Here is a 56,251-nt window from a genome sequence, read left to right on the forward strand (position 1 = left end):
TCGACCACACACCGCCTGCGGCGGCCGACCCCCGATCAGCCGGGTGTCACCAACCTCATGACCGAGTACATCTAGGTAGGGCGATGGGTCAGTCGAACAGGGGCCGCTGCACGTGGAACGTGAACGCCTCGCCGACGACCTCGGGCGACACCTCCGCGATGGACGCCGGGTTCCACTTCGGCGAGCGGTCCTTGTCGACCAGCTGCGCCCGGATGCCCTCGGGCATGTCCGGCTGCGTCGCCATGAACCACGAGACGAGCGCGAACTCCTGCTCGAGCGCCGGGCGCAGCCCGCGGAGCGCGCGGGCGGAGCGCACCGCGCCCAGCGTCACGACGAGCGCGACGGGCGACCGCTCCGCGAGGGCCTCCAGTGCGAGCGCGGGGCTGACGGGCTCACCCTCTCCGACGCCCCGGTCGCGCAGCGACTGCAGGCGCTCGACGATCTCGGGGAGGGTGTCGGCCGCGAATGCCTCGTCGATCCACTCCCGCGCCCGCTCGATCGGCCCGGCCTCGAGGGTCTCGTCGAACAGCAGCACCAGCTCGGTCGGCGTCGAGGGATCGGCGCGGGTCGTCAGCGCCTCATGCAGCGACGGCAGGTTCTCGGCGGGCACGAAGTGGTCCGCGAGACCCGCGTGGATCGCGTCCGCGGGCCCCATGACGGTGCTGGTCAGGGCTAGGAACTCGCCGAGGCGACCCGGCGCGCGGCCCAGCAGCCAGGATCCGCCGACGTCGGGCGTGAATCCGATCCGGGTCTCGGGCATCGCGAGCTTGGAGGTCTCGGTCACGATCCGGATGTCCGCGTGCCCGGCGATCCCGATCCCGCCGCCCATCGTGACGCCGTCCGCGAAGGCCACGACCGGCTTCGGGTACTCGTCGATCGCCGCGTTCATGGCGTACTCGTCGCGGAAGAAGCGCTCGGCCTCCGCCAGATCCCCCTGCACGATCGCCGAGTGCAGGCGCCGCACGTCTCCGCCCGCGCAGAAGCCCCGGTCCCCCGCCGCGTCGAACAGCACGACCTGCACGTCGGAGTCGTCCCGCCACGCGTCGAGGACGCCGTGGATGGCATGGATCATGCCGAGGTCGAGGGCGTTGATGGCCTCCGGGCGGTTGAGCGTGATGGTGCCGAGCCCGCCCTCGCGGTGGGCGAGGACACGGGGGTCGGAGGTCTCGAAGCTCACGCGCCCCACGTTACCCCCGGCCCGTCGGCGCGCCCGGGACCGGTGCGCCCACGAGGCCCGGGGGACCGGGTCACGACCCCCAGGATGGCGGGGATTCCGCGGCGGATCGGCGCATCCTCCTCTCCCGAATGCGGGGGATCGGCCCGATCTCCGTCAAGATAGGGGGAACCTGTTCACGCACAAGGGGGAGCGGATGACCGAAGGCAAGGTCCTGGAGTTCCGCGGGGTCACCAAGCTCTTCGGAGACATCACCGCCGTATCGGACTTCACCGCGCGCGTCGAGCCGGGAGCCGTGACCGGCTTCGTCGGCCCGAACGGCGCCGGCAAGTCGACGACGCTGCGCATCCTGCTGGGCGAGATCCGCCCGACGCAGGGCGCGGCCCTGATCGGCGGCGTGCCGTACGCGCGCCTGTCGCAGCCCCGCCGCGAGGTCGGCGCGGTGCTCGAGAACGTCCAGTACCGGCCGCGCCGCACCGCGACGCGGCACCTCCACGCCGCGGCCCGCCAGGTGGGCATCCCCGCGACCCGTGTCGCCGAGGTCCTCGACATCGTCGGCCTCACCGGTGCCGCGGACATGCGCATCGGCGGGTTCTCGTTCGGCATGCGTCAGCGACTGGGCGTCGCCGAGGCGCTGCTGGGCGACCCCGGCGTGCTGATCTTCGACGAGCCCGCCAACGGACTCGACCCCGAGGGCATCCGCTGGATCCGCCTGCTGATGCGCCGCCTGGCCGACGAGGGCCGCACGGTGCTGATGTCGTCGCACGTCCTCAGCGAGGTCGAGCAGGTCGCCGACGACATCCTGATCATCTCCCAGGGCCGCCTGCTGTTCAGCGGCGGCATCGAGAAGCTGGCCGACATCGACGCCGCCGTGACGGTGGACTCGCCCGACCGGGCCAGCCTGAGCGAGGCGCTGCGCTCGCGCGGCATCGACTTCGAGCTGAAGCGCGCCGGCTTCACCGTGCCGGCCGCGACCACGGCGCAGATCGGCGGGATCGCGGCCGAGGCGGGCATCCCGCTCTCGACGCTGCAGCTGAAGCAGCACACCCTCGAGGACGTGTACATCCGGATCATCGACGGCACCTGGACCGCGCCCGCCGAGACCACGACTCCTGCGGCAAGCGAGCCGACGGACGTCGCGGAGGCTCCGGTCGCCCCGGCGCCCGCGGCCGAGCCGCCCGCCGTCGACGAGGCGGGCGCACAGGTCGAGCCCGTGGACGAGCTGTTCGCCCCCGCCACGGCCGACTCGGAGGTCGCGGTCGACGAGCAGCCGCTCACGGACGAGGACAACGAAGCCGAGGGCGCGCCCGCCGACGCCGCTCCCGCCGCATCTGCCCTGCATGGCGACCCGCTGGCGTTCCTGCGCCTGCCGCTCCCCGAGGTCGAGAAGGACGTCGTGGCCGGCGAGGCCGAGCTGATCGCCGCCTCCCTGCCCGGCGAGCAGCCGACGCCCGGCTGGCTCCCGACGCCGTCGGAGGACGAGATCCCGCACCCCGCCGCGGAGGACGCGGACGACCCGGACCCCATCGAGACCGCCGACACGGTCATCGACCTGCCGGACGACCAGGACTTCGACAGCCTGCTGGCGCCCGGCGACGAGGCGCAGACGGCCGAGGACGAACTCTACGGCACGGGCGCCCCCGCCGAGCGCGAGGACGTGCCCGGCGACGTGTTCGACTCCTTCCTCGCGGCCTTCCGCCGCGAGGGCGACGCGGACGACCAGGACGACGCGTCGGCCGGCGCCGAGACGCAGGACGTGCTCGAGTCGATCGCCGCGACCGAGTCGGACTCCCCCGCGCCCTATGACACGCCCACCCAGGCGTACGACGTCATCGCCGCGATCCGCGCCGAGGCGGCCGAGGCCGAGGCGGCCGCCTCGGAGGGCGGCGAGGACCAGGGCGAGAGCGAGCACCACGAGCATTCGCACGAGGACCACGAGCACCCGCACCACGAGCACCACGGCTGAGCCCCGGTCGGGGCGCGCCGGGGCTACGCCTCGGCGTCGTCGTCCAGCTGAAGGGCCTGCGCGAGCTTGAGACCGTGACGGGTCGAGAGGATCAGGCGCGAGAAGCGCTCGTCGCCCTCGAGGTCGATGACCACGCCTGGACGGCCGTGGCGCACCGCCACGAAGTCCCTGCCCTGCGCCGAGCGCCACGTGCCGATCGACAGCAGCCGCGGCAGGTGGGTGCCGGGGGCGCGCACGCCGCGGATCCACGTCGTCGGCTCGTCCGTGAGCTGCAGCTTCGCGATCGACGCGCGGTCGATCCGGATGTCTTCACGCTGGGCGGCGAGCACGCGCTCCGTGCGCGTGAGCACGATCTCCAGCTGCGCCTGGTCGAGCAGCAGGGTCACCATGGCTCCATCCTGCCAGGCGCGCCGCCCGCCTCCAGGCGCCGCGCCTCACAGGATGATGACGATCGGCATCCCAGCCCCGGCCCTCGCACGCGGTGCGAGACTGAAGCGGTGACGCTGCTCGATCCCCCACCCGTCGCCGGCTCGGACGCCTCCGCACTCGCGGCCGCGCTCGGTCGCGCCGAGCACAGCGCGCGGATCGACGCCGCCGACGCCGAGGCGCTGCTCGGGGCGACGGACGAGGCTCTGGACCGCCTGCTGGCCGCCGCGGCGCGCGTGCGCGACGCCGGCCTGGAGCGGATCGGGCGGCCGGGCGTCATGACGTACTCGCGCAAGGTCTTCATCCCGCTCACCACCCTGTGCCGCGACCGCTGCCACTACTGCGTGTTCGTCGACACCCCCGGTCAGCTGCTGCGGCAGCGCAAGCCCGAGTACATGTCGCGCGAGCAGGTGCTCGCCGTCGCCCGGCAGGGGCAGGCCCTCGGCTGCAAGGAGGCGCTGCTCACGCTCGGCGACCGCCCCGAGGAGCGCTGGCCCGAGGCGCGCGCGTGGCTGGACCGGCACGGCTACGGATCCACGCTCGAGTACGTCGCCGACATGGCGCGGGCCATCACCGCCGAGACCGGCCTGCTCCCCCACCTGAACCCCGGCATCATGACGCCGGGCGAGCTGGCGATGCTGCGTCCCGTCGCGCCGTCCATGGGCGTGATGCTCGAGACGACCTCCCGCCGGCTCTACGAGGAGCCCGGGCAGGTGCACTACGGGTCGCCGGACAAGGACCCGGACGTGCGGCTGCGGCTGCTGGACGACGCCGGAGCGGCGCGCATCCCGTTCACGAGCGGGATCCTGGTCGGCATCGGCGAGACCCTGCGCGACCGCGCGGAGTCCCTCGTGGCCCTGCGGGACGCGCACGCGCGCCACGGCCATCTGCAGGAGATCATCGTGCAGAACTTCCGCGCGAAGCCCCGCACGGCCATGCAGGGTGCGCCCGACGCCGACCTGCGCGAGTACGTGGCCGCCGTGGCGGTCGCCCGGCTGGTGATGGGGCCCGGCATGCGCATCCAGGTGCCGCCGAACCTCTCCGACCCGCAGGAGCTCGACCTCCTGGTGCGCGCGGGCGCCGACGACTGGGGCGGCGTCTCGCCGCTCACGGCCGACCACGTCAACCCGGAGCGCCCCTGGCCGCATCTCGACGACCTCGCGGCCGCCACGGCGGAGTCGGGCTTCACGCTGCGCGAGCGCCTCACGGCCCACCCGCCGTATGTCGCGGACGAGTGGCTAGACCCCGCCATCCGCCCCGCCACCTACGCGCTCGCGGGCCCGGACGGCCTCGCGCGCGTGGGCGCCGACGGCGGCGTGGTCCGTCCGGAGCCGCGGGCCATGGTCGACGCGTCGGCGCGAAGCGCCGCGCGCGCGTTCGAGACCCTGCTGAACCGCGCCGCCTCCGAGCCGTCCACGCTGGACGACGCGGAATGGGAGGCGCTGCTCCGAGCCGAGGGGGCCGACGCCGACGCCCTCGCCGCGACCGCCGATGACGTGCGGCGGTACACGGTCGGCGAGGCGCTGACCATCGTGGCGAACCGCAACGTCGCCTCCACGGGCTTCCGCCGGCGCCGGACCGGCGAGCCCGACACGTACGACCTGGACGCCCTCGCCGAGATCGCGCGCGACGCCGCGGACCTGGGCCTGACCGAGATCTGCGTCCAGGGCCTCGTCGCCCCGAGCGAGGACGCCGAGTCGTATCTCGACATCGCCCGGACGATCAAGCATGCCGCTCCGGGCATGCACCTGCACGCGTACCGCCCGCAGGACGTCGCGGACCTCGCGGACCGCTCCGGACGGGGCCTCGCCGGCGCCCTCGCGGCGATGCGCGAGAGCGGCGTGGACACCGTTCCCGGAACGGGAGTCAAGGTGCTCAGCGAGCGGGTCCGCCGGCTGGTCGCGCCCGGGGACCTGGAGATCGACCGGTGGCGCGAGAACATCGTGGCGGCGCACGAGGCGGGCTTCCGCTCCACCTCGGTCCTGTTCTACGGGCACGTCGAGACCGCAGCCGAGCGCATCGCCCACCTGCGCGAGCTGGCGGACATCCAGTCGCGCACACGCGGCTTCACCGAGTTCGTGCCGATCCCGCTCCCCGAGCCCCTGGGCGGCGGCGTGCCGCTCGTACCGGGTCGGCGCCCGCTGGACGAGCACCGCGCGATGGCGGCCGTCTCGCGCCTGCTGCTGTCGGGCGCGATCCCGCACATCCAGATCCCGTGGACGCGTCACGGCGTCCCGACGTCGATCGAGCTGCTGCGCTCGGGCGGCGACGACCTCGGCGGCACGCTGCTCGACGGGCGCGTGCTGCCCGGGGCGGGCGTGGAGCGCGGTCTCGAGCTGCCGCTCGCCGAGGCGCGCCGCATCGCCGCCGGGCTGTTCCGGCCGTTCCGGCAGCGGTCCACGACCTACGGCGACGTGGGGGCGCGGCCGTGACGGAGCGCGTCGGGACCGTCATCGTCGGCGCCGGATTCGCCGGGATCGCCGCGGCGCTCGCGCTGCGCTCCGCCGGGGTCACCGACTTCGTCATCCTCGAGCGAGCGCATGCCGTCGGCGGCACATGGCGCGACAACACGTACCCGGGCGTCGCGTGCGACGTGCCCGCGCACCTGTACGGGCTGAGCAGCCACCCCTGGCCGCACTGGTCGCGCACCTTCGCACCGGGCGGCGAGATCCGCGCCTACCTCGAGCACGTGGTCCGCGCGGAGGGCCTCGACCGCCACCTCCGCCTGGGCGCAGAGCTCACGGCCGCCCACTGGGACGGCACGGGGTGGATGGTCTCGCTCACTCGTTCGTCGAGCGAGCGAAGCGAGTCGAAACGGAGCAACCTGCCTCAGGCGGTTTCCTCCGTTTCGACTCGGTCGCAAGCTCCCTCGCTCAACGAACAGCTCTCCTGCGAGCACCTGATCCTCGCGTGCGGGCGGCTCACCGAGCCCGCGCTGCCGGACGTGCCGGGGCTCGGGTCCTTCCCCGGGCCGGCGTTCCACTCGGCGCGTTGGGACGATGCCGCGCCCATCGAGGGCGCGCGCGTCGCCGTGGTGGGCACCGGCGCGAGCGCGATCCAGCTGGTTCCCCAGCTCGCGCGCCGCGGCGCGCGGGTGACGCTGTTCCAGCGCACCCCGGCCTGGATCGTGCCCCGCGGCGACCGCCCGTACGGGGAGGACGAGCGCGACCGCTGGGCCGGCGATCCGGCGGCGCTCGGCTCGCTGCGCGCACAGCTCCACGCCGAGGGCGAGGCGCGGTTCGCCTCCCGCTCCGGAGACGCGACCGCGGCGGCGGCCGCGCGTGAGCAGGCGCTCGCCCACCTCGCGGCGCAGGTGCCGGATCCCGCGCTGCGGGCCGCTCTCACCCCGGACTACGCGTTCGGCTGCAAGCGCGTGCTGCTGAGCGACGACTTCTACCCCGCGCTCGCCTCGGGGTCCGTGACGCTCGAGCCGTCGGCGCTGACCCGCGTCGACCGCGGCACGCTCGTCGCGGCGAGCGGCGCCCGGTACGAGGCCGACGTGCTCGTGCTCGCCACGGGCTTCGAGGCGGCGCGGCAGCCGTACGCCCATCGCGTCACCGGCGAGAGCGGCCTGACGCTCGACCAGCACTGGTCGGGCGGGATGACCGCGGTGGGCTCGACCCTGGTGACCGGCTTCCCGAACCTGTTCGTGCTCAACGGCCCCAACGCGTCGCTCGGCCACAACTCCGCCGTGCTGATCATGGAGGAGCAGGCGCGCTTCGCCGCGGAGCTCATCGCCGCGGGGCGCGAGGTGCGGGTCAGCGCCGAGGCGGAGGCCGCGCACACCGCCGAGATCGCCGCCCGCGCCGCCGGGACCCCGTGGCTCGACGGTGGATGCCGCAATTGGTATACGGACGCCCGCTCGGGCCGCCTGACCCTGCTGTGGCCCGGCACCGTCGCCGACTTCCGCGCCCGCCTCGACCGCGTGCGCGCGGCGCTGAACGATCCCGCCCTGATCCCCTGACGAAGGAGTCTCATGACCATCCCGATGCGCTTCGGCTACAAGGCCTCGTCCGAGCAGTTCGGTCCGCGCGAGCTCCTGGACTACGCGGTTCTCGCCGAGGAGATGGGCTTCGACTCGGTGTTCCTCTCCGACCACCTGCAGCCGTGGATGCACGACGGCGGACACGCGCCCGCGGCGCTGCCGTGGCTCGGCGCGGCGGGCGAGCGCACGAGCCGCGTGCTGCTCGGCACCTCGGTCCTGACCCCGACGTTCCGTTACCACCCGGGCGTCGTCGCGCAGGCGTTCGGCACGCTCGGCGCCATGCACCCGGGCCGCATGATCCTGGGCGTCGGCACGGGCGAGGCGCTCAACGAGGTCACGCTCGGCCTCGACTGGCCCGAGTCTCCCGAGCGCTTCCAGCGCATGAAGGAGGCGATCACGCTCATCCGCCGGCTGTGGACCGAGGAGCGCGTGACGTTCGAGGGAACGTACTACTCGACCAGCAACGCCACGATCTACGACCGTCCCGAGACGCAGGTGCCGATCTACATCGGGGCGTCCGGCCCGGCCGCGACCCGCCTGGCGGGCCGCATGGCCGACGGATGGATCACCACGAGCGGCAAGGACCCGGCGCTCTACACCGACACCCTGCTGCCCGCGTTCGAGGAGGGCATCCAGAAGGGCGGGCGCGAGGGCGCCGACGTCGACACGCTCATCGAGGTGAAGGTGTCGTTCCGGCCCGACCTCGAGAAGGCGAAGGAGAACACGCGCTTCTGGGCGCCGCTCGCCCTGAAGCCCGAGGAGAAGACCGGGATCCACGACCCGATCGAGATGCAGCGCCGCGCCGAGGAGCTCCCGATCGAACGCGCGGCCTCCCGCTTCATCGTGTCGGACGACGTCGAGCAGCACATCGAGGCGATCGCGACCTACGTCGACCTCGGCTTCCGCCACCTCGTCTTCCACGACCCGGGCCACGACCAGGAGGCGTTCCTGCGCCTCTACGGCGAGCAGGTGCTCCCCCGCCTGCGCGAGAGATTCCGTTGAGGGAATGGATCGTCGTCGTCCCCGTGAAGGGGGCGACCGGCAAGTCGCGCCTGGAGCATCCGGACCGCGCCGAGCTCGCGACCGCGATCGCGCTCGACACGATCGAGGCGGCGAGCCGCGCGGAGCGCGTCGCGGAGGTCGTGGTGGTGACCTCGGATGCCCACGTGGCGGCAGAGGTCGAGGGATGGCGCGATGACGTTTCGACGGGCTTCGCTCGCTCGACGACCACAGTTCCGGTGCGCGTGATCCCGGATCCCGGTGCGGGGCTGAACGCCGCCATCGCCGCCGGGATCGCGGCGGCCGACGCCACCCGTCCACGTGCGGTGCTGCTCGGCGACCTGCCGGCCCTCGATCCGCGGGATCTCGATGCGGCGCTCGACGCCGCCGCGTCGCGCCCCCTGTCGATGGTGCCCGACGTGGAGGGCAGGGGCACCACGCTCGTCACGGCCCGGCCGGGCGTGAAGCTCGAACCCGCGTTCGGCGACGGCTCCGCTGCGCGTCACCGGGTGGCCGGCTTCGCCGAGCTCCACGTGCCCGCGGCGTCGACGCTGCGTCGCGACGTCGACACCGCGGATCAGCTCCGCGCCGCCGCGGGCCTCGGCCTCGGCCCCCGCACCTCCGCCCTGCGCTGATCGCCCCGCGAGGGCTGCAGCGCGACGCGCAGCGTGCGCACCTCGAACGGCGTGAGCGTGACCGCCACCTCGCGCCCGTCGACCAGCTCCACCGGCGCGAGCGACGCGTCCGCGTCCTCGATGAGCGAGACCGTCGACACCGCCGACACCTCGCGCCCGAACCGGAGCGTCGCGTTCGCGCGCCGGCCGTACGGCTCGTACACGCGCACGATCAGATCGCCCGAGCGGTCGGCCGCCAGCTTGACGGCCGAGATCAGCACGCCCGCCGTCGCCGTCACGACCGGCTCGACCGCCCCGCCGCGCACCGCGCGCACCGGCAGGTTCAGCGCCAGCCCGGCCGCGGTCGCGTCCTCCACCCCGGCGCCGATCACGAACGCGTAGCGGTGCGTCTGCTCGCCCTGGTCCGTCTCGGGGTGGGGGAACCGCGGCGCGCGCAGCAGCGAGAGCCGCACGGTCGTGGTCACGCCCTGCTCGGGCGTCGAGTCGCGCGTCACGTCGTACCCGTAGGTCGAGTCGGTCGCGAGCGCGACGCCGAAGCCCGGCTCCTCCACGTGCACGAACCGGTGCATCGAGGTCTCGAACTTCGCGGCCTCCCAGCTCGTGTTCGTGTGCGTGACGCGCTTGGCGTAGCCGAACTGCGTCTCGGCGGCCGTGTGCTCCGCCTGGATCGCCAGGGGGAACGCCACCTTGAGGAACTTCTCCGTCTCGTGCCAGTCGGTCGTCTGCGCGATCTCGAGCGTGCGCGATCCGGGACGCAGCGTGAGCGTCTGGGTCAGCGCCGACTGCGAGAACCGGCGCGAGACCGTCACCGTGGCGGCGCCGTCCTGCTGCGAGAGCGAGATCGACTCCGCGTCGCGCAGGTCGTCCGCGCGGTTGCGGTAGTAGCGGTCGACGTCCCACGCGTCCCACATGTGGGGGAAGTCCTGGTGCAGCTGCAGCAGGTTCGCCTCCGCGCCGGCGGGGATGGCCTCCCGACCGGTCGCGAGGTCGACGACCGAGGCGATCAGCCCCTCGCCCGTGATCACGACGCGCACCAGGTCGTTCTCCAGCACCCAGCCGCCGTCCGCCTCGGTCACCGTGACCTCGGCGGACGTCACGGCCGCCGCCGGCGCCGCCCCCAGCGCGGGGACCCCCGCCTGCGGGATCGGGGCGGGGTTGAAGACGACGGTCCCCGCACTCTCGTCGGCATCGCCGTCCCCGGCGAGCGCGGCCTGCGCCCGCTCGATGATCTCCGTCGCGGCCGCGGCCACGCGCGCGTACTGCTCCACGGCCTCGCGATGCACCCACGCGATCGACGTGCCGGGCAGGATGTCGTGGAACTGCTGCAGCAGCACCTGCTGCCACAGCGCGTCGAGCTCGTCGTAGGGATAGTCGGCACCGGTCCAGAAGGCGGCCGACGCGGACCACAGCTCGGCCTCGATCAGCAGGTGCTCGGTCAGCCGGTTGCCCTGCTTGGTCTTGTGCTGGCTGGTGAGCGTGGCGCGGTGCAGCTCGAGGTAGAGCTCGCCGACCCACACGGGCGGCTGCGGCAGCTGCTCCTTGGCGCGCTCGAAGAACGCGTCCGGATGCTCCCACCGCACCTTCGCCGACCCCTCGAGATCCGCGAGCCGCCGCGCCTTGCCGGTCATCTCGCGGGTCGTGCCGCCGCCGCCGTCGCCCCAGCCGACGGGCGCGATCGAGCCGTTCGCCTTGCGCGCCTCGCGGAACTGCCGCGCCGCCCGGGCCACCTCGGATCCCGACAGCTGCGAGTTATAGGTGTCCATGGACGGGAAGTGGCTGAAGATGCGCGACCCGTCGATGCCCTCCCACGCGAACGTGTGATGCGGGAACCGGTTCACCTGGTTCCACGAGATCTTCTGCGTGAAGAACCACTCGAAGCCCGCGCGGCGGATCAGCTGCGGCAGGGCGGGCGAGTAGCCGAACGAGTCCGGCAGCCACACGCCCTTCGACCGAATGCCGAACTCCTGCTCGAAGAAGCGCTGGCCGTACAGGAACTGCCGCGCGATCGACTCGCCCGTCGGCATCACGGTGTCGGACTCGACCCACATGCCGCCGAGGGGCAGGAACCGCCCGTCCGCCACGGCCGCGCGCACCTTCTCGTAGACCTCGGGCCGGTGATCCTTGATCCACGCGTACTGCTGCGCGCTGGACATGCCGTACAGGAAGTCATCCGTCTCGCCGATGAGGTCGGTCATCGACGACGACGTGCGCGCGACCTTGCGGATCGTCTCGCGCACGGGCCACAGCCAGGCCGAGTCGATGTGCGCGTGGCCGATCGCCGAGATCTCGTGCGCGCTGGCCTCCGCGGGCGACTCGAGCGCGGGTGCGAGCGCCGCGCGGGAGGCCGCAGCCGTGCCCGGGATGTCCTGCAGGTCGAGCACGTCGAGCGCGTCGTCCAGCGCCTGGAGCACCCGCATCCGGCGCGGCGACGACTCGGGCAGCTCGGCCTGCAGCTCCAGCAGCACCTCGATGTCGAGCGACAGCTCGAACACCTCGGGCTCGAACACCGCGAGGTCGAAGTGCCGCGTCGTGTAGAGCCGGCGCGGCGACGACGTGCGGATGTCGCCCTCCTGCGTCGGCAGGAAGGGGTGGTAGTCGAGCAGCACCGGGTTCGACGCGGCCTCCACCAGGAACTCGACCTGCTCCCCGCCCGCGGCGGAGTCCGCGATCCGCACCCACTGGTTGCGGGGGTTGAGCGACTTCACGGGCGTGCCGTCGGGCAGGTACACCAGTCCCTCGCACTGGAACCCCGGCATGTTGATGTCGAAGCCCAGGTCCACGACCGCCTCCACGCGGCGTCCGGCCCACTCCGCCGGCACCTCGCCGCGCACGCGGAACCACGTCGTGCCCCATGCCGCGCCCCACACGGATCCCACCTCGAAAGGCTCGTAGGCGAGCGCGAGGCCGTCGGCGGGCGCGATCGGCTCGCCGGGCAGCTCGTGGAACGAGACCTCGAGCGGCACGCGGTGCGCGTGCACGGCCGGGCGGATCCGCTCGCTCAGCACGCGGGTCGCGCGGCCGACGGTCAGCGGGATGTCGTCATGCATGGAGGAGGAGCCTTCGATCGGAACGGGACGGGGACAGCAGGGAGGGACGGAGACGGACCAGGTGCCGGTGAGTCAGACGGCGGCGACCTCGACCACGTGCCGGATGCCCCGCGCGGCGAGCAGCGCGGCATCCTGGCTCGAGGATCGCAGGACGATCTGCGGACCGCGGCCGACGCGCTCGGCGTGGCGCATCCACGCCTCGAAGAACGCGCCGCCGGGGCCGCACGCCTCACGGTGCGGCACGGTACCCGTCGCGTCGACGTCGTCGAGCACGAGCGCCTCGGCGACCGGCTCGGGCGCCGGCGCGCCGCGCAGCTCGGCAGCGAGCTCGCCGAAGCGGCGGCCCGTGGGCTTGAGCTCGCGGTCCGACGTGAACAGGCCCAGGTCGTACTCGACCTCGGGGAAGTCCAGGAGCGAGCGCGACACGTCGTGCGAGCACCACCAGGTGATGCCCCACACGCCGGCGACCGACGCCGCGTGCCGCAGTCAATCCTGAGACACTGAACCGGTTTAGTCAACGACTGAACCGATTGAGTTATGCTCGCCCCACGCGGGACGATCGATTCGAAGCCCGCACGCGGACTCGTGAAGGAGCGGGATGCGCACACACGCCCGGCGGGCCACGCTCGCCGACATCGCACGGACGGCCGGGGTGTCCAAGTCCGCCGTGTCGTTCGCCCTCAACGGCCGGCCCGGCGTGAGCGAGGCGTTGCGCGAGCGCATCCTGGCCATCGCCGCCGAGCTCCAGTACCGGCCGCACTCCGCCGCGCTGGCACTGGGCCGCTCGCGCGTGGACGTCATCGGGCTGGCGCTGAACCGGCCCGCGCGGGCGCTCGGCACCGAGGCCTTCTTCGCCGACCTCATCTCGGGCATCCAGGCCGGCCTCTCCCCCACGCACACCGGACTGCAGTTGCAGATCGTGTCGTCGCTCGAGGAGGAGCTCGACGCGTATGCCGCGTGGCAGGGCGCGCATCGCGTCGACGGCGTGATCCTGATCGATCCGCGCGACGACGACCCGCGCATCCGCCTGCTGCTCGAGCTCGGGATGCGCGCGGTGCAGATCGGCAGCCACCCGTCCCCCGACGGCTCGATCCCCAGCGTCTGGATCGACGACGCGGAGGTGAGCCGGACGCTGTTCACGGCGCTGCACGAGCTGGGGCACCGGCGCATCGCGCACGTCGCGGGGCCCGAGGAGTTCGAGCACACCATGCTGCGCATCTCGGCGCTGCGGGAGTGCGCCGAGCGGCTTGGAGCGGAGCCCATCCGGTCCATCCCGACCGACTACTCCGCCGAGCGCGCGGAGGAGGCCACGCGCGAGCTGCTCGGATCCCCCCTCCCCCCGACCGCGATCGTCTACGACAACGACGTCATGGCGGTCGCGGGTCTCGGCGCCGCGCAGGAGCTCGGCGTGCGCGTGCCGAAGGACGTGTCCATCGCCAGCTTCGACGACTCGGTCATGGCCCGCCTGGTGCGGCCATCGATCACGGCGCTCACGCGCGACACCTTCGCGCTCGGGGAGCTGGCGGCGCGCACCCTCATGGCCCAGCTGGCCTCGGATGCCCCAGTCGCCTCGGTCGCCGCGGCCGCCCCGGTGCTGTCGCTGCGCTCGAGCACCAAGCCCCCGCACGCCTGAGCCGTCACGCGAAGGCCTCGAGCTGCGCGAGCTCGAGCGGGGCCACGGCCGTGAGCCGCACCGCGGCGAGCGCGGCCCGCGACGGCGCGACGCGGAACGGGCGCGTCTGGCACGCCGCGTCGCCGTTGTCCTCGTCGCCCGGGCGCCCCTGCCCGAGCTCAGAGCCCACGAACAGGCGGTCGCGCGCCTCGGTCACGATGCGGTGCGCGTCGTCGTGCCGGCCGGCGAAGCAGTACATCAGGGGGATGTGATGGGCGGGCTGGTTCGACAGGCCCAGCATGCCCATGCGCACGGCGCGGGCCTCGTCCATCTCGTGGATCACGAAGCCGTACGACCCGACGAGCGACGGATCCGCCGTCTCGGGCGTCGCGAAGAACGCGTCGAGCTTCGCCGCCAGCGCGGCCTCTCCGCCGTGCAGGGCCGCGAGCCCCGCCCCGTCGTGCGGCGCCGTGAACGCCGTGCCCCACGCGTTGGTCTCGGTGTAGTCGTGCCCCCACTCGGCCGGATCGAACTCCGCCGCGGGCACGCGCCACGCGCCGTCGGCACCGCGGCCGAGGAAGAACCCCAGTTCGGGATGGAAGACCGCGCGGTACCCGAGCCCGCGCCGGGCGAGGTACTCGGCCTCGGTCTCGAGGCGCTCGCGCACCGCCGGATCCGTCTCGCGCTGCGCCAGGATGCGCGCCATCCGGGCGGCCGACGCGTCGTTGATCGCGTTGTCGAGCGTCCAGGACATGCCCTCGTGCGTGGCCGTGTCGATCCAGCCGCGGAAGATGCCCGGACGCAGCCCCTTGCGGCCGACCCGCCCGTCCGCGGCGGACCGCCGCCGCGAGCATGTCGTCGACGGATCCGGCCCGCTCGAGGTTCGCGCCGGCCTGGGCGGCGTCGATCGTCGATATGCCGATGCGGGCATCCACGGTCGCGGCGTCGAACGCGACCCAGCCCGTGAGGCGCCCGCCCTCGAGGGACAGGTGCGGCTCGCCCGGCGGCGGCAGCAGCACGTGCACGTGGTGCTCGGGACGCTCCTCGTGGTCGAACAGCAGCGCGTCGATCCGCGAGGCTCCGGCGTCGAGCGTCACGGCGTACCGGTGCGGGCCGGCCTCCTCGCTCTCGCGGTCGAACGGAAGGGCGCGCGCCGCGCGGCCCGGATCCGGCTCGCGCAGGGGGCTTGGCATCAGCTGGAACACGCCGCGGTCGCCGATCCACGGGCTCGGGATGTGGCTGGTCGCGAACGCCTGCAGGGCCGGGCGCGCGTCGTCGCCGCGGTCGGCGTGGTACCGATACGGCCAGTTGCCGGCCGAGGCGTCCGTCATCGGGATGCCGAACACGCCGCCGTGCGGCACCGTCACGAGCGGCGCGTTGTTGCCGCGTGAGAACCGGTCGGACGCGTGCGTGCCGCGGCGCGTGTCGATCCAGCCCAGGAGCGTCGCGGGGCGCGGCCCCGCGGAGCGGACGGCGACCGAGTCCAGGAAGCCGCGGCCGCCGTGCAGCACGGCCGTCACGGTCTCGATCGTGCGTCCGGCGAACGGGCCGAGGTCGACGATCCGGCGGTTCCACTGATCCACCCAGTGGGTCTTGGCCGCCGCCTGCGCGCCCGCGTCCAGCGGGGTGCCGTGCTGGTCGACCGCTCCCCGGGCAGACGTCGATCCGTCGTCGAAGACGAGCTCGAGCGCGAACGCCGTCGCGGCGCAGCGGTCGTCGCCGTCCCCCGCGACGGGGAACCAGTCGTACACGAACTCGTCCCCCGGCCGCACGAGGCCCGTCGCGACGTCAGCGCAGGACGAGCGCGGCGGCGCCCGCGAGCGGGCCGCCGTCGCCGAGCGCGCTGCGCACGACCGCGGTCTCCTGCGCGTACGACAGCACGGCCGTGTCGCGCAGGGCCGCGGCGACCAGGTCCACGTAGTCGTCCGAGACCCGCGAGAACCCGCCGCTGATGGCGATGACGTCGAGGTCGAGCAGCGTCGCGGCGTTCGCGAGGCCCAGGCCGACGGTCTCGGCCGAGCGGACGATCGCGGCCCGGGCCGTGGCGTCGCCGGCGGCCGCGTCGCGCGCCAGGTCCTCCCCCGTCTCGCCGCTCCAGCCTCGCCGGCGCGCCCACGCGGCGCTGGCCGGCCCCGACGCGATCTCCTCGAGCGTCAGGTCGCCGATCACGGTCTGGCCCAGGTGGCCCGCGTTGCCGGACGCACCGCCGATCAGCCGCCCGTCGATCACGATCCCGCCGCCCACACCCGTGGACACCACGATCGAGAGAGACGCGCGCGATCCCGCCGCGGCGCCGATCCACGACTCCGCGAGCGCCAGGCATCCTCCGTCGTGCCCCCGGCGGGTCGGGAAGTCGTCGCGTCCGAGCACGGCGGACGCCTCGCGCGAGGCGACGGAGATCAGGTCGTAGCCGTGCAGGTTCGGCATGTTGACGGGCCGGATCCGGCCGGTCTCGCGGTCGATCGGGCCCGCGCTGCCGATGCCCACGCCGGCGAACTCCGCCTCCGCGGGCAGGTGCGCGAGCGCGTGCGCGGTCGTCTCCGCGATGGCCGCGTCCAGATCGGCGGGGGTCGCGGCGCGGCCCGTGGGGCGACGGCTGCGGCTCGCGGCGAGCACCGTTCCGGACGCGTCGACGAGGGCCGCCTCGAGCTTGGTGCCGCCCAGGTCGAGGGCGAGCGCGATCCGATCGGTCATCGCGCCGGTCCCGTCACTGGGGGTCGAGGCCGAGATCGGCCAGGCCGATGGCGGCGCGCCACTCGAGGCCCTCGGCCTCGATCGCCGCCTGCGCGCCGGTGGAGCGGTCGACGATCACGGCGACGGCGACGACCTCGGCGCCCGCCTTGCGCAGCGCCTCGACCGCCTTCAGCGCGGACTGGCCGGTCGTGGAGGTGTCCTCGACGACCACGACCCGCCTGCCCTCGACGTCGGCGCCCTCGATCTGGCGGCCGCGGCCGTGGTCCTTGGGCTCCTTGCGCACCACGAACGCGTCGAGCGGGCGGTCCGTGCGGGCCGACTCGTGCATGATCGCGTTCGCGATCGGGTCGGCGCCCAGCGTCAGGCCGCCGACCGCCACCACGTCGGGGATGTCCGAGATCAGGTCGAGCATGATGCGCCCGATCGCGGGGGCCGCGCGGTGGTCCAGCGTGAGCTTGCGCATGTCCACGTAGTACATGGCCTTCTTGCCGCTGGAGAGCGTGAAGTCGCCGTGGAACACCGCCTCGTCCTGGATGAGGCGGATGAGCGCCTGGCGGTCGTTCTCGAGCTCGGGCGTGGATGCGGCCATGACGGCAAGTCTAGGAGCGTCCGCGCCCCGTCCTAGGCTGGATCCCATGCGGCTCGCCACCTGGAACGTCAACTCGATCCGCGCCCGCGTGGGGCGCATCGTCGCCTTCGCCGAGCGCGAGCACATCGACGTGCTGGCGATGCAGGAGATCAAGTGCAAGCCCGAGCAGTTCCCGTACGCCGAGTTCGAGGCCGCCGGCTACCACGTGGAGGCCCACGGGCTGAACCAGTGGAACGGCGTGGCGATCGCCAGCCGCGAGCCCATCGAGGACGTGGAGTATTCCTTCCCGGGCATGCCAGGGTTCCTCAAGGACCACGACGGCCCGGATCTGCCGCTCGAGGCGCGCGCGATGGGCGCCACGGTGAGCGGCGTCCGCATCTGGAGCCTGTACGTGCCCAACGGCCGGTCGCTGCAGGACCCGCACTACCAGTACAAGCTCCACTGGCTGCGGGCGCTCGAGGAGCACACGCGTGCGACCCTTGCGGCCCATCCGGACCTGCCGCTCGCGCTCGTGGGGGACTTCAACATCGCGCCGACCGACGTGGACAACGGCGATCCCGCCGTGATCGAGGGCGTCACGACCCACGTCTCCCCCGCTGAGCGCGAGGCGTTCGCGGCGATCGAGGCGGCGGGCGTGACCGACGTGGTGCGCCCGCTCGTTCCCACCGGGTACACGTACTGGGACTACAAGCAGCTGCGCTTCCCGCGCAACCAGGGCCTCCGGATCGACTTCATCCTCGGTTCGCGCGCTCTCGCGGACGCCGTCACCGGCGCGGCCATCCATCGCGACGAGCGCAAGGGCGACGCGCCCAGCGACCACGTCCCGGTGGTCGTCGACCTCGACCTCGAGCCGGCCGACGAGGACGACGTGCCGATGATCTTCGGCTGACCGCGTCAGGCGACGCGGTCCATGCCCGAATCGATATGGAAGGTCAGGGCGAACCGCTCGAGCAGTGCGCCGTCCCCCTCGACCACGTGCACGACGCCGCCTGAAATCGCCTGATCAGATGTGATATCTCCGGCTATCAGCCGACGGATCCCCGGCCCCGCGGCGATGCGCAGGTCCGGTTCGAAAGCGGGGAGCGCGCCACCCACCGGCGGGGCCGGAGGGGCGATCTGCCACACCGCGAGCTCCCCGACGGCGACCCGCGCGCCGAGCACCACGATGGCGCGGGTCATCCGTCGCACGGTCGTCCGCCGGGTGCGCCGCACCCCGCTGTGGAGCGCCGGGCTCACCGAGGGTCCGCTGTCCACGGTCTTCACCGACCGCGACCACATCATCCGCTGGGCCTGGCGCACCCGCGATGCATACCGCGAGCTGCATGAACAGCTTCCGCAGCGCGCCCCGCACGCCCAAGCTCGTCCGGCTGCGCAGTCGGCGGGAGGCCGAGGCCTGGCTCCGAGGTCTCTGAGCGCCGGGCTCCGGCGCCGAGATCACCTCCCCCGCCGAGGTCACATCCGGTCCGCGACGTCACACGCGACGTCACATCCGGACGGGTGTGATCTCGCGGGAGGCGTGTGATGTCGGCGGCGCGGGGGAGAGGGCGGATCCGTCCGGCGGGGGATCCGCCGGGCGGCGCGCGTCCGTAATGTGTGATCCACCGAGAGAGGGGATCGCGATGCTCAGGCTGCGAGGGATCGTCAAGACCTACGGCGACAGGCGCGCGCTCGACGACGTGTCCTTCGACGTCGCGCCCGGGCGCCTGACCGGCTTCGTGGGCGGCAACGGCGCCGGCAAGACCACGACCATGCGCATCGTGCTGGGCCTGCTCACGCCCGACGCCGGGGAGGTGTCGCTCGACGGCCGGGCGCTGACCGCCGCGGACCGCCGCGACTTCGGGTACATGCCGGAGGAGCGCGGGCTGTATCCGAAGATGAAGGTCCTCGATCACATCGTCTACCTCGCCCGCCTCCACGGGTTCCCGCGGGACGAGGCCACCGCCCGGGCGACGGCGCTGCTGGGGCGGCTGGGGCTGGGGGAGCGGCTCCGGGACAACGTCGAGGCGCTCTCCCTGGGCAACCAGCAGCGCGCCCAGATCGCGGCCGCTCTCGTGCACGACCCCGAGGTGCTGATCCTCGACGAGCCGTTCTCGGGCCTCGATCCCCTCGCCGTGGACGTCGTCTCCGGCGTGCTGCAGGAGCGGGCGGCGCAGGGTGCGGCGGTGCTGTTCTCCTCGCACCAGCTCGACGTCGTCGAGCGGCTGTGCGACGACCTCGTGATCATCGCGGGCGGGACCATCCGGGCGAACGGATCGCGCGATGCCCTGCGAGCCGCGCATGCGGGCCGTCGGTACGAGCTCGTCTCGGCGGGCGACGCCGGCTGGGTGCGCGAGCTGCCCGGGATCGAGGTCGTCCGCTTCGACGGCGGATACGCCGTGTTCGACGCCGAGAGCGAGGAGGCCGCGCAGCGCGTGCTGCGACGCGCGGTCGATCAGGGGGACGTCGCGAGCTTCGCGCCGCAGCATCCGTCGCTCGCCCAGATCTTCAAGGAGGTCATCCAGTGAGCGCCACCGCGCCCCGCCGCCGCTCCGTCGAGGTGTCCCCCACGCAGGCCACCTGGCTCGTCGCCGAGCGCGAGATCGGCTCGAAGCTGCGCAGCCGCACGTTCGTCGTGTCGTCGATTCTGCTGGTGCTGATCGCCCTGGCCGCCGTGCTCTGGGGCGGGTTCTCCGCCGGTCGCGAAGAAGCGATCGAGGTCGCCGCGCCGGCCGACGCCGCCGCACAGCTGCAGGAGGTGCCGGGTGTCGAGGTGGTCGACGTCGCCGACCGCGCCGCGGCGGAGCGGCTCGTGCGCGACGGCGAGGTCGAGGCGGCCGTCGTCGTGGACCCGGGCTCGCCCGTGGGCCTCACGATCGTGGCCGACAGCGAGGTGCCCGCGGGCCTGCAGCAGGCGCTCGCGGTGCAGCCCGAGGTGGAGCTGCTGGACCCGGATGCCATGAACCCCCTTATCCGGTACTTCGTGGCGTTCGGCTTCGGGATCGTGTTCTTCATGGCCGCCATGACCTTCGGCGCCACGATCGCGGCGAGCGTGGTGGAGGAGAAGCAGACGCGCGTGGTGGAGATCCTGATCTCGGCCATCCCGACCCGCGTCCTCCTGGCGGGCAAGGTGCTCGGCAACACGGCGCTGGCCATGGGCCAGATCCTGTCGCTCGTCACCGTGGCGGTGCTCGGCCTCGTGATCACGGGGCAGACCGAGCTGCTGGCCGGGCTCGGGGCGCCGGTGGTGTGGTTCGCGGTGTTCTTCCTCTTCGGGTTCATCCTCACCGCGGCCCTGTTCGCGGCGACGGGAGCGATGGTGTCGCGGCAGGAGGACATCGGCTCGACCACGGGCCCGGTCACGTATCTGGTCATGGCCCCGTACCTGATCGTGGTCTTCTTCAACGACAACCCGGTCGTCATGACGGTGATGTCGTACGTGCCGTTCTCCGCGCCGGTCGGGATGCCGGTGCGCCTGTTCTTCGGCGAGGCGCAGTGGTGGGAGCCGCTGCTGTCGCTGGGCATCATGCTCGCCACGTGCGCGGCCGTGATCGCGCTCGGGGCGCGCATCTACGAGAACTCGCTGCTGCGCACCGGCGGCCGCGTGAGGCTCCGCGAGGCCCTGGCCGGCTGACCCGGAATCCCCCCCGGATCGATTCACGGGAATAAGATCGCCCGGGCGGGGTTTCACCCCCGCGGAGGGCAACGGCGCCCCGGACCACCGTCACCGAATCCGAGGAGACCTCATGGGCGCTGCCACGCTCGACCGCACCGCGAACACCGACCACCCCGTCCTCGACGTCCTCGCCGAGCGCTGGAGCCCCCGGGCCTACGACCCGGTGACGCCGATCGACGAGCGCAAGCTGTCGAGCGCCCTCGAGGCCGCGCGTTGGACGCCGTCGGCCATGAACCTGCAGCCGTGGAAGTTCATCGTCGCGCGCCGCGGCACGGCCGAGCACGCCGCGATCGCCGAGACCCTCGTGGGCTTCAACCAGGCCTGGGCGCCCGCCGCCGCCGTGCTGATCGTCACGGTGGCGATCGTCCGCGACGCGGAGGGCAACGAGATCCCGACCGCGATCTACGACCTCGGCCAGGCCGCCGCGCACCTCTCCGTGCAGGCGCACCACGACGGCCTCGTCGTGCACCAGATGACCGGCTTCGACCCGGCCGCCGTCGCCGCGACGTTCGAGCTGCCCGAGAACGAGCGCCCGTTCTCGGTGATCGCCCTGGGCGAGTTCGGCGACCTGGACGCCCTGCCCGAGCCGTTGCGCGAGCGCGAGCTCGCCCCGCGCACGCGTCGCCCGATCGCGGAGTCGCTGATCGTCAACGCCTGATCAGAAGCGCGAAAAGGGCCGACGGGATCATCCCGTCGGCCCTTTCTCGTCGCCACATGCCGTTCACGGCATGCAGAGTCAGTCCTCCACGATCTCGGCGTCGATCACGTCCTCGTCGGCCTCCGGCTCGGGCGACGAACTGGCGCTGAGCACCGCCAGCTGCGAGCCGTCGGCCGCCACGTCGACGCGCACCGTGTCGCCGTCGCGCACGCCGCCCGACAGGATCGCCATCGCGAGCCGATCCTGAATCTCGGTCTGGATGAGCCGTCGCAGGGGACGGGCGCCGTAGATCGGGTCGTACCCGCGCTCGGCCAGCCACGCCCGCGCATCCGGGGTGACGGCCAGCGTGAGCCGGCGGTCCGACAGGCGCCGCTGCAGCAGGTCGACCTGCAGCTCGACGATCTGCGCCAGGTCGTCCTGCGTGAGCGCCTGGAACATCACGATGTCGTCGAGGCGGTTCACGAACTCCGGCTTGAACGCCTGACGCACCAGCTGCAGCACCTGGTCGCGCTTGTCCTCGGCGGAGATCGTCGGGTCGATCAGGATGGACGAGCCCAGGTTCGACGTCAGGATCAGGATGACGTTCTTGAAGTCGACCGTGCGGCCCTGCCCGTCGGTCAGGCGACCGTCGTCCATCACCTGCAGCAGGACGTCGAACACCTCCGGGTGCGCCTTCTCGACCTCGTCGAGCAGCACGACGCTGTACGGACGCCGGCGCACCGCCTCCGTCAGCTGACCGCCCTGCTCGTACCCGATGTAGCCCGGAGGGGCGCCGACCAGGCGGCTGACGGTGTGCTTCTCGCCATACTCCGACATGTCGATGCGCACCATGGCGTGCTCGTCGTCGAACAGGAACTCCGCGAGCGCCTTCGCGAGCTCGGTCTTGCCGACGCCGGTCGGGCCCAGGAACAGGAACGATCCGGTCGGCCGGTTGGGGTCGCTGATGCCGGCGCGCGAGCGGCGGACGGCATCCGACACGGCCTTCACGGCCTCCTTCTGCCCGATCAGGCGGCGGCCGAGCTCCGACTCGAGGTGCAGCAGCTTCTCGGTCTCGCCCTGCAGCAGGCGCCCGACCGGGATGCCCGTCCAGGCCGAGATCACGGCCGCGATGTCGTCCTCCGTGACCTGCTCGTTCACCATCCGGGGCTCGTCCTTGGCCGCCTCGGCCTGCTGCTCGGCCTCGGCGAGCTGCGCCTCCAGCTGCTTGATGGTCTCGTACTGCAGCTTCGACGCCTTGGCGTAGTCCGCCTCGCGCAGCGCGCGGTCGCGCTCGGTGACGGCCTCGTCGAGGCGCTTCTTGAGGTCGCCGACGAGGTTCAGGCCGCCGCGCTCGCGCGCCCAGCGCGCCTCCAGCTCGGCCAGCTCCGCCTCGGCCTCGGCCATCTGCTCGCGCAGCCTGCCGAGGCGCTCCTTCGAGGCGGCGTCCTTCTCCTTCTTCAGCGCCAGCTCCTCGAGGCGCATGCGGTCGACCTGGCGCTTGAGCTGGTCGATCTCGACGGGGGAGGAGTCGATCTCCATCTTGAGGCGGCTCATGGCCTCGTCGATCAGGTCGATCGCCTTGTCGGGCAGCTGCCGGCTCGGGATGTACCGGTTGCTCAGCGCGGCGGCTGCCACGAGCGCGCTGTCGCTGATGGTGACGCCGTGGTGCGCCTCGTAGCGGCCCTTCAGTCCGCGCAGGATCGCGACGGTGTCCTCGACGCTCGGCTCGCCCACGTACACCTGCTGGAAGCGGCGCTCCAGCGCGGCGTCCTTCTCGATGAACTCGCGGTACTCGTTGAGCGTGGTCGCGCCGATCAGGCGCAGCTCGCCGCGGGCCAGCATGGGCTTCAGCATGTTCGACGCCGCGACCGAGCCCTCGCCGCCGCCCGCGCCCATCAGCACGTGCAGCTCGTCGATGAAGGTGATGATCCGGCCCTCGGACTCGGTGATCTCCTTCAGGACGTTCTTGAGGCGCTCCTCGAACTGGCCGCGGTACATGGCACCGGCCACGAGCGCCGACATGTCGAGGCTGACCAGGCGCTTGTCCTTGAGGCTCTCGGCGACGTCGCCCGCCACGATGCGCTGCGCGAGGCCCTCGACGACGGCGGTCTTGCCGACGCCGGGCTCGCCGATCAGCACCGGGTTGTTCTTGGTGCGGCGCGTGAGCACCTGGCTCACGCGCCGGATCTCGCTGTCCCGCCCGATCACGGGGTCGAGCTTGCCCTGCCGGGCGCGCTCGGTCAGGTCGATGCCGAACTGCTCGAGCGCGCTGCGCTGGTCCTCCTGCGGCTGGTCTGCCATGTCGCCTCCCGAAGCTCGTCGACAAAGTTGAGTCGTCTGCGCTGAAGTTTATCAGCGGCCGGGCCGCCGCGGGTAGACCGACCTGGAATGCGACCTCACCCCGCTTGTCACCCGAATGGGCGACAGACGCGGGCGCCCCGCCCCGGCAGGCTGGGAGGGATGTCCTCCGGCCAGGCCCCGTCCCACCGTGCCGCGACCCCGACCCGGGCCGCCGCGGCGGCGCACCGGACGATCGCCGCGCTCGCGCTCGTGGGCGCCGCCGTCGCCGTGATCGTCCTCGCAGTCACCGTGGGCGTCATGATGCCTGGTCGCGCCGCCGAGCCGCCCGCGTTCAGCCTCGGGATCGGCGTGCCGGCGGGCGCGGCCGCCGCGGTGCTCGGCGCGATCGGCGCGTGCTTCCCCACGGCGCGGCGCGCCTCGCTCGTCGCGCTGCTCACCGGCCTGGTGAGCAGCGCCACGCTCGGCATCCTGCTGCTGTGACGGCCGGCCTCAGGCGGCGGTGTCGGCCATCGGCGCGGTCGAGCACGCGAAGCGCGCGCGGTACGCGGTCGGCGTGATGCCCAGGACGCGCGCGAAGTTCTGCCGCAGCACGGCCGCCGATCCGAAGCCGCACTCGTCGGCGATCCGATCGAGGCCCCACTCTGTGCGCTCCAGCAGGCGCTGGGCCTGGATGATCCGCTGCCGCGCGAGCCACGCCGCCGGCGTCGTGCCGTAGTCGGCCTTGAAGCGACGAGCGAACGTGCGCGGCGACATGTGCGCCCGCGCGGCGAGCAGCTCCACCGTCAGCTCGCGGTCCAAGTTCTCGAGCGCCCAGTCGGCCACCGGCGCGAGCGAGAGGCCCGCGGACTCCGGAAGGGGCCGGTCGATGAACTGCGCCTGGCCGCCGTCGCGCTGCGGCGCGACGACCATCCGGCGCGCGATGCGATTGGTCGCCTCGGCGCCCAGCTCCTGGCGCAGCAGGTGCAGGCACGCGTCGAGCCCCGCCGCCGTCCCGGCGCTCGTGATGATGTGGCCGTCCTGCACGTAGAGGACGTCGGGATCGACGTCGATCCGCGGATACATGCGTGCCATGGCGTCGGAGTACATCCAGTGCGTGGTCGCTCGTCGCCCGTCGAGCACGCCGGCCGCGGCCAGCACGAACGCGCCGCTGCAGACGCTGAGCAGCCACGCGTCGCGCTCGACCGCCGACCGGATGACCGCGGCCACGCGCGTGTCGATCCGGCCCCACGCCGATCGCGGCTGGGTGGAGACGACCACGATGTCGGCGGTCTCGGCGAAGGTCAGGTCGTCGGCGACGTTGATCGAGAAGCCGAGGTTCGAGGTGACGGGCCCCGGATCGGGCGTCACGATGCGGAAGTCGAACGACTCGATCCCGTCGTCCGAGCGGTCGAGGCCGAAGGCCTCGCACGCGACGCCGAACTCGAAGGGCGCGAAGCCCTCCTGCACGATGCATGCGACGGTCCTCACACCGGCCTCCTTGTTGGCAGTATTACTGCGAGTTGTGTCGATCCTGCCACTGGCAGTCGTAACCGAACCCACTCGGAGCCGGTGTGCATCCTGTTGTACGGCGCCCGGGTCGAACGCATCCACCAGCTCACCACCGCTGATCTCCGCACGACGGAAGGGCGCACGTACCTGGCGATCGCGACGGATCACATCGAGATCGCGCCAGTTGTGGCTGAGATCGTCGATCGTCTCAGGTCCACGGCACAGCAGTCTCTGCCCGCGCGGACACGGACAGGTGAAGCCAGCTACCTATTCGCTTCTCCACGCAGACCACACGAGCCCATCCATCCCACCACGCTCGGGAGAAAGCTTGCTCAAGCCGGGATCCGCCCCCAAGTTACCCGCAACACCGCCATGCTGGCTCTCGCCAGCGACCTCCCCGCTGCGGTAGTGGCCACGCAGACGGGTCTGACTCCTCAAACCGCGAGCAGGTGGGCGCAGTTCTCGCAGCGGGACAGTATCGAATACGTCATCGCCCGCACCATGCCCAGCAACCCCGACCGTCCCGGTTAATCATCTGCCTGCGAGCTGCTCGGCGAGCCAGGCTAGGAGAGGGATCCCGAGGACGAGGTTGAGGGGGAAGGTGATGCCGATGCTGGCAGTGAGGGACAGGGCGGTGTTGGCGTCAGGCAACGCGAGGCGGACAGCGGCGGGCGCGGCGATGTAGGACGCACTGGCGCAGAGGACGCCCAGGACGACCGCTCCGCCGACGTTAATCCCGATGAGGGTTCCGGTCGCGACGCCGAGGGTACCCGCGGCGAGGGGGAAGAGGAGGGCGAAGGCGATCAGCCCGGGTCCGCCTTCTCGGATGGTGCCGAGCCGGTGTCCGACTTCAAGGCCGAGGGCGAGCAGGAACAGCACCAGCAGTCCGCGGAAGGCGTCGGTGAACACGGGCGCGATCGGGGCGTACCCGGCAGGGCCTGCGATGAATCCGATGGCCAACCCCCCGATCAGGAGGAGCACCGATTTGCCGGTGAGGACTTCGTGGAGGGTGGGTCCCCACCCGGCGGTTTTGGCGAGGTGTCGGCGCGCGAGGAGGATGCCGATCAGGATGCCGGGGACCTCGAGCACGGCCAGCAGAGTGGCCGAGTATCCGGGGTAGGAGATGCCGGCGTTGTCGAGGAACACCAGAGCGGCGGTGAAGGTGACCAGTGAGGTGGAGCCGTAGTGCGCGGCGATCGCGCCGCGGTCGATCCGGCCCAGCCGGGTCATCAGTTTGAGGGCGCCGTACGCGGCGGCGGGGATGATCACTCCGAGGGCCAGGGCGAGGGCGACCGGGCCGAGCACGGCGGTGGCGGTTTCGCCGCGCAGCGCCACCCCGCCCTTCAGGCCGATGGCCAGCAGCAGGTAGATCGACAGCGCCCGCATCATCGCGTCCGGGACCTTCAGGTCGGACTTGATGGCGGCCGCGAGCACCCCCAGTCCGAAGGCGAGCACTGGGGGTGAGAGGAGGTTGGTCAGGGCTGCGTCGAACAAGGGTCCCCCATCACGATTGGTGAAGCAGACTTCTGCCTTCCAGAGGATAGCGGAAGTTTGGTTCACCAAATGACGCGCGGGTTTGGGAGGATGGGGGAATGGCAGAGTGGACGTTCCTGACCCATCACGCGCACGTGCTGCTCGCGGTCGCGCAGAACAACGACGCCGCCGTGCGGGATATCGCGGAGGTGGTGGGGGTGACGCCACGGTCGGCGTTGACGATCCTGAACGATCTGGAGTCGGCGGGGTATCTGGAGCGGGAGAAGCGTGGCCGCCGCAACCACTATGTGTTGCACCCGGACCGTCCGCTGCGTCACCCGTCCAACGCCACCCACACTGTCGATGACCTGATTCGCGCCCTGCTGGATGTGACCTGATCCCGCCCACGGCATCCACGGCGACTCTGGCGTAGCACGCGGAGCGACTCGCTCGCTTATCTAGCGTTCCAGGGCGGGGAAGGGTCAGTGGACGAGAGCCTTGAGGGCGATCAGGGCGAGCCCGAGGCCGGCGGTGCCAGAGGCCGTGAGAACCTTGATGAGGGTCGAGGTTCGGCGTTGGCGGGCTGCCCACCAGCCCAGGAGTGCAAGGGTGACCACGGCTCCCCACAGCGCGATGTCCACCGCGGTACCCAGCGACAATTGGAGCGCGGCGGCGACAGCCAGGCATCCCACCGGGACGATCAGCGCCCAGAGCAGCCCCGCGGATCTCTGCAGTGCCTCGCGGACAGCCTCCCGCCAGGTGAGGTCGCGGTTGCCAACGATCTCGGCATACACGTGCGCGCCCCAGAACACCAGCACGGTCCCGACCGTGCGGGCGATCAGGGTGGGCAGGCCTGGGTTGTAGAGCGAGAACGCCGAGATCAGCCCGGCCGTCAGCACGGTGCCGTACACGGCTTCCGCGTTCAACGCCCGCGACACCCACGGGTACCGCCGCAGTCCGGCATCCAGATCGAACCCGCCAGCTGCCATCACCCCAACCCCCTTCTTCTCCAACCGACACGCGCGGCCCAGCGTAACCGTCCGGCCGAACCGGCGCTCTCCCGCCCGGGCTGTCGACTATTGGGCTGCGGACGGGTTCTTGAGCAGGACTTGACGTGAAGTGTACTTCTGCTGTTTCATAGTCCTCGAAGGGGAGTAATCCCGCTTCCGTATCGTCAATACGTTCCCCCGTGCGGGATCCGGTGCGGAAGGGCCCAAGGGCCGATGAGACCTTCACGAATGACTCGTGGAGGTCTTTGTCATGAATGTCCCGTTGTGGGCCTGGTTCGCTGTCCTGGGTGTGATCCTGGTGATGCTCGCCGTCGACCTGGTCGCGCACCGCAAAGCGCACGTGATCGGTGTGCGGGAAGCCGCGGTCTGGTCGATCGTGTGGGTCACCCTGGGTGTCGCGTTCGGTGTGTTGGTGTGGTCGCTGTGGGGGGCGGAGTTCGGGCAGCAGTACTTCGCCGGGTACCTCATCGAGAAATCCCTCGCAGTGGACAACGTGTTCGTGTGGGCGATCATCTTCGCCGCGTTCGCGGTGCCCCGTGAGTACCAGCACCGGGTGTTGTTCCTCGGCGTCCTGGGGGCGCTGATCTTCCGGGGCATCTTCATCGCCGCCGGCGCCGCGCTGATCGAGAACTTCTCCTGGGTCCTGTACGTGTTCGCCGCGTTCCTGATCTACACCGGGTGGCGGATGTTCCGCTCCCGCAACGACCACGTGCACCCCGAGAAGTCGAAGATCCTGAAGGTGTTCCGCCGGTTCGTGCCGATGACCGACGCGTATCACGGCCAGAAGTTCCTGATCCGCAAGGCCGGGATCCTCGTGGCCACCCCGCTACTGGCGGTGCTGGTGCTGGTGGAGATCACCGACATCATCTTCGCCGTCGACTCCATCCCCGCCATCTTCGCCGTCACCAGCGAACCGTTCCTGGTCTTCACCGCCAACGCGTTTGCGATCCTCGGGCTGCGGGCGATGTACTTCCTCCTCGCTGACCTGATCCACCGGTTCATCTACCTCAAGATCGGACTCGCATTCGTGCTGATCTGGGTGGGTATCAAGATGCTGCTGCTGGACGTGCTCTACATCCCCACCACCATCAGCCTCGCCGTCGTCGCGACCATCATCACGGTCTCGATCGTCGCGAGCCTCCGCGCCACCCGCGGACAGGGGCGCCGCGAGGTGCAGACCGAGGCGGCCGGCGCGTTCCGGATCGCCACCGAAGAGGAGCTGGCCGCCGCCGAACCGGTGTTCCGTCGCCGCAGCAAGGTGGCCGCGGCGTCCAGGAAGGAGTCCTGAGATGGCGCACACAAGCCCCTCGGCGGCCCTGGCCCCCGAACCCCAGCGTGTGAGGAGGGGCCGTCGAGGCTCAACACTGGCCGTGTTCGTGTTGCCGCTGCTCGCGGTAACCGGGGTCCTCACCGTCGCATGGACCACCGGACTGGGCGACCCCTGCGGCGGACCCGTCCCCGGATGTGGGAGCCTCCGCAACGCCGGCGACACCCCGGTGACGGTCCGCGCGGTCACCGACCAATCGGACACCGAGATGGTAGTAGCGGCGGGGGAGCGGGTACTGCTGGGCGGGACCGTCAACGAAGTCCGGGTGGAGGCCGGGCACTGCCTGATCGTGGAGGGCGGCCCGTTCTGGGACGCCCGCACCGTGATCGACCAGACCGTCAGCGCAAGCGGTTCGTGGCATCCGATCGATGACTGGGGAGCCCGCGTGTACGCGGTCCCCGGCGACTGCCCGGATAGGCGGTGAGAATGATGGTCGGACAATCGGAGGCCTGCCAGCTGCGGCCTGACCGGCACGCTGCCCCGATGGGCCGGGTCGTACTGGAAGCCCCGTTGTGGCCCAACGACCTGCGCCAGTTCGCCGGGCACGGCGAGCTGTGTGTGAATCGGCCTGGGTTTCGTTCCGTTCTTGAAGCAAGGATGGAACGCGATGAACCGGAAGTACTCTCCCGAGATGCGCGAGCGCGCGCTGCGGATGCTCGATGAGGCCAAGGCCTCCGGTGAGCACTCGAATCTGATGTCTGCGGTGCGGCATGTGGCCGGTCTCCTCGGCATGAGCGCGGAGACGCTGCGGGTGTGGCATCGTCGTCGGGAGGTCGACGCGGGCGCGAAGCTCGCGGCTTTGAGGATCTCATTCGCTTTCCGCAGCTCGGCCACCTCGCGGCGCAGGCGCTTGTTGGCAGGATCTTTGCAAGCGCAGGATGACTGCCATGATGATCCTGATCCTCGTCACAGCTCTCGGGCTGCTCGGCGTCGCCGCCACCGTGCACGAGGTGCGCGTCGACGGCTACGGCCGGGTCCGCACCGACCCCTCCCGCCTTCCCTGACGCCGGCCGTCGAGCGGAGCTCCGCTCAACGAGCGGGGGAGACCACGCGGTCGTAGATCGCGAGCATCGCCGCCGTGCGCGACGACTGCCGGAACTCCGCGCCGATGCCCGGGTCCGGCAGGGGAGCGGTGCCGGCCTCGATGTCGGCCGCGGCCCGTCGCAGCGCGGCCGCGAGGCCGCGCACGCGTCCCGGCTCGTCCGCGGGGGAGTCCGCGCGCCACACGCCGGCGCCGAGCTCGGCGGCGATGTCCGGGTCGCTCACGACGGACGGCGTGCCCAGCGACGCCGCCTCGAACGGCGTCATGCCCTGCGTCTCGAAGCCGATCGACGTCTGCACGAGCGCGTCGGCGTCCGCGAGACGGTGCAGCACCTGCTCGTAGGGCATCCGGCCGGCGAAGCGCACGGTGCGCTCGAGCCCGCGGCGGGCGACCAGCCGGCGCGCGGGCGCGAGCTGCGCGCCGCCGCCGATCACCTCGACCTCGCACGTCACGCCCGCCTCGGCCACGGCCTCCAGGAACGGCAGCAGACGCTTCTCGGGGCTCATCCGGCCCAGCCACACGAACCGCGGCGGGCCGGGGCGGCGCTCGGCCGGGACGTCGGCCAGCACCGCGTCGAGCAGCTCGTCGTCGATGCCGTTCCAGACCACGTCGACCGGGTCGAACACACCATGCCGCTCGAGGCGGCGCGCGAAGTGCGACGAGGGCGCGGTCACGGCCGCGGCCCCGATCGCGAGCCCCCGCAGGTGCGCCCACGCGTCCCAGCCGCGGACGGCTCCGCCCGGCAGACCCCGCAGGGCCACGCGTCGCCACGCGTTGAGCGCCCACAGCACCGCACCGGGCGTCGGGGTGTTGGCGGCCAGCCCGGCGTCGACGTGGTTGTGCATCGTGTGTACAGCCGGGAGCCCATGCCGGGCCGCGAAGCGGTAGCCGAGGAATCCGGCCCAGAAGTCCGCCTGCACGTGCACGAGGTCGACAGCGGGGCGCGCCTGCATCCCGCGATCGATCAGAGCGTCGGCCCGGCGGCCCGGCCACGAGAAGCCGTACTCGCGGTCGGCCGTGACGGGGATGGACGGCACGTCCAGGTAACCGGGATCATCCGGGTTGATCGCGGCGCGCGCCCCGTGCCGGCGCGGCGCGACGACCGTCACGGTGTGACCGGCGCGCTCCAGGAAGCGTCGCTGCAGCCGCATCGAGACCTGGGCGCCGCCGAGCGTCTCGACGTGCTGGTCCGCGAACATCACGATGTGCACGGCGTGGATCCGTTCCGGCCGTCAGACGGGAATGTTCTCGCCGCGGTACAGCGCCTCGAACGTGTCCAGCGTGCGGTTGATGTCGTGCACCACCACGCCGTCGAGCGAGGCCTGCTGCATGCGGCGGCGCTCGTCGGCGTCCGCCGTGAGCACGGTCGTGAGCTTGGCCGCCAGGTCGTCCGCGTCGCCCGGGCGGAACAGGTAGCCGTTCTCGCCGTCGTGCACGAGGTGCGGCAGCGCGACGGCGTCGGCCGCGACCACGGGGAGGCCCGAGGCCATGGCCTCCATGGTCGCGATGGACTGCAGCTCGGCGATCGACGCGATCGCGAACACGCTCGCGCGCGTGAGGGCGGCGCGCAGCTCCTCGTCCGGCACCCGCCCGTGGAACACCACGCGGTCCTCGATCCCCAGCTCCGCGGCGAGCGCCTGCAGCGCGTGCTCCTGGTCGCCGCCGCCCACGAGGTCGAGCCTCGCGTCGAGCGCCGGATCCAGCTTCGCGAGGGCGCGCAGGATGACGTCGACCTGCTTCTCGGCCGTCATGCGGCCGACGAAGACGATGCGGTTCTCCGTGCGCGGTGCGAGGTCGGCCGTGTACTGCGTGCGGTCGATGCCGCAGCTGATCGGGATCACGCCGCTGATGTCGATCTGCGCCTCGAGGAAGTCCGCGGCGCGGCGCGTCGGCGTCGTGACCGCCTCGGTCAGCGCGAACGTGCGCTTCGCGTCATCCCACGCCAGCTTCAAGAACAGCCGGTTGGCCCACTCGGGAAGGCGCGTGTGATCCAGGATGTTCTCCGGCATCACATGGTTGGTCGCGATGATCGGGATGCCCCGCTTGCGCGCCTCGCGCGCGAGGCCGCGTCCGATCACGATGTGCGACTGGATGTGCACGACGTCGGGCTTGACCGCGTCGAGCACGCGCCGCGCGTGGTGCTTCGAGCGCCACGGCCACACGAAGCGCAGCCACTCGTGCCACCAGAGCTTGGTCGACGGCAGGCGGTGCAGCGTCATCTGCTCGCCCTCGATCGTCTCGGTGCGAGGGTCCTCGAGCCTGTACACGGTGTTGGGCGCCACGACGTGGACGTCGTGGCCGCGCTGCACGAGGCCCGCCGCCAGGCGCTCCGCGAACCGTGCCGCGCCGTTGATGTCGGGGGCGAACGTGTCGCATCCGATCAGGATTCGCAGCGGCCGGCGGGCGGTGTCGCCGGAGGGGGAGGTTGTCACGTGCGGCCTCGTGCTTCTGTCAGGGGCGGCTGGGTCTCACGCGGCGGAGCCGGTGCGCCACGGACCGGGTCCGTGACGGCGAGGGAATACGAGGTCCGAGCCTATCCGACGCCTCCGCGCGAACCCGGGCGCCGTGCCGCCGTGCGGCGATGGCGCCGCCCGCGGTCAGGCCTGCGCGGCCCACCACTCGGTGAGCCGGCGCTCGGCCTCCTCCTCGCCCAGCACGCCCTCGTCGAGGCGCAGGTCGAGCAGGAACCGGTAGGCCTTGCCGACGGCGGGGCCGGGGGAGATGCCGAGCACCTCCTGGATGCGGTTGCCGTCGAGCTCGGGGCGGATCGCGTCGATCTCCTCCTGCTCGCGCAGCGACGCGATGCGCGCCTCGATGTCGTCGTAGGCGCGCGCAAGGCGCGTGGCCTTGCGCTTGTTGCGCGTGGTGACGTCGGCGCGGGTCAGGATGTGCAGGCGCTCCAGCCGGTCGCCCGCGTCCCGCACGTAGCGGCGCACGGCCGAGTCCGTCCACGCGCCCTCGGCGTAGCCGAAGAACCGCAGGTGCAGCTCGATCAGCTTCGAGACCGCGTCGATCGTGTCGCCGTCGTAGCGCAGGGCCTGCAGGCGCTTGCGGGCCATCCGCGCGCCGACCAGGTCGTGGTGGTGGAACGACACGGCTCCGCCCGGCTCGAGCTTGCGCGTGCGGGGCTTGCCGATGTCGTGCAGCAGCGCGGCCAGGCGCAGGGCGACATCCGGCTCCTGATCCGGGAAGCGCGCCTGCTCGTGCTCGATCGCCTGCGCGAGCACGGTCAGCGAGTGCTCGTAGACGTCCTTGTGGTGGTGATGCTCGTCGACCTCGAGTTTGAGCGCCGACACCTCGGGCAGGAACTCGTCGATCAGGCCCGTCTCGACCAGCACGCGGATGCCGCGGACGGGGTCCTCGGTCGCGAGCAGGCGGCTGAGCTCGCCCTGGATCCGCTCGGGGCTCACGATCGAGAGCGTCTCGCGCAGGTCCCGGATGGCGGCGAGCGTGCCGTCCTCGACCCCGAACCCGAGCTGGGAGGAGAACCGGGCGGCGCGCAGCATCCGGAGCGGGTCGTCGCCGAAGCTGATGCGCGGATCGATCGGCGTGCGCAGGACGCCGGCGAGCAGATCCTCGACCCCGCCGGTCGGGTCCACGAGCTTGACCTCCGTGACGCGCAGCGCCATGGCGTTGACCGTGAAGTCGCGGCGCACGAGGTCGGCCTCGAGCGTGTCCCCGAACTCCACGGTGGGCTTGCGGGTCACGCCGTCGTAGCTGTCGGCGCGATAGGTCGTGATCTCGACCTGCTCTCCCTGGACGCGGGCGCCGATCGTGCCGAACGCCCGGCCGATGTCCCACTGGGCCGTGGAGATGGGCGTGACGATCCGCAGGATGTCGTCGGGCCGCGCGTCGGTCGTGAAGTCGAGGTCGTGCGTGGCGCGGCCGAGCAGCGCGTCGCGCACCGGACCGCCGACGATCGCGAGGTCGTGTCCGGCGTCGGCGAACGCGCGGGCGAGCGTCGCGACCACCGGCGAGGCCGCGAGGTCGCCGAGGCGCGCGACACCGGCGGCCATGTTGAGCATGCGTTCCAGGGTAGTCGCGCGCGGCGCGCCCCCTCGGTCAGCGGGCGACGCGGTACTGCAGCAGCACGTGCCCCGTCGGCGCGGTCTCGGTGTGCTCGAGCCGCAGCGCAGTCTGCGGCAGGTCGGGCGGGGCGAAGCCCCATCCCGAGCCGATCAGCACGGGCACCACGCGCAGGCGCAGCACGTCGACGAGACCGGCGTCGAACAGGCCGCGCGTGAGCTCGAGGCTGCCCCACACCGCGATCGACGAGAACCGCTCGCGCAGAGCGGCGGCCTCGTCGAGCCCCGGGACCACGTCGATCTCGCCGTCGCCCCACGGCGCGCGGTCGAGCGTGCGCGACACGACGTGCTTGGGCAGTCGCGCGATCGGGACGGCGACGGCCTCGGTCGCCGGATCCGCCTCGGGCCAGTACGCGGCGAACATCTCGTACGTGCGGCGGCCGAGCAGGATGGCGTCGACGGTCTCCAGCCAGCGCATCTGGGCCGAGTCCGTGCGGTCGTCGTCCTCGAACGGCGCCGCCTCGAAGAACGACAGCCCGCCGTCCGGCTCCGCGGCGAACCCGTCGACCGACACGATCTGCTCCACCGTGATGATCCCCATCATCTGCCACCCCCGGGTGTCGGCGAACTCCCCCGGCGCCCACGATGCCCGGCCGCCGCATCCGGATCAAGCCCTCCCGCTCCCTCCCGCGGCTAGCCTGATGCCATGCGCGCGACTGTCTTCCACGGGCCCGGCGACGTCCGCTTCGAGGAGGTGCCCGACCCCGTCATCGTGGACCCCGGCAACGCGATCGTCCGCGTCGTCGCGGCCTGCGTGTGCGGCTCGGACCTGTGGCGCTACCGCGGCGTGACCGAGGCACCGCCGCGACCCGTGCGCATCGGCCACGAGTTCGTCGGCGTTGTCGAGGAGGTCGGCGCCGACGTGACCCGCGTCTCGCCCGGGGACTTCGTGATCGCGCCGTTCTACGACTGCGACATGACGTGCGCGAACTGCCGCAACGGGTTCAGCACGTCGTGCCTCGAGATCGGATGGTGGGGCGGCTCGGATCACGCCGGTCACCCGACCGACGGCGGCCAGGGCGAGTACGTGCGCGTGCCGCACGCCGACGGCTCCCTCACTGTGGTGCCGGGCGGGATGCCCGACGACGCGCTCGTCCCCGGTCTGCTGTCGCTCTCCGACGTCATGCTCACGGGGCATCACGCCGCCGTCTCGGCCGGGGTGCGGCCGGGATCCACGGTCGCGGTCGTCGGCGACGGCGCCGTGGGCCTGAGCGGCGTGCTCGCGGCGGCGCGGCTCGGCGCCGAGCGGATCGTCGCGATGTCGCGGCACGAGCCGCGGCAGGCGCTGGCGCGGGCGTTCGGGGCGACCGACGTGCTGGAGCAGCGCGGCGACGAGGGCATCGCGGCGGTCAAGGACCTGTTCGACGGCATCGGGCCCGACGCGGTGCTCGAGTGCGTCGGCACGAAGGAGTCGATGGACCAGGCCCTGCGCTCGGCGCGTCCGGGCGGCCAGGTCGGGTTTGTGGGCGTTCCTCACGGCGGCCCGGAGCTGCCGGTCCGCACGATGTTCAGCAGCAACGTGGGCGTGCGCGGGGGAGTGGCCCCCGTCCGGAACTACGTCGACGAGCTGCTGCCCGAGGTGCTGTCGGGCGCGATCGACCCCGGCCGCGTGTTCGACCTGACCCTGCCGATGGCGGAGGTCGCCGAGGCCTACGCCGCCATGGACGAGCGCCGCGCGATCAAGTCGCTGCTGCGGCCGTGACGGCCATCCTGCTCGCCCTGGCGAGCGCGGCCGCGTACGGGCTGTCCGACTTCCTGGGCGGCGTGCTCTCCAAGCGCGACAGCCCCTGGACCATCGCGCTGTGGGGGCAGATCGGAGCGCTCCTCGCGGCGGGCGCCGCTGCGCTCGCGATCGGCGGCGCCCCGGCTCCGGTCGACCTCGCGTGGGCCGCGCTGGCCGGCACCGGATCCGCGCTCGGCACGGCGTTCCTCTACCGCGGGCTCGCGGCGGGCCGGATGAGCGTCGTCGCGCCCATCTCGGCCGTCGTCAGCGCGGCCGTGCCCGTGGTGGCCGGGGTCGCCGCCGGCGAGCGGCCCGCGCCGCTCGTGTGGGGCGGCATCGCGGTCGGGCTCGTCGCGATCTGGCTCGTGGCGCGGGTGCCCCCGGCGCACGCCGCGTCTCGGACCGGAACCGCCGCGTCGATCCGGGACGGCGTCCTCGCCGGCCTCGGATTCGGCACGGCCTTCGCGGCGATCGGCCAGTTCCGGGAGGAGGCGGGACTCTGGCCCAACGCGCTCGCGATGCTCGTCGCGGTCGTCGTGCTCGCGGCCGGCGTCCTTCTCGTGCGGGCGGGGATCGCGCTGCCTCCGCGCCGCGCGGGGCTCGCGCTGCTCCCCGGAGTGCTCGGCGCCACGGCGCTGACCTTCTTCCTGTTCGCGACCCAGCACGGCCTGCTGACCGTGGTCTCGGTCATCTCGGCGCTCTACCCGGCCGCGACCGTGATCCTCGCCGCGCTCGTCCTGCGCGAGCGCATCCACCGCGGCCAGGCGGTCGGCCTCGCGGCGTGCGCGGTCGCCGTCGCGCTTGTCGCCGCCGGCTGATCCGCCTCAGGACAGCCGCAGGAACCCGTCCACGATCAGGTCCCGCACGCGCGGCAGCAGCTCGGCCCGCAGCGCCGCGCCGTCGACCTCGAGCAGGTCCGCGATCGCCGCGATCAGCGGGCCCACCGGCAGGTCGCCGTCGCACGCGCCCACCAGGGCGGCGAGCCCCGGGTCGGCCTGCAGCGCACGGCCGAACCCGCCGCCCTGCCGCAGCTCGATCACCTGCGGATCCGCGACGCCCGGCAGGTGATGCCGCGCCTCGGTGACGTCCGGGGCGGTGCGGAGCGTGGCCTCGGCGAGCGCGTCGTCGTCCATCGCGACGAGCCGGTCGTGCGCGGCGAGGGCCTCCGCGAGGTGGATGCCGAGGCCGCCCTCCGACGGGATCGGCTGGGGCACGCGCTCGTATCGCGCGAGGGTCGGCTCATCCGCCGCCCGTCGCAGCAGCACGTACCCGAAGCCGATCGCGCTCACGCCGCGCTCGGCGAAGTCGTCCAGCCAGGCGCCCAGCAGCGCGTCGTGCCGCGCGGAGCCCGGCACCGTCCCGCCGTCGCGGATCCACATCTCCGCGTACTGGATGGGATCGAGCTGCTCGCGCTCGACGACCCAGGCGTCCAGCGGGACATCCGACGACTCGATCCACGCGCGCACGCGGTCGAGCCCGTCGACGCCGCCGCGGGTCTCCCAGTTGCCCAGCAGCTGGGCGACGCCGCCGGGCTCGAGGACGGCGCCGACGCCGGCGATCACCTTCTCGACCAGCGCATCCCCGACCATCCCGCCGTCGCGGTACTCGTAGTCCGGCACGCCCAGGGCGCGCGGCGTGATCACGAACGGCGGATTGGAGACGACGCGGTCGAACGTCTCGCCCGCGACCGGATCGAAGAGGCTGCCGTGCCGGGTCTCCACCCGGCCGCCCTCGGCGTTGAGCAGTGCGTTCAGGCGCGCGAACGCGAGCGCGCGCTCGGAGAGGTCCGTCGCGACCGCGGAGTCGGCGTACCGCAGGGCGCGCAGCGCCTGCACGCCGCACCCGGTGCCGAGGTCGAGCACGCGCCCCGCGGGCGTCGGCAGCTGCAGGCCGGCCAGCGTGAGCGAGGCCCCGCCGACGCCGAGCACATGGTCCTCGGCGAGCGCCCCGCCGCCGATCGCGAGCTCGTCCAGGTCGCTCGCGAACCACCACTCGCCCGCGCCCTCGCTGTCGAGGTACGACTGGGGCCGGACGATCGCGCGCGGCTCGACCGCATCGCCCGCGACCTCGGCCAGGCCGAGCGACTGGAGGCCGCGGGCGCCGAGGCGCGGCAGCGCCGCATCCACCGCCGGCAAGGGCTGCGCGATGCCGAGCACCAGCAGCCGTCCGAGCGTCGCGAGCGCATCCGACCTGCCGCCGAGCGCGCGCAGCGCCGGGACCCTCAAGCCGCGCCCGATCGCGTCGTCGGCCTCGACGCCCCACGCGGCGCGCAGCGCCTCCGAGCGGAAGCGCGCGGCCGCCAGGTCGCTGGCGAGCGCGGAGCACAGGGCGGCATCGGGGTTCGGGGTCACGGTCCCATTCAACCCCGTGCCGTGTCTCACTTCCGCGCGGAATCGCCCCTGGATTCCGCGCCGAACTGAGACATGGAAGGGGCAGAAAACGGATCTTGCACTCTCACCCCGAGAGTGCTAAAACGGAATTGAGTCCTCATGACTCAGGTCTGAATCGCCACGAGCAGACAGGAGGAGGAATCACGATGGCGATGTTCTTCGACCCGTTCCGTGAGTTCGACCGCGTGGCCGAGCAGCTGTTCGACCGGCAGGGTCCGCGGCTGATGCCGATGGACCTGTACCGCGACGGCGACCACTACGTCCTGAGCGCCGACCTGCCGGGCATCGACCCGGGCAGCGTCGACATCGACGTGGACGGCCAGCTGCTCACCATCCGCGCCGAGCGCACCGCCCGCAGCGCCGAGGGCGTGAAGTGGATCACCCGCGAGCGCGCCACGGGCTCGTACCTGCGCCAGCTCAACCTGGGGCAGGGCATCGACACGGCCGGCATCTCGGCGACCTACGACAACGGCGTGCTGAGCGTGCTCATCCCGATCAGCGAGAAGGCCAAGCCGCGCAAGATCGAGGTCCAGCGCTCCATGACCGCGTCGCAGGACGTCACGCCCGAGCTGACGGCGTAGCCCGCGCAGACGAGGAGGGACCCGGCCGTCGGCCGGGTCCCTCCTCGCGTGCCGGGGGGCGTCAGACGTCGCGGCGCGCACCCTCCGAGGGCACGACCGTGAAGGCATGGGGGGCCGCGAAGCCGCGGTCCGCGAACGCGGCGGTCGCGGCCTCGGCCACGGCGTCGACGCGCGCCTCGTCGACCAGGGCGATGGCCGCTCCGCCGAAGCCGCCGCCCGTCATGCGGGCGCCGACCGCGCCCTCGGCGAGCGCGGTCTCCACGGCCGTGTCGAGCTCGGGCACCGAGATCTCGAAGTCGTCCCGCATCGAGGCGTGCGACGCGACCAGCAGGTCGCCGATGGCGCGCGGCCCCTGAGCGCGCAGGGTCTCGACCGTGTCGAGCACGCGCTGGTTCTCGGTGACGATGTGCCGGATGCGGCGGAACGTCACGTCGTCGAGGAGCTCGCGCGCGCGATCCAGCTCCGCGACGGTCACGTCGCGCAGCGCGGGCACGCCCATGGCGGCCGCGCCCCGCTCGCACGCCTCGCGGCGCTCGCGGTAGCCGCCGGTCGAGTGCGAGTGCTTGACCCGCGTGTCGATCACGAGGAGCGAGAGCCCCTCGCGCGCGAAGCCGAGGTCGACCGACTGGGTCTCGAGGCTGCGGCAGTCGAGGAACGTCGCGGCGTCCGCGCGGCCCATGATCGACGAGACCTGGTCCATGATCCCGGTGGGGGCGCCGACCGCCTCGTTCTCGGCGCGGCGCCCGACGCGCGCCATGTCGAGGGGCGCGAGGCCGAGGCCCCACAGCTCGTCGAGCGCCGAGGCCACGGCGCCCTCGATGGCCGCCGACGACGACAGGCCCGCGCCGATCGGCACATCCGACGCGATCGCGATGTCCACGCCCGGCACGTCGGCCGCGGCGCGGCCGGATGCGGCGAGCGCGGCCCAGGCCACGCCCAGCGCGTACGCGGCCCACTCGGGCACGACGCCGCCCGTCACCGCGTGACCGGCGGGGCCGTCGAACGTCGCGGCGAGCTCGGCGACGGGCAGCTCGACGGGCTGCTCGGCGAACGTCGACACCACGCGGACCACGCCGTCGCCGCGCGTGGCCGCGGCGGCGTAGGTGCGGTGCTGGATCGCGAAGGGCAGCACGAAGCCCTCGTTGTAGTCGGTGTGCTCGCCGATCAGGTTCGCGCGGCCGGCCGACGACCACACGCCGGCGGCGGGGGATCCGGCGACCCGGGCGAAGAGCTCCTGAGCCTGGACGAGGGCGGTCACGCCTCGACCCCCGCGGCCTGGTCGGCCTCGGCGATCGCGATGCGCAGGCGCTCCGCGGACTGCTCGGGCGGCACGTCGCCGATCCACGCGCCCATCGCGGCCTCCGAGCCCGCGAGGAACTTGAGCTTGTCGGCCGCGCGACGCGGCGACGTGAGCTGCAGGTGCAGGCGGGCGCTGTCGCGGCCGACCTCGACCGGTGCCTGGTGCCACGCCGCGATGTACGGGGTCGGCGTCGTGTACAGGGCGTCGACACCGCGCAGCAGGCGCAGGTAGAGCGGCGCGAGCTCGTCGCGCTCCTCGGCCGTGAGCTCGGCGAAGTCGGCCGCGTGGCGGCGCGGCGCGAGGTGCACCTCGACGGGCCAGCGCGCGGCGAACGGCACGTAGCCGATCCAGTGCTCGCCCTCGACGACGACGCGGGGTCCCGCCGACTCGAACTCGATGATGCGGTCGAACAGGTCCGCGCCCTCGCGCTCGATCGACGCCAGCAGCAGCTGCGTGCGCGGCGTGACGTAGGGGTAGGCGTAGATCTGGCCGTGCGGGTGCTGCAGCGTGACGCCGATCTCCTCGCCGCGGTTCTCGAACACGAACACCTGTCGCACGCCGGGCAGCGCCGACAGCGCGGCCGTGCGGTCGGCCCAGGCCTCGATCACGGTGCGCGCGCGCGTGACCGACTGCGTGCCGAACGAGCCGGTGCGCTCCGGGCTGAAGCACACGACCTCGCAGCGGCCGACCGAGGTGCGCGAACGGCCGAGGCCGGGGGCGTTCAGGTCGTCCAGGCCGCGCGGAGCGTCCTCCGCCGCGGGAGCGTCGCCGAACGCCTCGTCCAGCGCGGGGCCGAAGGAGGGCGAGCGGTTCTCGAACACCGCGACGTCGTACGACGACGGCAGCTCCGACGGGTTCGTCGGCGTCTGGGGCGCCAGCGGGTCCAGGTCGGCCGGGGGCAGGTGCGCGCGGTTCTGGCGCGCGGCCGCCACCGAGATCCAGTCGCCGGTCAGCACGTCCCGGCGCATGGTCGCCGTCGCGGGGCGCGGGTCGAGCTCGCGCTCGTCGACGCGGCGCTCGGGCGGCAGCGTCGTGCCCGGGTCGTCGTAGTAGATCAGCTCGCGGCCGTCGGCCAGGCGGGCCGGGCGGCGCACGACGCCGGCGCCCAGCTCCGTCGCGGGCAGGTCGGGGGTGTGCGTCATGGGGATCCTTCGGGAGATGCGGCGCATGTTGACGTCAACATGCATGATAGAGGTAGAACGCCGAGAGGCGGTACACGAGGTTTCGATCGAAGGAGAGCAGGATGGCGCGCAGCGTGTCGGCCGCCGACGTCGCGCGGCTCGCGGGCGTCTCGGGGCAGACGGTGTCCCGCGTGGCCAACGGCGCCGCCAACGTGGACCCCACCACCCGCGCGCGGGTCGAGGCCGCCATGGCCGAGCTCGGCTACCGCCCCAACCGGGCCGCCCGCGCGCTGCGCACCGGCCGCACGCGCACGATCGGCGTCCTCGTCCGCACCCTCGCCACGGTCGGCAACGCCCGCGTGCTCGAGGCCGTGGTCGCGGCCGGGGCCGCGCGCGACCACGCCGTGCTGGTCCTGACCCTCGCGGACGACACACCCGGATCGGCGCAGGCGGCGTTCGCCGCGCTGTCGGATCACCGCGTCGACGGCGCGATCGCGCTCAACGAGGCGACGCCGACCGTGCGGGCCGCCGGTGCCGCCGCCTTCCCGCTGGTCGCCGTCGACTCGGCCCCGGCGCCCAGCCTGATCGCGATCGAGTCGGACCACGCCGGGGGAGCGGCCGCCGCCGTCGCCCGCCTCCGGGATGCGGGTCACGCCACGGTGCACCACCTCGCGGGCCCCGCGGGCTCGTATGCCGCGGACGAGCGAGAACGCGGCTGGCGCGAGGCGCTCGGCGCCCCGGCACCCGAGCCGCTCCGCGGCGACTGGTCGGCGCGCTCCGGCTACGAGCGCGGTGTCGCGCTGGCCGCCGACCCCGAGGTCACCGCCGTGTTCGCCGGGAACGACCAGATGGCGCTGGGCCTGCTGCGGGCGCTGCGCGAGGCCGGCCGCCCGGATGTCGCGGTGATCGGCTTCGACGACGTGGTCGACGCGGCCGACTACCAGCCGCCGCTCACCACGGTCGCGCAGGACTTCGACGCACTCGGCGACGCCGCCGTCGCCCTGCTGATCGACCGGCTCGAGGGCCGTCCCGTGCCCGAGCGCACCGTCATCCCGACCCGCCTGGTGGCGCGCGCGAGCGGCTGAGGCCCGACCGCCTCGCCGAGTCGCGGCGCATCCGGGATGCACACAGGCGCCTCCGTAGAATCGAGAGGATCCGCGACCCGGTCCGGCGGCGAGACCCGCCGGCGACATCCGGGATGCGATCCACACGCATATGACGACGGACCTCCCCCGGCGCCAGGCCGAACCCCGCAGACGGCCGCTCGCCCCTCTCCCCGCGGCGGCGTTCGCCGTGCTCCTCGGGCTGGCCTGCGCGGCGCCCGCCCACGCGGCGGTCGAGCCGGACGAGCCGACGGCCGATCTCACGCTCGCGCCCGCCGCGCAGGGATTCCTGCGGCCCGGTGCCTCGCTGACCACGACGCTCACGGTCGAGAACGCCTCGACGGAGCCGATCGAGGGCGCGACCGCGACCCTCTCGATCGGCCGCACGCCCCTCGCGGACCGCACGCAGCTGCGCGCGTGGCTCGACGGGACGACCCAGGGCGTCACGCTGACCCCCGCGGGCACGGCGCCGGCCGAGGACCTCGCCCCCGGGGCGCAGGACACGGTCGGGATCGCCGTTCCCGCCGACCACGAGGCGCTCGAGGGGCTGCGGCCCGGCGTGTACCCGATCCGGGCGCAGCTCGGCGATGCCACGGCCGAGAGCGTCGTGGTGATCGAGGACGAGAGCGAGCCGGTCGGCCTGGTCGTCCCCATCACGGCCGCGCCGCAGTCGTCGGGTCTGCTCGGGGCCGAGCAGCTCGCGGAGCTCACCGCGCCCGAGGGCGCGCTCACCGCCCAGCTCGACGCGGTCGCGGGCACCGAGGCCATCCTCGCGATCGATCCCGCGATCCCGGCGGCGATCCGGGCGCTGCGGGACACGGCACCCGAGAGCGCCGTGGAGTGGCTCGACCGCCTCATGGTCATGCCGAACGACCGCTTCGCGCTGCAGTTCGCGGACGCCGACGTCGCGGCCCAGCTCCAGGCCGGGCTCGAGACGTCGCTGTCGCCGATCTCGCTCGAGGCGTACCTCGCGGCGCCCCCGCAGCCGGATCCGACGCCCACGCCGACCGAGACGGTCGCGGGGGCGCCCGACCCGGAGGAGGAGCTCGACCTCGACGCGCTGCTCGACATCGGCGACGCCGAGCCCTCGATCCACTGGCCCATGCCCGGGGCCGTGGGTCCCGGCGTCCTCGACGCGCTGCGGACGCCGGATCCCGACGCGATCGCGCTCGTCCCGTCCGACGCGACGACGCAGGGTGCCGACGGATCCGCGGTGCCGGCCCGCGGCGACGGCCTGCTGATCTACGACGCGGGCGTCACCGCGGCGCTCGACGACGTGGCCGGGGCGACCGGCGAGCCCGCGCGGGACGCCGCCGCGGTCGCGGCGAGCGCGGAGCTGTGGTTCGCGGGCGAGCAGGCGGGGGATGCGCCGCTCCTCGTCGCGCTCGACCGCGGGGCCGGGCTGACCGACGAGGACGGCGCGGACGACGCCGCGGCCGACCTCGTCGATCGGCTCAGCGCGGCCGTGGACGTCGTGACGGGCAGCGCCGCGATCGACGCGCAGCGCCTGCCGCAGCTGCTCGACGCCGCGCCGGCGGCCGTGACGCCGGCCGAGCCGTCCGCGGACGAGAGCCGGGCGGCCTTCGTCACCGAGACCATCGAGTCCGAGAAGCGCATCGCCCGCACGGCCACGGTGCTCGAGGACCCGACCCTGCTCACGGGCCAGGTGCGCGCCGAGGCGCTGCACGTGCTCTCCGTCGGCTGGGACGGCGAGCGCTCGGCGTGGGAGGACGCGGTCGCGGCCTTCCGCGAGCGCACCGGAGAGCGCGCGAACGCCGTGGGCATCGAGCCCCCCGCCACGGTCCAGCTGATCAGCGCGGGTGCGAACCTGCCCGTCTGGATCCGGAACGACCTCCCGTACGAGGTGACGGTCACGCTCGTCGCCCGCCCGGACGATCCGCGTCTCGACGTGGTCGAGTTCACGCAGGTGGTGGCGCAGCCGAGCAGCAGCACGACGATCGAGGTCCCGGTCGAGGCCCGGGTCGGAAACGGCGACGTCGACATCGAGCTCAGTCTGCTGAGCCCCGAGGGCGAGCTGATCGGCCCCGTGCAGACCGTGGAGGTCACGGTGCGCGCCGACTGGGAGCGCATCGGCATCATCGTGCTCGTCGCCCTCGTCGTCGGCCTGATCGGCACGGGCATCGTGCGCACCGTGCTGCGCCGGCGCCGCGCCGCGGCGGCCGAGCCGACCGGATCCTCCGGGACCGACGACGAGCCCTCGAAGGGACCGGATGCATAGCCTCGGACGCGCGAGCGCCATGATCGCGGCCGGCACGCTCGTCTCGCGCGTGACCGGCCTGATCCGCACCACCGTGCTCGTCGCCGCGATCGGCGCCTTCGGGCACGCGTCCGACGCGTTCACGATCGCCAACCAGCTCCCGAACTACGTGTTCCAGGTGATCTCGGCCGGCCTCATCACGGCCGTGCTGGTCCCCCAGGTGGTGAAGTGGAGCGGCCGCGAGGACGGCGGTCGCGAGCACCTCTCCAAGCTGTTCACGCTCGGCACGGTCGTGCTCCTCGTGGTGACGGCGCTCGCGATGCTGGCGGCGCCATGGCTCATCCGGCTCTTCGGCGCCGACTACACGCCCGACCAGATCGCGCTCGGCACGGCGTTCGCGTACTGGTGCCTGCCGCAGGTGTTCTTCTACGGCATGTTCGCGCTCATCGGCGAGACCCTGAACGCACGCCGCGTCTTCGGCCCGTACGCGTGGGCGCCGATCGTCAACAACATCGTGTCGATCGTGGGCTTCGCGGTCTTCATCGCCGTCTTCGGCGGCGAGCGCAGCGAGGTCGGCGAGTGGGACCCGACGATGATCGCCGTGCTCGGCGGGGTCACCACGTTCGGCATCGTGGCCCAGACGCTCGTCCTGGTGGTGTTCTGGCGCCGGACCGGCCTGCACCTGCGTGCCGACTTCCACTGGCGCGGGATGGGGCTCGGCGAGATCCGCTCGCTCGCGGGCTGGAGCTTCGCGATGCTGCTCGTGGGCCTCGTGGTGTCGACCGTGCAGCAGCAGGTGATCTCGGCCGCCTCGGGTGACGACGCGTCGGCGACCGTGTGGTTCAACGCGTGGCTCGTCTTCATGCTGCCGTACTCGATCATCGTGATGTCGATCGGGACGCCGTACTTCACGCAGCTGTCGGAGCACGCCTCGGCCGGGCGCGACGACGAGGTCCGCGGCGACATCCAGCGCAGCATCCGCACGCTCGGCCTGCTCGTCGTGATCGCGGCCGTGGCGCTCATCGTCGCGGCCGTGCCCGCGTCGCGCATCTTCACCGGCAGCGCGGGGGAGGCCGTCGCGGCGGCTCCCGTCCTGATCGGATTCCTCGCGAGCCTGGTGCCCCTGGCCGTGCAGTTCGTCGTCCAGCGCACGTTCTACGCGTACGGCGACACCCGCACGCCGTTCTTCTTCACGCTGTTCCAGGCCCTGATCGCCATCACCCTCGCCCTGCTGATGCCGCTCGTCGTGTCCGAGGACCACCTCACCGCCGCCGTCGCGCTGTGCCAGTCGCTGTCGAGCATCGCGCAGGCCGTGCTCGCCGGCTGGCTGCTGCGCCGCCGGCTCGGGCCGCTCGGGATGGGCGGGTCGCTCTGGGCCCTCACCCGCTTCACGTCGGCGGCGATCCCCGCCGGCGCCGCGGCCTTCGGCGTGTACCTGCTGGCCGGCGGCCCGGGCGGATGGATGGCGGCGGACGGCATCGACGGGATGCCGGGCAAGCTGCTGGGCGCGGTCGGCACGGGCGTGGTCGGCCTCGTCGCCCTCGTGATCTACGTCGCCGTGCTGGCGCTGTTCCGCGCGCCCGAGCTGCGCACCGCCGCGGGCCTCCTCGGCCGCCTCCTCGGGCGCTGACCCGCGACCATCTCGGGAGCGCTCCCACTCACCGGGATGACGCGGGCATACATGCCCTTGTGACGCCCCGGGCGCCTCATTAGCGTGCGAGACACCGTGCGCACCGCGCCGGAGCATGACCACGAGTACGAGGGGGTACCGTCACGTGTCGTTCCTGGACAGGCAGCACACCATCGCCCCGCCCGGATACAGCCGATGGCTCATCCCCCCGGCGGCGCTGGCCATCCACCTCTGCATCGGGCAGGCCTACGCGACGAGCGTCTACAAGAACGCGCTGGTCGCGCACTTCGACACCTCGCTCACGGCGATCGGGATCATCTTCTCGATCGCCATCGTCATGCTGGGGGTCTCGGCGGCCCTGCTCGGCACGTGGGTCGAGAGGGTCGGCCCGCGCAAGGCGATGTTCACGTCGGCGTGCTTCTGGGCATCCGGGTTCCTGATCGGGGCGCTCGGCATCGCGACGTCGCAGCTGTGGCTCGTGTACCTGGGCTACGGCGTGATCGGCGGCATCGGCCTCGGCATCGGCTACATCTCGCCGGTGTCGACGCTGATCAAGTGGTTCCCCGACCGGCCGGGGCTCGCGACCGGCATGGCCATCATGGGCTTCGGCGGCGGCGCGCTGGTCGCCTCCCCGGTCTCGCGGCAGCTGATGTCGCTGTACGACCCGGCGTACGACCCGGCCGACTCCACGTCGGTCGCCTCCGGATCGGCCGTCGCGATGCTGTTCCTGACGCTCGGCATCGTGTACTTCCTCGTCATGATGATCGGCGTCTTCAACGTGCGCACGCCCGCCCCCGACTGGAGGCCGGCCGGATGGGATCCCGCCAGCATCAAGAGCAAGCCGCTCGTCACCACGGCGCACGTGTCGGCGCGCAACGCGCTCCGGACGCCCCAGTTCTGGATGCTGTGGATCGTGCTGTTCTGCAACGTGACCGCCGGCATCGGGATCCTCGAGCAGGCGAGCCCGATGATCCAGGACTTCTTCCGCACGGGCGAGGCGTCGCTCGTGACCGCGACCACGGCGGCGGGCTTCGTGGCGCTGCTGTCGCTGTTCAACATGGCGGGCCGGTTCGTGTGGTCGTCGATCAGCGACTTCATCGGCCGCAAGCCGATCTACATGGTCTACCTCGGCGTGGGCGTCGTGCTGTACACGCTGCTCGCGCTCGTGGGAGCGAGCAGCACGCTGCTGTTCGTCGCGCTGGCGGCGGTCATCCTGTCGTTCTACGGCGGCGGGTTCGCGACCATCCCGGCGTACCTGCGCGACCTGTTCGGCACGTTCCAGGTGGGCGCCATCCATGGGCGCCTGCTCACCGCCTGGTCGGCGGCGGGCATCGCGGGGCCGCTCATCATCAACGGCTTCCTGGACGCGCAGGGCGAGCCCGGCCAGCTGGTGGCGGCGGACTACCGCCCCGCCCTCCTGACCACGGTCGGCGTGCTCGCGGTGGGCTTCGTGGCGAACCTGCTGGTCCGGCCCGTCGCGGCCCGGTTCCACGAGCCGGCGGCCGCCGCGACGGCCGAGCCGCCCGCCGTGGCCCACGCGGGCGCCGCCGCACGGAGCGCGGCGACGACGATCGACGACGAGGAGGGCCGATGACCAGGACCGAGATCCCGGCCGACGCGCCGGAGCAGCGCGGACAGACGATGCGACTGGTGCTCTCGTGGCTGATCGTGGGGATCCCGCTCGCGTACGCGCTCATCCAGACGATCTCCTCGGTGATGCCGCTGTTCGCGGGCTGAACCGCGCGCATCGCACCTGGATGGGCGCCGCGTCAAGCCTCTATTAGTGCACTCAGGGCTCGTGGTTCTCTGATGTCCCCCGGCGAGGGCCGGGGCACACAGCAGAGAGCGAGGTCGGACATGAGCACCACCGACCACGGCACGCGGCGCTTCGCGGAGACGCCCGTGCAGAAGGCGGCCTTGGTCTTCGGGATCGTCTTCTTCATCGTCGGGCTCGGCGGATTCATCCCCGGGCTGACGCAGGACGTCGAGAGCCTCCAGTTCGCGGGCCACGAGTCGCACGCGATGCTGATGGGGGTCTTCCAGGTGTCGATCCTGCACAACATCGTGCACCTGCTCTACGGAGTGGTCGGCGTCCTGGCCGCCCGCACGTTCGGCGGAGCCAAGCAGTTCCTCATCTGGGGCGGCGCCGTATACGCGCTGCTGTGGCTGTACGGACTGGTGGTGCCGGACGAGCACGCGGCCAACTTCGTGCCGCTGAACGCCGCCGACGACTGGCTGCACTTCGTGCTGGCCGCCGCGATGATCGCTCTGGGCGTCCTCCTCGGTCGCCGCACGGCGCACGCGACGCACGATCGCCACTGACGCGCACACACCCGCAGCCCCGGTCGCCCGCAAACGACCGGGGCTGCGACTCGTATCGATAGATGTTGGTCTATGGAATAGCCCGCGCGTACCATGTGTTGTGGCAGTTGGAACCCCGCCCGACATCACACTCTGGAGGCCTCGTGCGACAGCTCATCATCATCGGATCGGGTCCGGCCGGATTCACCGCCGCGATCTACGCGGCCCGGGCGAACCTGAGCCCCCTCGTCGTGGCCAGCTCGGTCGAGGTGGGCGGTGAGCTGATGAACACCACCGAGGTCGAGAACTTCCCAGGGTTCCCCGAGGGCATCATGGGCCCCGAGCTCATGCAGAAGATGCAGGAGCAGGCCGAGAAGTTCGGCGCCGAGATCCGCTACGACGACGTGACGGAGCTCGACCTGTCGGGCGACGTCAAGAAGGTCACGCTCGGCAGCGGCGCCGTCGAGGAGGCGCAGGCCGTGATCTTCGCGACCGGCTCGGCCTACCGGAAGCTGGGCCTCCCGGGCGAGGAGCGCCTGTCCGGCCACGGCGTCTCGTGGTGCGCCACGTGCGACGGCTTCTTCTTCCGCGAGAAGACCATCGCGGTCGTCGGCGGCGGCGACTCGGCCATGGAGGAGGCGACCTTCCTCACCAAGTTCGCGTCGAAGGTCTACGTGATCCACCGCCGCGACACGCTCAAGGCCTCCAAGATCATGCAGCAGCGCGCCCTGGCGAACGAGAAGATCGAGTTCATCTGGAACGCCGAGGTCGCCGACATCCTGGGCGAGTCGGCCGTCGAGGGCGTCACGCTGCGCGACACCGTCACGGGCGAGACGCGCGACCTGGCGCTCGAGGGCCTGTTCGTCGCGATCGGCAACGACCCGCGCACGCACCTCGTGCACGACCAGCTCGAGCTGACCCCCGAGGGCACGATCGCCGTGATCGGCCGCACCTCGCGCACGTCGGCCTCGGGCGTGTTCGCGGCGGGCGACGTCATCGACCCGACCTACCGCCAGGCCGTCACGGCCGCGGCGAGCGGCACGGTCGCCGCGCTGGACGCCGAGCACTTCCTGGCGTCGCTGGGCGACGCCGGCGAGCCGGCCCCCGCCGAGGACCAGCTCGTCGAGGCCTGAGAGGCCGCGGAACAACCACAGCCCCTCCCGCGTTGCGGGTGAAGACGCACTTCCCACCGAAGGAGATCCACATGACCGCCAAGGCCACCACCTCGGCCACGTTCGAGCAGGACGTCCTGCAGGCCGACGGCCCCGTGCTCGTCGACTTCTGGGCCGCGTGGTGCGGCCCGTGCCGCATGGTCGCGCCGGTGCTCGACGAGATCCAGGCCGAGAACCCCGACAAGATCACGATCCTCAAGCTCAACGTCGACGAGAACCCGGATCTGGCCATGAAGTACCAGATCACGTCGATCCCGGCCATGAAGGTCTTCAAGAACGGCGAGGTCGCCACCACGATCATCGGCGCCAAGCCGAAGTTCGCGCTCGAGCAGGACCTCGCGGAGTTCCTCAAGTAAGGACCCGCACCTCACGAAGCCCCGGCCCCGCGCCGGGGCTTCGTCGTTCCCCGTGCGACGGATCAGCGCCCGTCGACGACGCGGACGACCGCATCCCAGCGGCGGTGCGTGTTCTCCTGGCCGATCAGGCGCCAGACCGCGCGGGTCAGCTCCGGGTACTCGGCGGCGATCAGGCGCAGCAGGCGCTGATTGCGAGCGGCCGTGGGGCGCAGGCCGCCGTCCGCCTCGATGTGCTCCGCTCGGAGGGTGAAGACGACGAGCTCGTCGACCGTCGGCAGGTCCTCCATGAACTCCCAGGGGTCCTCGCCGCCGCGCAGCCGCTCGTGGATGAGCGTCGCGAGCTCGTCCGCGGCCTCGGCGCGCAGCACCTCGACGCTCGCGCGTCGGCGGGGGAGTTCGGCGGGCTCGCTCACCATACAAGGCTACGCGCGCACGCCTGGACGGGATCCGGATGCCCCACTCTGTGGAGAGCGCGCGATCTCGGCACCGAGATCACATCCATCCGGCGAGAGGACATCCATCCTCGTGTGATCTCGCGCGCCCGATGTGACGTGGACGGAGCGGATGTGATCTCGAGCAGCGGGATGCCCGCGCTCAGCGGCGAGCGGAGTAGAGGAGCTCGGGCCGGCCGGCGTGGCCGTAGCGCGGCTCGCGGGCGGCGAGCCCGGCCTCGACCAGCCGCTCGAGATAGCGGCGGGCGCTGACCCGCGACATCCCCAGGCTCTCGCCCAGCTCGGCGGCCGAGACGGGTTCGGTCTGCGCCTCGAGCGCCTCGGCGACGCGCTCCAGCGTGAGCGGGGAGACGCCCTTGCGCTGACCTGCGGACGCGAGCGCGTCCCGGCGCAGCAGCGCATCGACCGCGGACTGGTCCAGCGGAGCGCCGGCGACCAGCGCGGCATCGCGCTCGTGCGCCCTCCAGACGTCGTCGAGCCGCTCGTGCAGGGCCTGCATGGGGAAGGGCTTCACGAGGTAGTGGTGCACGCCGTGGGCGCGGGCGAGCCGGACCGTCTCGAGGTCGCGTGCCGCGGTCACCGCGATCACCTCGACGCGCGACCCGGCCGCGCGCGCCCGCCCCAGCACCGTGACGCCGGAGATGTCCGGCAGGTACACGTCGAGCAGCATGACGTCGGGCTCGAGCTCGGCGAGCGCGCGCAGCGCCTCCGTGCCTGTCGACGCGACGCCCACGACCTCGTACCGCGGATGGCGCTCGACGAAGCCCCGCGTGACGTGCGCCACCGCGAAGTCATCCTCGACGATGAGCGCCCGCAGCCGCGTCACGACAGCGCCTCCTCGCGACGGGCGGGCGCGGGAGATCCGCTCGCCGGCAGCGCCACGACGAAGCGCGCGCCGCCCGCGGGGGAGCCGCCCACCTCCACCGTGCCGCCCAGCCGCTCCACGATGCGCGCGACGAGCGTGAGCCCGTATCCGCGACGCCCACCCCGGTCCTTCGTCGAATAGCCGAGCGAGAATACGTCGTGCCGGCGGTCCTCCGGCACTCCGGGACCGTCGTCGTCGACCACGATGTCGATCCGGTCCTCCCCGCCCTGGATGCGCACGGTGACCGTGCCGCCGCGGCCGGCGGCGTCCATGGCGTTGTCGAGGAGGTTGCCCACGACGGTCACGAGATCTCCACCCTCACCGCGGCCCTGAGCGAGGTGCGAGTCGCGCGTGATGGTCAGGGCCACCCCCAGCTCGCGCGCACGCGCCCGCTTCGCGAGCAGCAGTGCGGCCAGCTCGATGTCGTGTATGCCGTCATGGGCATCCACTCGCGTGATCGCCCCGCCGTCGCCGCTGCGCTCGATCACCCGCATGGCGGCGTCGGTCTCGCCGAGCTCGATCAGCCCGCCGAGCGTGTGCAGCGTGTTGGCGAACTCGTGCTGCTGCGCCCGGAGGCCCTCGGTGAGGCTCTGCGCGCCCGCGAGCTCCTGCAGCGCGCGATCCAGCTCCGTGCGGTCGAGCAGGATCACCACGGTGCCCACGTCGCGGCCGTGCACCCGCACGGGCGCGGCCCGGGCGACGAGCACCCGCTCGCCCGACAGCACGAGCCGCTGCGGCGCCTCGCCCGCCCTCACCTCGTCCAGCAGCCCGGCGAGGTCGTCCTCGAGCAGGTCGGCGGCCGCCACTCCGATCGCGTCCGCCGGCGATTCCAGCCCGAGCAGGCGCGCCGCGGCATCGTTGCACAGCGACACCCGCCCGTCGTCGTCGAAAGCCACGAGGCCCTCCCGGATGCCGTGCAGCGTCGCCTCCCGGGTCTCCAGCAGCCCGCGGATCTCGTCCGGCTCCAGACCGTAGATGCGCCGCCGCACCATGCGCGCCACGCCCGTCGCGGCGACGACGCCGATAACGGTGGCCGCGCCGAGCGCCAGCAGGAAGCCGGTCATGTCGGCCAGGAAGTCCGCGCGGAGGTCCGACTCCAGGATGCCGACCGACACCTGGCCCATGACCTCGCCGTCGCCGTCGAACACCGGGACCTTGACGCGCCAGGACTCGCCGAGGGTGCCGGTCTGCGTTCCCACGTACATCTCTCCCGACAGCGCGACGCTCGGATCCGTCGACACGACCTCGCCGATCAGGTCGGGGTTCGGGTGCGAGTACCGGATGCCCTCGTCGTCCGTGACGACGACGTACGCGACGTCCGAGGCGTCGCGGATCAGCTCGGCGATCGGCTGGATCACGGCGGAGGGATCCGGATCGTCGTACGCCTCCAGGATCGTGGGAAGCTGCGCGACCGACTGGGCGACCGCGATCATGCGCTCCTGGGATGCCTCGCGGATCTGCCGCTCCTGCGTCCAGAGGGCGGCGAGTCCGACGGTGAGCACGACCGCGAGCACGATGACGACCTGCAGCAGCACGAGCTGCGTGCGGAGCGTCATCGCCTTCATCACGCGGCCCATCGTAGGCGAGCGCGCCGCGACCGGACCCGGGCGGCCGGGGGACCGAAACGACCGAAAGTCCCCGTTGCGAACGCAAGCCGCGCAGGCCCCGGCGACCGCCCTAGGCTCCGGACATCCCGCTCGCGGCGTCGACGCCGCGCGACACAGGACTGGACTCGAGGAGGAGCCCATGACACAGCACACCCGTACGCCCGCCCGCCTCATCGCCGGCGCGTTCCTCGGCGCCGCGGCGCTCGCCCTGACCGCGTGCTCCGGTGCCGGCGGCGGCACCGCGGGAGGCGGCGGCGAGGAGCCGGCCGCCATCCAGAGCGTGTCGGTCATCGCCCCCGCCGACCCGGGCGGCGGCTGGGACCAGACCGCGCGCGCGGCCGCCGAGGCCCTCACCTCTGCCGGGCTGGTGTCGTCCGCGCCGGTCACGAACATCGGCGGCGCCGGCGGCACCATCGGCCTCGCGTCGCTCGCGACCGAGACCGACCCGAACACCCTGATGATCACCGGCAGCGTCATGGTCGGCGCGGTCGAGACCAACCAGTCCGAGAACCGCATCGAGGACATGACGCCGATCGCGCGCCTCACGGAGGAGCCGCTCGTGCTGGTCGTCCCCGGTGACAGCGAGTACGACACGCTCGACGACTTCCTGTCCGACTGGGCCGAGCAGGGCGCGTCACTGCCCATCACGGGCGGCTCCTCGGGCGGCATCGACAACATCCTCGCGGCGCAGCTGCTCGAGGACGCCGGCGTCGAGGACGTCGTCGGCTCGCTCAACTACATCGCGAACGCGGGTGGCGGCGAGGCCGTGACCCTGCTCCTGAGCGGCCAGGTCGCGGCCGGCATCTCGGGCGTCGGCGAGTTCGCCGAGCAGATCAAGGCGGGGGAGCTGAAGGCGCTGGCCGTCTCGTCGGCGGAGCCCGCGGCGCTGCTCCCGGACGTCCCGACCCTGCAGGAGCAGGGCGTGGACATCGCGCTGACGAACTGGCGCGGCCTGATCGCGCCCGGCGGCATCGAGGACGCGCAGAAGGAGGCGCTCGTCGGCCTCGTCACCGACCTCCACGAGACCGAGGAGTGGACCGAGACCCTCGAGACGAACGGATGGACCGACGCCTTCCTCACGGGCGACGACTTCTCGTCGTTCCTCGAGGAGGACATCGCCACGACGCAGGACACGCTGCGCACACTGGGGATCATCGAGTGATGATCGAGCCTCCGATCACGACGGGCACCGCGGCCGCTTCGGCCGCGGTGCCCCGCGCACGCAGGTGGGGTGAGCTCGGCTTCATCGGCGTCATCCTCGTGTTCTCGATCGTCGCCCTCGTCATGACGGAGACCATCCGGGAGCCGGTCGGCTCGTCGAACGTGCTGGGCGCGCGCGTGCTGCCGTATGCGATCAACGGTTTCATGCTCGTCACGTCGATCGCCGCCGCGATCGCCGTGCTGCGCGGAGACGTCGGCGCCCCCGAGGACAGCGAGGACCTGGACCACGACGCGCCCACCTCGTGGCGCACCGTGCTGCTGGTGGTGCTGTCGTTCGCGTCCCTGATCGTCACGATCCCGTATGCGGGCTGGCCCGTCGCGGTGACGATCCTGTTCGCGGGCGCGTCGCTCGCGCTGGGCGCACGGTCCTGGTGGAAGGCCCTGATCATCGGCGCCGTGCTCGGCGTCGTGACCTACGTCGTGTTCGGCGAGCTGCTGGGTCTCTCGCTGCCCCTGTTCGGATCGGCCTGGTGAGGGGTTCCCCATGGACAGTCTGAATCTGCTGCTCGAGGGCTTCGCGACCGCGATCCAGCCCGCATACCTGCTGTACGCGTTCCTCGGCGTGCTGCTCGGCACGGCGGTCGGCGTGCTGCCCGGCATCGGGCCCGCCATGGCGGTGGCGCTGCTGCTCCCGCTCACCTACACGCTGGACGTGACGTCGGCGATCATCATGTTCGCCGGCATCTACTACGGCGGCATGTACGGCGGGTCGACGACGTCGATCCTGCTCAACACACCGGGGGAGTCGTCCTCGATCGTCACGGCGATGGAGGGCAACAAGATGGCGCGCGCGGGTCGCGCGGCCGCCGCGCTCGCCACCGCCGCGATCGGGTCGTTCGTCGCCGGCACGCTCGCGACGGTCGGCCTCACCTTCTTCGCGCCCGGGATCGCCCAGTTCGCGAAGACCTTCGGGCCGGCCGACTACTTCGCGCTCATGATCGTCGCGTTCCTCACGATCGGCGCCCTGCTGGGCGGCAGCCCCGTGCGGGGCATGGTGTCGCTCGCCGTCGGCCTCTTCCTCGGGCTGGTCGGCACCGACACCCTGACGGGTCAGGCGCGTTTCACGTTCGGCATTCCCAACCTGGGCGACGGCATCGACGTCGTGATCATCGCCGTGGGCCTGTTCGCGGTCGGCGAGGCGCTGCACATCGGCTCCCGCCTGCGGCACAGCACGCCGCCCGTGCGCCCGGTGTCGGGCAGCTGGCGGTCGTGGATGTCCAAGAGCGACTGGAAGCGGTCGTGGAAGCCGTGGCTGCGCGGCACCGCGATCGGGTTCCCGATCGGGTCGATCCCGGCGGGCGGCGCCGACGTCGCGACCTTCCTGTCGTACGCCACCGAGAAGAAGCTCACGCGCGAGCCCTATCGGCAGCAGTTCGGCAAGGGAGCGATCGAGGGCGTCGCGGGCCCGGAGGCCGCGAACAACGCCGCGGCGGCGGGCGTTCTCGTGCCGCTGCTCACGCTCGGCATCCCGACCACCGCGACCGCGGCAGTCATCATCTCGGCGTTCACGACCTACGGCATCCAGCCCGGCCCGCTGCTGTTCGAAAATCAGTCCGCGCTCGTGTGGGCGCTCATCGCGAGCCTTTACATCGGCAATGTGGTGCTCGTGGTCCTGAACCTGCCGCTGGTGGGCCTGTGGGCGAAGGTGCTGCAGATCCCGCGGCCGTATCTCTACGCGGGGATCCTGGTCTTCGCCGGCCTCGGGGCCTACGCCGCCAACTTCCAGGTCTTCGACATCGCCGTGCTGCTGCTGCTCGGTGTGATCGGCTTCTTCATGCGCCGCCACGGATATCCCGTCGCACCGATGGTCGTCGGCGGCATCCTGGGGCCGATGGCCGAGGAGCAGCTGCGCAAGGCGATGGCGATCAGTCAGGGCGACCCGTCGATCCTGGTCCGCAGCCCTGTCTCGATCGTCATCTACGTCGCGCTGGCGCTGCTCCTGATCGGCGGATTCTGGCTGCGCCGCCGCCAGGCTCGCTTCGAGGCCGCGATCCCGGATGTCGACACGACGACGATCCGCGCGGTGGACGCGGAGATCGCGAGGCAGCTGGGTCGCGACTGACGATCCC

The 56,251-nt window shown here is 72.5% G+C and carries 51 protein-coding genes and 1 pseudogene; 29 read left to right on the forward strand and 23 right to left on the reverse strand.

Annotation, left to right across the window (positions count from 1 at the left end; genetic code table 11):
* Positions 1-88 precede the first annotated feature (88 nt).
* Positions 89-1,177, reverse strand: a complete 1,089-nt coding sequence (locus ACYVGN_RS01505; protein WP_460788328.1) for an enoyl-CoA hydratase/isomerase family protein — start codon at positions 1,175-1,177, stop codon at positions 89-91.
* Between the two features lie 193 nt (positions 1,178-1,370).
* Here ACYVGN_RS01505 and ACYVGN_RS01510 point away from each other — a divergent pair, with 193 nt between their 5' ends.
* The gene (locus ACYVGN_RS01510) at positions 1,371-3,140 is read left to right on the forward strand and encodes an ABC transporter ATP-binding protein (RefSeq protein ID WP_460788330.1); all 1,770 of its coding nucleotides are present in this window, start codon (positions 1,371-1,373) and stop codon (positions 3,138-3,140) included.
* 23 nt (positions 3,141-3,163) lie between these two features.
* On the opposite strand, the gene ACYVGN_RS01515 is transcribed toward ACYVGN_RS01510, so the two are convergent.
* Positions 3,164-3,529: a hypothetical protein gene (locus ACYVGN_RS01515; protein WP_134746494.1), complete on the reverse strand. Its 366-nt coding sequence runs from the start codon at positions 3,527-3,529 to the stop codon at positions 3,164-3,166.
* A gap of 108 nt (positions 3,530-3,637) precedes the next feature.
* Between ACYVGN_RS01515 and cofG the strand changes: the two genes are divergently transcribed.
* From cofG to cofC, 4 genes are read left to right on the forward strand one after another with little or no spacing between them, the layout of a single operon-like run.
* Positions 3,638-5,998, forward strand: a complete 2,361-nt coding sequence (cofG, locus tag ACYVGN_RS01520) for a 7,8-didemethyl-8-hydroxy-5-deazariboflavin synthase CofG (RefSeq protein ID WP_460788332.1) — start codon at positions 3,638-3,640, stop codon at positions 5,996-5,998.
* A complete protein-coding gene (locus ACYVGN_RS01525; RefSeq protein ID WP_460788334.1) occupies positions 5,995-7,530 on the forward strand; it encodes a flavin-containing monooxygenase in 1,536 nt (511 codons plus the stop codon). The genes cofG and ACYVGN_RS01525 overlap by 4 nt, the downstream gene beginning before the upstream one ends.
* A gap of 12 nt (positions 7,531-7,542) precedes the next feature.
* Positions 7,543-8,553, forward strand: coding sequence for a glucose-6-phosphate dehydrogenase (coenzyme-F420) (fgd, locus tag ACYVGN_RS01530; RefSeq protein ID WP_134746489.1), 1,011 nt, complete (start codon positions 7,543-7,545; stop codon positions 8,551-8,553).
* Complete coding sequence (gene cofC, locus ACYVGN_RS01535; protein ID WP_460788336.1) at positions 8,550-9,185, forward strand: 2-phospho-L-lactate guanylyltransferase; 636 nt, start codon at positions 8,550-8,552, stop codon at positions 9,183-9,185. Before fgd ends, cofC begins: the two co-directional genes overlap by 4 nt.
* Here cofC and ACYVGN_RS01540 read toward each other — a convergent pair.
* Positions 9,128-12,232, reverse strand: a complete 3,105-nt coding sequence (locus ACYVGN_RS01540) for an alpha-mannosidase (RefSeq protein ID WP_460788338.1) — start codon at positions 12,230-12,232, stop codon at positions 9,128-9,130. The two genes, cofC and ACYVGN_RS01540, sit on opposite strands and share 58 nt — an antisense overlap.
* Positions 12,233-12,304: 72 nt before the next feature.
* Positions 12,305-12,691, reverse strand: coding sequence for a hypothetical protein (locus ACYVGN_RS01545; protein WP_460788340.1), 387 nt, complete (start codon positions 12,689-12,691; stop codon positions 12,305-12,307).
* Positions 12,692-12,830: 139 nt separating this feature from the next.
* On the opposite strand from ACYVGN_RS01545, the gene ACYVGN_RS01550 reads away from it, so the two are divergent.
* Positions 12,831-13,865: a LacI family DNA-binding transcriptional regulator gene (locus ACYVGN_RS01550; RefSeq protein ID WP_460788342.1), complete on the forward strand. Its 1,035-nt coding sequence runs from the start codon at positions 12,831-12,833 to the stop codon at positions 13,863-13,865.
* 4 nt (positions 13,866-13,869) lie between these two features.
* On the opposite strand, the gene ACYVGN_RS01555 is transcribed toward ACYVGN_RS01550, so the two are convergent.
* From ACYVGN_RS01555 to pyrE, 4 genes and pseudogenes are all read right to left on the reverse strand, one after another.
* The gene (locus ACYVGN_RS01555) at positions 13,870-14,775 is read right to left on the reverse strand and encodes a glycoside hydrolase domain-containing protein (protein ID WP_460788344.1); all 906 of its coding nucleotides are present in this window, start codon (positions 14,773-14,775) and stop codon (positions 13,870-13,872) included.
* A gap of 211 nt (positions 14,776-14,986) precedes the next feature.
* Positions 14,987-15,616 (reverse strand): annotated as a pseudogene (locus tag ACYVGN_RS01560) (GH92 family glycosyl hydrolase); the annotation flags it as partial.
* Between the two features lie 16 nt (positions 15,617-15,632).
* Positions 15,633-16,538: an ROK family protein gene (locus tag ACYVGN_RS01565; protein ID WP_460788346.1), complete on the reverse strand. Its 906-nt coding sequence runs from the start codon at positions 16,536-16,538 to the stop codon at positions 15,633-15,635.
* 13 nt (positions 16,539-16,551) lie between these two features.
* Positions 16,552-17,127 (reverse strand): orotate phosphoribosyltransferase, encoded by a 576-nt coding sequence (gene pyrE / locus ACYVGN_RS01570; protein WP_460788348.1) that lies wholly within the window; start codon positions 17,125-17,127, stop codon positions 16,552-16,554.
* 46 nt (positions 17,128-17,173) lie between these two features.
* Here pyrE and ACYVGN_RS01575 point away from each other — a divergent pair, with 46 nt between their 5' ends.
* Positions 17,174-18,016 (forward strand): exodeoxyribonuclease III, encoded by an 843-nt coding sequence (locus ACYVGN_RS01575; protein WP_460788350.1) that lies wholly within the window; start codon positions 17,174-17,176, stop codon positions 18,014-18,016.
* A gap of 5 nt (positions 18,017-18,021) precedes the next feature.
* Here ACYVGN_RS01575 and ACYVGN_RS01580 read toward each other — a convergent pair whose 3' ends face one another.
* Complete coding sequence (locus ACYVGN_RS01580) at positions 18,022-18,306, reverse strand: hypothetical protein (protein WP_460788352.1); 285 nt, start codon at positions 18,304-18,306, stop codon at positions 18,022-18,024.
* Between the two features lie 440 nt (positions 18,307-18,746).
* Between ACYVGN_RS01580 and ACYVGN_RS01585 the strand changes: the two genes are divergently transcribed.
* From ACYVGN_RS01585 to ACYVGN_RS01595, 3 genes are all read left to right on the forward strand, one after another.
* Positions 18,747-19,631 (forward strand): ABC transporter ATP-binding protein, encoded by an 885-nt coding sequence (locus tag ACYVGN_RS01585; RefSeq protein ID WP_460788354.1) that lies wholly within the window; start codon positions 18,747-18,749, stop codon positions 19,629-19,631.
* Complete coding sequence (locus tag ACYVGN_RS01590; RefSeq protein ID WP_460788355.1) at positions 19,628-20,737, forward strand: ABC transporter permease; 1,110 nt, start codon at positions 19,628-19,630, stop codon at positions 20,735-20,737. The genes ACYVGN_RS01585 and ACYVGN_RS01590 overlap by 4 nt, the downstream gene beginning before the upstream one ends.
* 112 nt (positions 20,738-20,849) lie before the next feature.
* Positions 20,850-21,437, forward strand: a complete 588-nt coding sequence (locus ACYVGN_RS01595; RefSeq protein ID WP_460788357.1) for a nitroreductase family protein — start codon at positions 20,850-20,852, stop codon at positions 21,435-21,437.
* A 78-nt stretch (positions 21,438-21,515) separates the two neighbouring features.
* Here the strand turns inward: ACYVGN_RS01595 and ACYVGN_RS01600 are convergent, their stop codons facing one another.
* Complete coding sequence (locus tag ACYVGN_RS01600; RefSeq protein ID WP_082542988.1) at positions 21,516-23,717, reverse strand: ATP-dependent Clp protease ATP-binding subunit; 2,202 nt, start codon at positions 23,715-23,717, stop codon at positions 21,516-21,518.
* A 159-nt stretch (positions 23,718-23,876) separates the two neighbouring features.
* Here ACYVGN_RS01600 and ACYVGN_RS01605 point away from each other — a divergent pair, with 159 nt between their 5' ends.
* The gene (locus tag ACYVGN_RS01605) at positions 23,877-24,197 is read left to right on the forward strand and encodes a hypothetical protein (protein WP_055989164.1); all 321 of its coding nucleotides are present in this window, start codon (positions 23,877-23,879) and stop codon (positions 24,195-24,197) included.
* Between the two features lie 9 nt (positions 24,198-24,206).
* On the opposite strand, the gene ACYVGN_RS01610 is transcribed toward ACYVGN_RS01605, so the two are convergent.
* Positions 24,207-25,184, reverse strand: coding sequence for a GlxA family transcriptional regulator (locus tag ACYVGN_RS01610; RefSeq protein WP_055989160.1), 978 nt, complete (start codon positions 25,182-25,184; stop codon positions 24,207-24,209).
* A gap of 81 nt (positions 25,185-25,265) precedes the next feature.
* Here ACYVGN_RS01610 and ACYVGN_RS01615 point away from each other — a divergent pair, with 81 nt between their 5' ends.
* On the forward strand, positions 25,266-25,736 hold the full coding sequence (locus ACYVGN_RS01615; RefSeq protein WP_460788359.1) for a hypothetical protein: 471 nt from the start codon (positions 25,266-25,268) through the stop codon (positions 25,734-25,736).
* Here ACYVGN_RS01615 and ACYVGN_RS01620 read toward each other — a convergent pair whose 3' ends face one another.
* Positions 25,737-26,699, reverse strand: coding sequence for a sodium-dependent bicarbonate transport family permease (locus ACYVGN_RS01620; protein WP_082542987.1), 963 nt, complete (start codon positions 26,697-26,699; stop codon positions 25,737-25,739). It lies immediately after the preceding gene.
* Positions 26,700-26,797: 98 nt separating this feature from the next.
* On the opposite strand from ACYVGN_RS01620, the gene ACYVGN_RS01625 reads away from it, so the two are divergent.
* On the forward strand, positions 26,798-27,076 hold the full coding sequence (locus ACYVGN_RS01625; RefSeq protein WP_055989154.1) for a helix-turn-helix transcriptional regulator: 279 nt from the start codon (positions 26,798-26,800) through the stop codon (positions 27,074-27,076).
* Positions 27,077-27,160: 84 nt separating this feature from the next.
* On the opposite strand, the gene ACYVGN_RS01630 is transcribed toward ACYVGN_RS01625, so the two are convergent.
* A complete protein-coding gene (locus ACYVGN_RS01630) occupies positions 27,161-27,670 on the reverse strand; it encodes a hypothetical protein (RefSeq protein ID WP_055989151.1) in 510 nt (169 codons plus the stop codon).
* 268 nt (positions 27,671-27,938) lie between these two features.
* Between ACYVGN_RS01630 and ACYVGN_RS01635 the strand changes: the two genes are divergently transcribed.
* Both ACYVGN_RS01635 and ACYVGN_RS01640 read left to right on the forward strand, forming a co-directional pair.
* Positions 27,939-28,976: a TerC family protein gene (locus tag ACYVGN_RS01635; protein WP_055989148.1), complete on the forward strand. Its 1,038-nt coding sequence runs from the start codon at positions 27,939-27,941 to the stop codon at positions 28,974-28,976.
* 82 nt (positions 28,977-29,058) lie between these two features.
* A complete protein-coding gene (locus ACYVGN_RS01640) occupies positions 29,059-29,439 on the forward strand; it encodes a hypothetical protein (protein ID WP_156377111.1) in 381 nt (126 codons plus the stop codon).
* Positions 29,440-30,044: 605 nt separating this feature from the next.
* Here ACYVGN_RS01640 and ACYVGN_RS01645 read toward each other — a convergent pair.
* The 4 genes from ACYVGN_RS01645 to ACYVGN_RS01660 all read right to left on the reverse strand — a co-directional run bounded on the left by ACYVGN_RS01645 (position 30,045) and on the right by ACYVGN_RS01660 (position 34,686).
* Complete coding sequence (locus ACYVGN_RS01645) at positions 30,045-31,268, reverse strand: glycosyltransferase (RefSeq protein WP_055989142.1); 1,224 nt, start codon at positions 31,266-31,268, stop codon at positions 30,045-30,047.
* Between the two features lie 21 nt (positions 31,269-31,289).
* Positions 31,290-32,489 carry a glycosyltransferase gene (locus ACYVGN_RS01650; protein ID WP_055989139.1) on the reverse strand — a complete coding sequence of 400 codons (1,200 nt, stop codon included), beginning with the start codon at positions 32,487-32,489 and terminating at the stop codon, positions 31,290-31,292.
* Between the two features lie 165 nt (positions 32,490-32,654).
* On the reverse strand, positions 32,655-34,082 hold the full coding sequence (locus tag ACYVGN_RS01655; protein ID WP_460788363.1) for a CCA tRNA nucleotidyltransferase: 1,428 nt from the start codon (positions 34,080-34,082) through the stop codon (positions 32,655-32,657).
* 37 nt (positions 34,083-34,119) lie between these two features.
* Positions 34,120-34,686 (reverse strand): dihydrofolate reductase family protein, encoded by a 567-nt coding sequence (locus ACYVGN_RS01660; protein ID WP_134746470.1) that lies wholly within the window; start codon positions 34,684-34,686, stop codon positions 34,120-34,122.
* A 102-nt stretch (positions 34,687-34,788) separates the two neighbouring features.
* Between ACYVGN_RS01660 and ACYVGN_RS01665 the strand changes: the two genes are divergently transcribed.
* Together ACYVGN_RS01665 and ACYVGN_RS01670 are read left to right on the forward strand one after the other, a co-directional pair.
* Entirely contained in the window at positions 34,789-35,844 is a 1,056-nt protein-coding gene (locus tag ACYVGN_RS01665; protein ID WP_460788365.1) for a zinc-dependent alcohol dehydrogenase family protein, read from the forward strand.
* Complete coding sequence (locus tag ACYVGN_RS01670) at positions 35,841-36,683, forward strand: EamA family transporter (protein WP_460788367.1); 843 nt, start codon at positions 35,841-35,843, stop codon at positions 36,681-36,683. Before ACYVGN_RS01665 ends, ACYVGN_RS01670 begins: the two co-directional genes overlap by 4 nt.
* Positions 36,684-36,689: 6 nt before the next feature.
* Here ACYVGN_RS01670 and ACYVGN_RS01675 read toward each other — a convergent pair whose 3' ends face one another.
* The gene (locus ACYVGN_RS01675) at positions 36,690-38,216 is read right to left on the reverse strand and encodes a DUF7059 domain-containing protein (protein WP_460788369.1); all 1,527 of its coding nucleotides are present in this window, start codon (positions 38,214-38,216) and stop codon (positions 36,690-36,692) included.
* Positions 38,217-38,401: 185 nt separating this feature from the next.
* On the opposite strand from ACYVGN_RS01675, the gene ACYVGN_RS01680 reads away from it, so the two are divergent.
* Positions 38,402-38,836: an Hsp20/alpha crystallin family protein gene (locus ACYVGN_RS01680; protein WP_055988749.1), complete on the forward strand. Its 435-nt coding sequence runs from the start codon at positions 38,402-38,404 to the stop codon at positions 38,834-38,836.
* A 61-nt stretch (positions 38,837-38,897) separates the two neighbouring features.
* On the opposite strand, the gene galK is transcribed toward ACYVGN_RS01680, so the two are convergent.
* Positions 38,898-40,094 (reverse strand): galactokinase, encoded by a 1,197-nt coding sequence (gene galK, locus ACYVGN_RS01685; protein ID WP_460788371.1) that lies wholly within the window; start codon positions 40,092-40,094, stop codon positions 38,898-38,900.
* Positions 40,091-41,278 (reverse strand): galactose-1-phosphate uridylyltransferase, encoded by a 1,188-nt coding sequence (gene galT, locus ACYVGN_RS01690; protein ID WP_460788372.1) that lies wholly within the window; start codon positions 41,276-41,278, stop codon positions 40,091-40,093. The genes galK and galT overlap by 4 nt, the downstream gene beginning before the upstream one ends.
* 101 nt (positions 41,279-41,379) lie before the next feature.
* Here galT and ACYVGN_RS01695 point away from each other — a divergent pair, with 101 nt between their 5' ends.
* The 8 genes from ACYVGN_RS01695 to trxA all read left to right on the forward strand — a co-directional run bounded on the left by ACYVGN_RS01695 (position 41,380) and on the right by trxA (position 50,037).
* Positions 41,380-42,342 carry a LacI family DNA-binding transcriptional regulator gene (locus ACYVGN_RS01695; RefSeq protein ID WP_134746587.1) on the forward strand — a complete coding sequence of 321 codons (963 nt, stop codon included), beginning with the start codon at positions 41,380-41,382 and terminating at the stop codon, positions 42,340-42,342.
* A gap of 130 nt (positions 42,343-42,472) precedes the next feature.
* Complete coding sequence (locus ACYVGN_RS01700) at positions 42,473-44,599, forward strand: DUF6049 family protein (RefSeq protein WP_460788374.1); 2,127 nt, start codon at positions 42,473-42,475, stop codon at positions 44,597-44,599.
* A complete protein-coding gene (gene murJ / locus ACYVGN_RS01705; protein ID WP_460788376.1) occupies positions 44,592-46,208 on the forward strand; it encodes a murein biosynthesis integral membrane protein MurJ in 1,617 nt (538 codons plus the stop codon). The genes ACYVGN_RS01700 and murJ overlap by 8 nt, the downstream gene beginning before the upstream one ends.
* A 145-nt stretch (positions 46,209-46,353) precedes the next feature.
* Entirely contained in the window at positions 46,354-47,802 is a 1,449-nt protein-coding gene (locus tag ACYVGN_RS01710) for an OFA family MFS transporter (RefSeq protein ID WP_460788378.1), read from the forward strand.
* Positions 47,799-47,945 carry an MFS transporter small subunit gene (locus tag ACYVGN_RS01715; protein ID WP_460788380.1) on the forward strand — a complete coding sequence of 49 codons (147 nt, stop codon included), beginning with the start codon at positions 47,799-47,801 and terminating at the stop codon, positions 47,943-47,945. The genes ACYVGN_RS01710 and ACYVGN_RS01715 overlap by 4 nt, the downstream gene beginning before the upstream one ends.
* A 120-nt stretch (positions 47,946-48,065) precedes the next feature.
* Entirely contained in the window at positions 48,066-48,530 is a 465-nt protein-coding gene (locus tag ACYVGN_RS01720) for a DUF4383 domain-containing protein (protein ID WP_460788382.1), read from the forward strand.
* Positions 48,531-48,673: 143 nt separating this feature from the next.
* A complete protein-coding gene (gene trxB, locus ACYVGN_RS01725) occupies positions 48,674-49,642 on the forward strand; it encodes a thioredoxin-disulfide reductase (RefSeq protein WP_460788383.1) in 969 nt (322 codons plus the stop codon).
* Between the two features lie 71 nt (positions 49,643-49,713).
* Positions 49,714-50,037 (forward strand): thioredoxin, encoded by a 324-nt coding sequence (trxA, locus tag ACYVGN_RS01730; RefSeq protein ID WP_055988757.1) that lies wholly within the window; start codon positions 49,714-49,716, stop codon positions 50,035-50,037.
* Positions 50,038-50,099: 62 nt separating this feature from the next.
* On the opposite strand, the gene ACYVGN_RS01735 is transcribed toward trxA, so the two are convergent.
* The 3 genes from ACYVGN_RS01735 to ACYVGN_RS01745 all read right to left on the reverse strand — a co-directional run bounded on the left by ACYVGN_RS01735 (position 50,100) and on the right by ACYVGN_RS01745 (position 52,919).
* Positions 50,100-50,450, reverse strand: coding sequence for a tryptophan synthase subunit alpha (locus ACYVGN_RS01735; RefSeq protein ID WP_374198166.1), 351 nt, complete (start codon positions 50,448-50,450; stop codon positions 50,100-50,102).
* A gap of 181 nt (positions 50,451-50,631) precedes the next feature.
* On the reverse strand, positions 50,632-51,315 hold the full coding sequence (locus ACYVGN_RS01740; protein ID WP_134746595.1) for a response regulator: 684 nt from the start codon (positions 51,313-51,315) through the stop codon (positions 50,632-50,634).
* Positions 51,312-52,919: an ATP-binding protein gene (locus tag ACYVGN_RS01745; protein WP_460788451.1), complete on the reverse strand. Its 1,608-nt coding sequence runs from the start codon at positions 52,917-52,919 to the stop codon at positions 51,312-51,314. The genes ACYVGN_RS01740 and ACYVGN_RS01745 overlap by 4 nt, the downstream gene beginning before the upstream one ends.
* Positions 52,920-53,100: 181 nt before the next feature.
* On the opposite strand from ACYVGN_RS01745, the gene ACYVGN_RS01750 reads away from it, so the two are divergent.
* From ACYVGN_RS01750 to ACYVGN_RS01760, 3 genes are read left to right on the forward strand one after another with little or no spacing between them, the layout of a single operon-like run.
* Positions 53,101-54,123 carry a Bug family tripartite tricarboxylate transporter substrate binding protein gene (locus ACYVGN_RS01750; protein ID WP_460788385.1) on the forward strand — a complete coding sequence of 341 codons (1,023 nt, stop codon included), beginning with the start codon at positions 53,101-53,103 and terminating at the stop codon, positions 54,121-54,123.
* On the forward strand, positions 54,123-54,656 hold the full coding sequence (locus ACYVGN_RS01755; RefSeq protein ID WP_460788387.1) for a tripartite tricarboxylate transporter TctB family protein: 534 nt from the start codon (positions 54,123-54,125) through the stop codon (positions 54,654-54,656). The genes ACYVGN_RS01750 and ACYVGN_RS01755 overlap by 1 nt, the downstream gene beginning before the upstream one ends.
* Before the next feature lie 10 nt (positions 54,657-54,666).
* Positions 54,667-56,244: a tripartite tricarboxylate transporter permease gene (locus tag ACYVGN_RS01760; protein ID WP_055988761.1), complete on the forward strand. Its 1,578-nt coding sequence runs from the start codon at positions 54,667-54,669 to the stop codon at positions 56,242-56,244.
* Positions 56,245-56,251 lie beyond the last annotated feature (7 nt).

It is taken from the genome of Microbacterium lacusdiani (genome assembly GCF_054779895.1).

What these genes read in the sequence shown, in the direction of transcription:
- ACYVGN_RS01515 (WP_134746494.1), bottom strand. Translation starts at nt 3,529, where the DNA reads ATGGTGACCCTGCTGCTCGACCAGGCGCAGCTGGAGATCGTGCTCACG.
- ACYVGN_RS01580 (WP_460788352.1), bottom strand. Translation starts at nt 18,306, where the DNA reads ATGACCCGCGCCATCGTGGTGCTCGGCGCGCGGGTCGCCGTCGGGGAG.
- ACYVGN_RS01595 (WP_460788357.1), top strand. Translation starts at nt 20,850, where the DNA reads ATGGGCGCTGCCACGCTCGACCGCACCGCGAACACCGACCACCCCGTC.
- ACYVGN_RS01745 (WP_460788451.1), bottom strand. Translation starts at nt 52,919, where the DNA reads ATGAAGGCGATGACGCTCCGCACGCAGCTCGTGCTGCTGCAGGTCGTC.
- ACYVGN_RS01715 (WP_460788380.1), top strand. Translation starts at nt 47,799, where the DNA reads ATGACCAGGACCGAGATCCCGGCCGACGCGCCGGAGCAGCGCGGACAG.
- ACYVGN_RS01585 (WP_460788354.1), top strand. Translation starts at nt 18,747, where the DNA reads ATGCTCAGGCTGCGAGGGATCGTCAAGACCTACGGCGACAGGCGCGCG.
- ACYVGN_RS01600 (WP_082542988.1), bottom strand. Translation starts at nt 23,717, where the DNA reads ATGGCAGACCAGCCGCAGGAGGACCAGCGCAGCGCGCTCGAGCAGTTC.
- ACYVGN_RS01555 (WP_460788344.1), bottom strand. Translation starts at nt 14,775, where the DNA reads ATGCCCGCATCGGCATATCGACGATCGACGCCGCCCAGGCCGGCGCGA.
- ACYVGN_RS01660 (WP_134746470.1), bottom strand. Translation starts at nt 34,686, where the DNA reads ATGATGGGGATCATCACGGTGGAGCAGATCGTGTCGGTCGACGGGTTC.
- ACYVGN_RS01665 (WP_460788365.1), top strand. Translation starts at nt 34,789, where the DNA reads ATGCGCGCGACTGTCTTCCACGGGCCCGGCGACGTCCGCTTCGAGGAG.
- ACYVGN_RS01565 (WP_460788346.1), bottom strand. Translation starts at nt 16,538, where the DNA reads ATGACCGATCGGATCGCGCTCGCCCTCGACCTGGGCGGCACCAAGCTC.
- ACYVGN_RS01755 (WP_460788387.1), top strand. Translation starts at nt 54,123, where the DNA reads ATGATCGAGCCTCCGATCACGACGGGCACCGCGGCCGCTTCGGCCGCG.
- pyrE (WP_460788348.1), bottom strand. Translation starts at nt 17,127, where the DNA reads ATGGCCGCATCCACGCCCGAGCTCGAGAACGACCGCCAGGCGCTCATC.
- ACYVGN_RS01760 (WP_055988761.1), top strand. Translation starts at nt 54,667, where the DNA reads ATGGACAGTCTGAATCTGCTGCTCGAGGGCTTCGCGACCGCGATCCAG.
- murJ (WP_460788376.1), top strand. Translation starts at nt 44,592, where the DNA reads ATGCATAGCCTCGGACGCGCGAGCGCCATGATCGCGGCCGGCACGCTC.
- ACYVGN_RS01655 (WP_460788363.1), bottom strand. Translation starts at nt 34,082, where the DNA reads ATGCTCAACATGGCCGCCGGTGTCGCGCGCCTCGGCGACCTCGCGGCC.
- fgd (WP_134746489.1), top strand. Translation starts at nt 7,543, where the DNA reads ATGACCATCCCGATGCGCTTCGGCTACAAGGCCTCGTCCGAGCAGTTC.
- trxA (WP_055988757.1), top strand. Translation starts at nt 49,714, where the DNA reads ATGACCGCCAAGGCCACCACCTCGGCCACGTTCGAGCAGGACGTCCTG.
- ACYVGN_RS01605 (WP_055989164.1), top strand. Translation starts at nt 23,877, where the DNA reads ATGTCCTCCGGCCAGGCCCCGTCCCACCGTGCCGCGACCCCGACCCGG.
- ACYVGN_RS01720 (WP_460788382.1), top strand. Translation starts at nt 48,066, where the DNA reads ATGAGCACCACCGACCACGGCACGCGGCGCTTCGCGGAGACGCCCGTG.
- ACYVGN_RS01750 (WP_460788385.1), top strand. Translation starts at nt 53,101, where the DNA reads ATGACACAGCACACCCGTACGCCCGCCCGCCTCATCGCCGGCGCGTTC.
- ACYVGN_RS01695 (WP_134746587.1), top strand. Translation starts at nt 41,380, where the DNA reads ATGGCGCGCAGCGTGTCGGCCGCCGACGTCGCGCGGCTCGCGGGCGTC.
- ACYVGN_RS01625 (WP_055989154.1), top strand. Translation starts at nt 26,798, where the DNA reads ATGGCAGAGTGGACGTTCCTGACCCATCACGCGCACGTGCTGCTCGCG.
- ACYVGN_RS01510 (WP_460788330.1), top strand. Translation starts at nt 1,371, where the DNA reads ATGACCGAAGGCAAGGTCCTGGAGTTCCGCGGGGTCACCAAGCTCTTC.
- galT (WP_460788372.1), bottom strand. Translation starts at nt 41,278, where the DNA reads ATGACGCACACCCCCGACCTGCCCGCGACGGAGCTGGGCGCCGGCGTC.
- ACYVGN_RS01550 (WP_460788342.1), top strand. Translation starts at nt 12,831, where the DNA reads ATGCGCACACACGCCCGGCGGGCCACGCTCGCCGACATCGCACGGACG.
- ACYVGN_RS01540 (WP_460788338.1), bottom strand. Translation starts at nt 12,232, where the DNA reads ATGCATGACGACATCCCGCTGACCGTCGGCCGCGCGACCCGCGTGCTG.
- ACYVGN_RS01575 (WP_460788350.1), top strand. Translation starts at nt 17,174, where the DNA reads ATGCGGCTCGCCACCTGGAACGTCAACTCGATCCGCGCCCGCGTGGGG.
- ACYVGN_RS01635 (WP_055989148.1), top strand. Translation starts at nt 27,939, where the DNA reads ATGAATGTCCCGTTGTGGGCCTGGTTCGCTGTCCTGGGTGTGATCCTG.
- ACYVGN_RS01680 (WP_055988749.1), top strand. Translation starts at nt 38,402, where the DNA reads ATGGCGATGTTCTTCGACCCGTTCCGTGAGTTCGACCGCGTGGCCGAG.
- ACYVGN_RS01700 (WP_460788374.1), top strand. Translation starts at nt 42,473, where the DNA reads ATGACGACGGACCTCCCCCGGCGCCAGGCCGAACCCCGCAGACGGCCG.